We start from the raw sequence: 57,671 nt of genomic DNA, 5'->3' as shown, positions 1-57,671 counted from the left end.
AAGCAGCGAGCCACGAACGGGTCCTGTATTTTCCACCTCGATAATACAAGGACCCGGCGGTAAAACGGCCAGCGCCGGGGAAAAGCGTTGCCCATCATACCTGACCCGCAGCAGCGTCGGCGCTATGGCCGGCTCACCTGATATCGGCGTCATGAAGGCAGCTTGCGTTTGGACATTCACACCGGAGAGAACACCAGGACCCAGCTCCGCCCGTAGCGTGACGGTCGAGCTCGGCGGCAGATAAGTGAGGCCTCGGACCAGTCCGCGCAGGTAGTCGAGAAATCGAGCTTGCTGGCCGGGCAGCTTGCCGTCGTTGGCGAAGCGAAGCTTCCAGTGGAAGTCTTCGACCGAGAGCGAGTCGGGATCATGAAACGGCAGCCGCCGAAGATGCGGCGACACGGAGAACGTAACTTCGATGAAGTCATCGAGGTCAGTTTCGCCCGATACGTCGCACAAGCCACAGACATAGTGGGTCTTGAGCGTGCGCAAGGCGCCGAAGCTGTCGAGCACCATTCCAGATTGGGGACAAAGCACATCCCAGGTCATCTCGAACAGGCCGCATCGGGTGGCATGGAGGAACAGGTCAATGGATTCTGCGTCAGTTATCGCGCGGTCGCGTGCGAACGCCAGCGGATTGACACGATAAAGGGAGACATCGTTGCCGTCCCTGATCAGCGCTTCGAACTTAGAGATCACGCGCGGGCTCCAGGATCGAGCCTGCTCGATCTGGATCATCTTACTTTCGAGAAGCCGATCGTCGACGCCAGTCATGGTCAACTTGTCCGAAGGCGTTACGAGCGGAATTTCGGTGCGTCGCCGGGATCGAGTTCCCAATGACCTACATGTTCGAACCTTCACCCGCCGCTGTAGATTGCCAGCCCCAATTCTACCGAATGAACCCTGCTGACACAAGGTCGTGACCGGAGCGGGGGTTTTGCGAATACGCTTCCAGAGGCGCACCATGCAGGTCGTCACCAAGTTATTGGAGACCAGATGGCGGACGATCCGAAAACTCAGAGGCCGCTGGCAAGCCTGGGTCCGGCGGCGTGGCACGCAGCTACATGTCTACATGGCGTTTAGCTTGCGAAACCAGTCTTGAACCCGGGAATAAGCGGATTGGGAAGATCGCGACACATGATATTCATGGCGGTCGAGAACTGGCAGCAGATAAATAAGCGGGGGAGATAGCCTCTGGCACTCGGCCCGCTTCAGTTGCCCAGCGCCTTCATCACCCAGACTCCAACCTCATCGCCGCTAACTCATGTCGGCTTGGACCCAGCCCGTCGATCATGAAGGTCGGCGAGACATGGATGCCAGACTGTCGCGGCTCATGGGCGGATGATCCTATAGACCAGCAAATTATTCAAATCCACAAGCTTGGTTGCGGTCCTGTCCAGATAGTCGATAACCCCATCATGATGCTCGATGAACAGCCGGCCCTCCTTGTCGGCTGGCCGCGGCCGAAGTCATCGCAGCGATAAAAGAAAACCTGTCCATTCTCGGTGGCGATGCAAGCGACCTGTTCACCTCGAAGCTACCTGCCGGGCACCGGATGCGGAAAGCCATCCGCTCATCCATCCTGCCGAACGCGCCGCATCTGGGAGCCTGTAAGTTCGGGGAGATCGTGACTGGTCGCAGCCAGGATGCCTTCGCAGTAACGCAGTTATTTATCGCGAACTTCGATGGCGACATCGACACCACCGCCGGAGGCGCAAACCTCTACAAGCCCCGGAGCCAGGATTTCGACCAGATGTTTTTCGGCCTTCACCTAATATTGGGCCGCGATGGGAATCTGCTTGGCTTCAATCAAAAGCTTGGTAACAAAGGCGTTTCTTTCAAGACGAAGGACATCACCACTGCGCTCTACAATGTTGCATCAGTAAGCACTGGCCTATCCATGGAAGTCCTCCAGGCGCTGTCAGCGGTAAACCGGACGGTAGCCAGATAGACTAGTTGCTCTCCTTCTCCCTACGGCCGACCTGAGTGGCGACGAATTTTGCCACCAGATGGACGAGGTTCTTCGCGTCAAATCGGTTTTTCAGCTTGTCTATTCGGTGCTCGATCGTCCTTGGCGATAGGTGCAGAACCTCGGCGATTTCTTTCGTGGTCTGCCCTTCGATAAGAAGCTGAATGATATTGTCGTCCGTGATGTCGGTCTTTGCCTCCCGTGTCGGCGAGACGAAGAATCGCCCTTCGACAAGGCTGATGCACCAGCCGGGCTTTCCATTGCCTTTCTGCGGCAGGATAACGCGTTCGTAGCCTATCCGGACACCAAGAAGTCTGGTCCTGACAAGCTCGAGTGTCGGGCGTCCCACTTCTATGGCACGCGAATAGGCGGGAATAATCGCGTCGTCGACAAAGCTTCGATCAAGATCACGTAGGGCGGCATCAGGAAACTGTTGCTTCATCTGGTTCAGCAGGTGGCTCTTGAAGCCGAAGTCTTTCACCCGGAGAAACCGCCAGTCATAGGGATTGTCGGCGACCGTCGTGACGACGGAGAGCGCCATTTTGATGGTCAACCTGTTGATGATCCCGGCATACACGCTCTCCGGGTTTGTCATCTCATCGGACCGTAGCCACACATCGATGAGGTCTTGGGAAATCGTATTGAATGAACTCATATTCTTCGGCAGGAGCAGGAGAAATTTCCATTTGTTTCAACTGCATATACATCGAGTATTTGTTATCAAATGATTGCCAGAACGCGAACATTGGCCAATCCCCTCGTTTTCATGGAGATGATTGCCCTGGCGCACGACATCCACGAATGCTAGCTGCTGAGCAGCATACGAAATTTCCTTTGGAGTTCACGGCTCTGTGGCGTGGAAACTTATTGCTATCCATTATTCACCACGATCAAAAACAAGTTTTGCATTGGGACTCTTGTCGCTGTACCCGACGACATTGCATCCATCACGGACCGGTGCCTTGCCCTGCAATGTCAACCGCAGTGAGCCATTGTCGTATCCGCTGACGAGGTACGGTGCCGGATCGCAGCCCTTCTTGAATGTGTATGCGACGCCAGAAATCCACTCGTTCGGAACACTCCAGCCACGGAAAAGGACGGTCTCAGGCTTGATGGATCCTGCGATTGAAGCCTTGGGTTGCGAATAGACGATGATGTGCTGCTTCTGATGATGGAATATCAGGGATCCGTTGTGGCCCATGAACTCACCGTAGCGATCCTCAGTCGCGAATGTCCGCTGAACGGGGATACCATTGTAAGGCCATCCCACCGGACACAGCTTGAGCCACATAGCTCCGAATTCGCGGCCACGATCTGCATTTGACATTCCGACGCGTTTACCTGTCTCGGTATCTTTCATGCTGATGTAGCCGTAGAAGTCCTTGCTTTCGGTTTCGGGGCCGTCAAAACGGTAGTGCTTGCCCTCCGTCCATAGGTCACCCGTATCGCAGTCTGCGCGGGCTTCATACACCTTTCCGTCAACTTCTCGCGACGCAGCACATGAGGCATCTCCCGGATGCCAGTTGCCACACCAACTCTGAATGGATTCAGGTGTGATCTTCGCCTTCATCGTCGAGTTTTTGCCGCCGTAGTCAGAGAATTCGAATATTATCGGAGCGACCGCTTTGGAATTCCACGGAAATTCGTCACCGATGGGCGGCGACGGCATTGAAGGAATGGTGGAGGCGAGAAGAACAAGAGAAGATAAAAACGACATAAAACACCCAGCGCAATCAGTTACTGCATTCAGCACAATGCCTCACCTTCAAGCTGGCGAAGCGCGTTCCTCCTAGAGGGCTACCACGCAGAAAAATCGTCAAAAAACACCTGGAGCTGCCGATTTGTCTTGGGCCACACGGCGATGACATAGGGCAGGAGAACCAGATACTGAAACGCGAGGACGAAAAGCCCAGACAGAAGGACGCCGCCGATCAGCGCCAGCAAGACACTACCAGATAGGCCGTAAAGTGAAACCGCCAGCAATGCGAGGACAATCAGAAATGCCTTATTGTTGAGGAATACCGACGGCTTGAATACGCCAAGGCGAGCACATATATGCTGCAAACCATTGCGGTCCTGTGTGAACGATTGGCTGATATTATGGTTTTGAGCCGCGGCCGTGTATCCGTCTCCGCCTACCCTGTAGAGACTGATGATGCTCATCATATCGTCTTCACCGACGCTGACGGCAAACGGCAGCTTGAAGAGCCTTTCTTTCCCGTCCTCAAACCTTAACCGGACTTCGCTCGTTTCCCATTGTTCGTTTCGAACCGTAGAATATACGTGATTATCACCGTTAGCCGTGTAGTTGTTGTGATGAGTCGTATAGATTTGATTATGCTGCTTTATCCTTGAGCCGACAACTCTTCCGGAGATGCGCTCTGCATCAAGTTCCACGCCATTGATGAATACACGCTTGCTCTCCTCGCGAGGAAGGACATCATTATCACGATGGTTGGAAGTATACTGTGGATTCTGAATTTCAGGCACGAGAACTGCGGAAAGTGACATAACTACCCCCTCTATTGTTGACAATTTTAAACGCTAGAAAACAAAAACTGTTCAGCTGAGGAAACTCAGCCACAAACGTTAGTTTTTTGAAAAAGGGCGAGGGGGAAAACCCCGCATGTGTACAAAATTGCGCCAAAGAGAGGTGTAGCGTTAAAGAACTATGCCGCCATTCCAAACAAAAATAACAGCTTCTGAATCAAAAGTGGAAGTATCGAGTTCCTGCGCCACGGCCACAAACGCAAGGTGGAAAAAAGAGACAGTCCACGGCAGCGTTCCGGGAGAGGTATGGAATGCGGACGTCGGGGGCAGTCAGTCCCGCGTCCCGCCTGGGCGGCGCTTCGCTGATGCTCCTATGGCTGCCACCGGAAACGATCGCCGCATGCGCGAATGCCCGCGGTCCCGTCGATGGCGGCGCGATGCTGCCCGCTTCGATAGCTCACTGTGATTGGGTCCCGGAACGATCCAGGCGTCCTCAGGGGCGCTCCAGTCGAGAGCGGGAGGAAGGAATGAAACCTCCACGACAGAACGTCCCGGCTGTCAGGACTGCCGTGCTTCGGCTGACGCAGTACCATCGGGAACGGGATTTCGTGACTGTTTCCGGATGGGTTTGGATACGGCAGCACTTGCCAGACGCACTGTACGGCCCTGAATCCGGCCTTCAATTGTGGACAGAGGTTAATTTGGCGAAAATCACGGCCTCAGCTTCGCCAGTTCCCGCCAGGCGGCGTCGAAGGCCCAGGAGCACTGACTGTCGCGGCTCATGGACGGGTGATCCTATAGACCAGCAAATTATCCGAATCTGCAAGTTTGGTTGCGGTCCTGTCCAGATGGTCGATAACCCCATCATGATGCTCGATGAACAGCCGGTCCTCCTTGTCGGTGGCATTCTTGGCCACGCCGAACAGATCCGCGCCCTGCGCGCGCAGTTCCTCGAGCTGTGCGATCGCGGTGGTATCATCCGCGACGAATTTCGACCATTCGGCATCGCCTCCGCCAGGCGGGAACACCCAGCCGCGCGCCCTGCTGTAATAAACTGCGACGGGATCGCCGACCTCAGGGGCAATGGCGACGACGAGGTCGCCCGGTTGCGCCAACCGCGCCAGTTCCTCACCGAGCAGCTTGCCATTCATGGCGATTGGCTTCTTCATCGTCCTGACGAGGGGCAAGGTCGACCAGGCAAGCGCGATGGCCACGATGAAGACCGAGCGAAGCACCACCGCCGGCGTCAGAGCGGTTCTCGATGCAAGCGTTGCCAGAAGAAGCGCGCCGTGGCCGCAGAACATCGCGATAGGCACATGGAAGATATGGAAGTTCCACACATTGCTGGTGATCTCGCCCGCCGCCGCCAGATAGAGGATGATGGCCGCAGTCAGCCACACATAAGGAATGGCCGAAAGGCTGCGTTGCTTCGGGTCTTCGGCGCGGCTGAGCGGTATCCACAAGCCGACGGCCAGCAGCACCAGGAACGGATAGCCGTAGAACCACAAGACCGAGGTGTTCCACAAGGATTTGAAGTAGAATCTGTCCCTGACATAAGTCCAGAAGCCGTCATCCCAGATATAGCCGCCGGTGCCGGCGACATGAAACGGCGGATAGCTGCGGCCGAGATAAATTGCCCAGCTGAAGTAAGCGCCGATGATGGCCAGGCTCAAAAGCCCCGACAGGAAGACCCAGGTCGCTTGCTTTTGCTTCTTCTCCCGAATCCAGCAGACCATCAGATAGAAGATGGCGGCGCCGGCAGCGATGCCTGGTGGCTTTGACAGCACGCCGAGCGAGAAGCTGACCGTGGCGAGCGGCAAGAGCCAGCCGCTGCCGCCGGCCCAGTATTTGGCGAACAGCCAGACGCCAAGAGTGACCAAGGCCAGCATCGCGGGATCGGGAAGAAAGGAGCTGTCGATCATGATCGCCGCCGGCATCAGCGCGTAGGCAAGTGCCGCCGCGTGGGCGTGCATCTCGCCCCAGCATAGCGCCGTCAGCCGATGCAGCGAAAACACCGTCACCAGACCGAAGAAGGCCGCAACCACGCGGCCGAACCAGTCGTGCCAACCGAAGAGTTGGTAGAGCAAGGCTGTGAGATAACTGACGATCTGGAATTCGCGGCCCTGATAGCTTGGCCCGGGCCCGGTCCAGCTGACCTCAGGAAAGAAGATGTTCCAGCTGCGCTGCTGGAAATTGTCGGCCATCATTGCGGTGCTTATCTCGCGCCAGCTGAAGCCGTCGACCAGCGGCAAGGTGATCTTGTGGAACCTGAAGACGATGGCAATAAACAGGATCCCCAGCAAGATCGCGGTGTCGAGGCTCGGGTATTTGCGAGAAACCATGTCCCAGTCGCTCGTCTGCTGCTGACATTGCTGACCTTCGGCACGATTCAATTTCGGGTCGTCGCTCATCTGAACCGTGTCCTTCCCACTGACGCCCGACACGGCGCGACACGCGCCGGCATCTGATCGAGAGGAAGATTTGGTTGAGCGGGATTAGGCCGTCGGCGCTGTCGGCTGCGAAGTGGCTCGTAGGCTTCACCGAGCAGCGGTTTGAAAGGCTTGCGGGGCGGCTTTGTCATGAGGGCAGTTCACCAGCAAAGCCTTAAAAAGCAATTAGCCCAGATTCATTACTGATTCCATCCCCGTACGAACACAATAAGGGCAGCGGCGAGACGGCTCACCTTGATAGTCTCTGGCACATGGCCAGCGTCAGCTCCCCAGTGCCTTCTTTACCCAGGATCCAACCTCATCGCCGCTGCTCATGTCAGGCTGCACCAGCCCATCGATCATGAAGGTTGGCGAGACATGGATGCCGTTCTGGCGGGCATATTTGCAGTGCCATTTGATCTCCCGGTCGAGATCCGGGATTGCGAAGGCTTCTTTCAGCTTGACGCCGCTGTAGGCTTCCAGGCGCTCGATGATCTGGTTCGGCGTCACATCCATATTCGGGCCGCTGGCATGACGCTCGAATTCGAACTCCTCGCGATGGGCGGCGATGGCAGCCATCACCTGCTTTGCAGTTTCCTTGCCACCTTCCAGCGTCGAGGCTGCGATGATGCAGCGGACGAGGACGCCCGAATACATATGCCAAGGTTGCGACTGCAGGCGGATCTTCACGATGATCTTGTCTTCGCCGGCCTGGCCGAGCAGGTCATCGAGCTTTTTGAACGTTTTGACGGAATAGGGGCACGTCGGCTCCAGAAAGACTTCGAAGATGCGGGGTCCATTGCCCCAAGTCAGCGGATCTGCTTGCCAGGAAGTGGTCGTCATGGAATTCCTCTCTGAAGGTTAAGGCATCGAAGCGACTTAGGTCACCCGGCTCCAGAAGCCATGCTTCTTGCCGTGCCGACGCTTAAGTTCCGCGACATAGGCGTCATGCGATCTTGTGTTGCCGAAGTCATCGATATGAGGCGCAAGCAATGCGCAGTCCGCAAGATGCCTCGCCGCGTGCTTATAGCGGCTGGACCGGCCGCTATCGAGCGTGAAATCGATCATGGAGCGCAAGACGATGGTTGCCGCGAGCGGATGTTTCTCCGCCAGAGCTTCGGCCGCCAGCGGCATCAGCTCATAGAGATTGCCATCCAGTTCCGCCTTCCGCCTCATCACGAGTTTTGCTGCCTCGGCAGGTGCCGGCCAATTCAGAAAAAATGTAAGCGCCTGGTGGACGTCCGGGAAAGCCTGGGCATGGGCGAATGCCTTCTCCTCTGCCTCCAGATCGTCGAAGTCCGGCAGTCGCTTGAGGAAGCCGCGGAGATGTTGGTCGTGCAGCGACTGCTCGAAGCACGTCCATCTATAGGTCTGCGCCTCCTCCTGCTGCCCCAAGGCCTCGAGCGTCTCGACGCGTGCGAGCTGCCATTCGAATGGCATGTCGGCCCGGCCCGTCGCATCGACCTCATTCAGCACCTCAAGTGCTTCCTTCGCCCGGCCGGCCGAGACCAGGCGATTGGCGATGTCGGCCGCAGTCATCGGCATCTTGCGCGTTTTCTCAGGGTGTTGGGCGATGTAGGCATCAACATCGCCCTGGGCGTCGGCAATTTCCTGCAAGGCTATGCGCACCGTCAGATCCCGGTGCGTGCCGAAGATCTCATCTTCGTAAAGCGGACCTCCGCTGCTCCAGCCGATGATCTCGCGTCTACCCTTCGCCGGCTTGTCTTTCGGCTCCTTGGACCATTGGACGAAGAGCGTCTTCAAGCAATCGAGACCATCCTTGCCGAGAGCTGGCGCCATCGCCGCAATGAGGTTGTCGTACTGGCCGTAACCATCGTCCTGCACGGCTTTGAACACCTTTTCGGCCAGGACATTGGCGTTGATCTTGGCGGACTCGGCGATTGCGGCAGCATCCTCGCAAGCCTGATGAAAACTTTGGACGAGAGAATCGCTGTTGTCGCTGGATCTTTCAAAGATCGGATTCGCCAATGCGAGGAACTGCCATATCAGTTCGAACGCTTCCTGGGGATCATCGGCGGCAACCGTCTCTGCAATCGTCTTGCGCTGGGTTTCGAGATCGCTCTTTAGCGCTTTCATTTTACGCCAGTTGATGACGGTGCGGGCGCGGGCAATGCTGGCAAGCCGCTTTCGCACCTCGCGCGCCACCTCGGCGCTGCCGTGGTTGCCGGCAAGCTCCATTCGAAGCCGTCGCTTGTGGGCAGCGCTGCCCATGCTGACCTCGATCAGCAGCTCGGCAAGGCGCTGCGCACCAAGGGATTCGAGATTCTTCGCATTGAGTGTTGTCTTGGCTGCCATCGGTCATCGCTGTCGCTTCTGCGGGTGACCCTACCCTGGAGGCGGTACGAGGCCAAGGTCCAGGAATGTGTGCACGGAATAATCTCTCGGCACCTCGGATTAGCTAAAAACTAACGCTGCCTCGTAACGACTCCTAAAGCCGGTTTTGGCACCTTGTTGCCTGTCGAATATTGCTTCCAAATTTCTCGCTGGGGTTGATTATGAGTCATAATAGAGACGCCTGGGTCAGCCAGCGCGCTTATTCGCTATGGGAATCGGAAGGCAGGCCGGATGGGCGTGGGGAAAGCCATTGGGCGCAGGCGCTGAGGGAGTTCGAGCAGATGGAGCTGACGAAGGCCTCGCCTGATGGAAACGACCTCATCGAGAAGCTCAAGGCAGCCGGGCGGCTGATGCGGATCTATGACGAAGCGGCTCCCGCCTTGGAGAACGACCGGCAGATCAAGGCGGCCCGCTAAGCCATATTATCAATCCCTGGGTTGCCGAAATATTCAGCGGCATTCCAGGCGAACGACCGGTCTTGCAGGCAGGCGTCTTGCCACTTCGGTGAAACCGGCATCCAGAAACATCGAGAGCGTTCCCGGATAAAGCTCGGCTCCGTTCGAGGCACGGGCCGCCTGGTCGACAGGGTATGCCTCGAGACATTCGGCTCCGTTTACCGCCGCAAATTCGACGGCATATTTCAGCAATAATCGCGATAATCCCTGCTGCCGGAACGCCTTACGGACGATGAAGCAATTGATCGACCAGGCCGGCCTGTCATCGACTGGAGCAAAGGGTTTTGAACGGCGCAGCCGGTCGAACACGACGCGCGGCGCGACACCGCACCATCCGGCCGGCTCATTTTCACAATAGCCGAGAATGCCGGGCGGGCGCGGTTCGGTGAGGAGGCTTCGGAACCAGTTACGATTCCCCTCGCCCCATCCTGCCTTGTAGTCGGCATTCGGAAGATACCAGTAGGCGCAGCGACAATTCCGGCCGTCGGCGCAATCGTCGAAGACCGCTTCTATGTCGGCCAGGCGGTCGGCGGTTGCGGGGAAGAAAGAGAAGCGATCCTGCATCCGGGCAAGTTATGGCGTGGGCAGACGATCGGCAAGCGGCCACCCCATGCCGGCCGATCAGGCGAGGCTGCCCCCCAGCCTGAAATCCGCGTTCTTTAGCCGCCGACATCGCCCGGATATCGTTGCCGATCCTCATCCGCGGGCGATCGTTCTGGTGCTACTGGCGTGCGGCCCAGCTGAAGCCACGCCGCAGGATGAGGGGCATGTAGGGATGGTCGAATTCGGCCGCGACATGGCCGAGGGCGCAATAGAAGATGCGGCCGGCGCCGAAATGGCGCTTGAAGACGACGGGCATTACCACATTGCGGGCCGCCGGATCGTAGGCGCCGGTGAAGGTGGTGGTTGCGAGGATTTCGACGGTTGGATCGTAATGGAGATAATATTGCTCCGAACGATAGTCAAAATCGGGAATGCCCTCCATGACGGGATCGTCGTGGCGGGTGACGGCAACGCGGAAGTCGATGATGTTGCCGGGATGGGCGACCCAGGTGACGCCGGAGACATAGCGGAAAGGCGCGCTTTCCTTGAAGGACGTGGCGAGCGCGCCGTGATGGCCGGCGAGCCCGAGCCCGCCGCGCACGGCTTCGACCAGGCCAGCGGCATGCTCCTTCTCAAGCTTTTCGCCGGTAATGATCGGCACCAGCAGATCGGCTTTCGCCAGCGTCGGCGATCCGAACACGCCGAGATCACCGGTCACCTCGACGCTAAAATCGTCCTCGCGCAGCAGATCGGCGACAATATGAGCGCATTGCTCCGGCTCATGGCCTTGCCAGCCGCCCCAAACGATCAATGCCTTCCTCATTCGCGCTCTCCCTGCTTTATAGCTGCAGACCGTTGATCATCACATGGTGGTGGGAAGCCCATTAGATCGGGCGACTGTGCAAATCACGCGAATAATTCAAGACTATTTGCTGATCCGGCACAAACCGCACGAATGGGGTGACTTCGGCATTTGACGTATTGTCCATTGACGCCGATTGCAGTTCCTTCTTTTTATTGACGTGTATCTCGTCTAGGTTTCTTCCATCTCTCACTGAATAATAAGGGTGGTGCATGGCAGGTGAAACGGTTCTTGTCGTCGGCGGTGCCGGCTATATCGGCTCGCATACGTGCCTCGACCTGGCGAACAAGGGCTATAGGCCTGTCGTCTTCGACAATTTTTCGAATGGCCATCGCGAGTTCGTCAGATGGGGGCCGGCCGAGGAAGGCGATATTCGCGATCGCGCCCGGCTGGATGAGGTACTGGCCAAGCACAAGCCGGCAGCAATCCTGCATTTCGCGGCGCTGATCGAGGTCGGCGAATCGGTCAAGGATCCGGTTGCCTTCTATGAGAACAATGTGATCGGCACGTTGACGCTGCTTTCAGCGGCACAGGCGGCCGGCATCAACGCCTTCGTCTTCTCCTCCACCTGCGCCACCTATGGCCTGCCGCAGAGCGTGCCGCTCGACGAAACGCACCGGCAGGTGCCGATCAATCCTTACGGGCGGACGAAATATATCGTCGAGCAGGCGCTTGCCGATTACGACCAGTACAGGAGCCTGCGCTCGGTGGTGCTGCGCTATTTCAATGCGGCCGGCGCCGATTTCGAGGGCCGCATCGGCGAATGGCATCAGCCGGAAACACATGCGATACCGCTTGCGATCGACGCGGCACTCGGCCGCCGTCAGGGTTTCAAGGTGTTCGGCAGCGATTACGAGACACGCGACGGCACCTGTGTGCGCGACTATATCCATGTGCTCGATCTTGCCGATGCGCATGTGCGCGCCGTCGAATATCTGCTGAAGGGCGGCGATTCCGTCGCGCTCAATCTCGGTACCGGCACCGGCACGACGGTCAAGGAATTGCTCGGCGCGATCGAGGACGTGTCGAACCGGCCTTTCCCGGTCGAATACATCGGCCGTCGCGAAGGCGATTCGCATACGCTGGTCGCCAATAACGACAAGGCGCGTGACGTGCTCGGCTGGGTGCCGCAGTATGATCTGTCTCAGATCATCCGCTCCGCCTGGGACTGGCATGCAAAATCCAACCAGCATTGAGCCAACCAGCATTGAGAAAGCCCGCCGGCCGAACATCCTGCTGATCACAGCGGACCAATGGCGCGGCGATTGCCTGTCGGCTGTCGGTCATGCCTGTGTAAAGACGCCTGGTGTCGATGCGCTGGCGCGGGAAGGCACGCTCTTCCGCCGGCACTATGCCGGTGCGGCACCCTGCTCACCGGCGCGGGCCACGCTCTATACCGGTCTCTACCAGATGAACCACCGGGTCTGCCGCAACGGTTCACCGCTCGATGCCCGTTTCGACAATCTGGCGCTGGCCGCCCGGCGGGCGGGATACGACCCGACGCTATTCGGCTATACGGATACGGCGCCCGATCCGCGCGGGATGGATGCTGGCGATCCGCATCTGACGACCTACGAAGGCGTGCTGCCGGGCTTTACCGCCCGCCAGCTTCTGCCGGAGCATGAGAAACAATGGCTCTCCTGGCTCAGGTCCCGCGGCCATGCTGATGCCGTCAGCCGCGATATCCATATTCCGGTCGGTGCAAGAGCCGGAGACATCTCCGATGCGGCGCCGGCTTATTCGCGCGACGAGACCCAGACGGCGTTCCTGGCCGGCGAGTTCATCCGCTGGGTTGGCGAGCAGGACAGGCCGTGGTTCGCGCATGTCTCTTTCTTGCGTCCGCATCCGCCATTTTCCGTGCCGGAGCCGTTCAACCGCATGTTCACGCCGGGCGAGGGACCGGCTTTTGCCCGCGCGGCAAGCCGCGAAGCGGAAGAAAACGGTCATCCCTACCTCGCCTATGCCATGCCGCGCTTTGACAAGGGCAGCTTCATCCACGGTGCAACGGGGCCGTTCAGCGGCTGGAACGGTGAGGATTTCGCGGCGATCCGGGCGATCTACTATGGCATGATATCAGAGGTCGATGCGCAGCTCGGCCGCATCTGGCAGGCCCTCAAGGATGCGGGTGCCTGGGACGACACACTTGTTATCTTCACCTCTGATCATGCCGAGATGGCGGGCGATCACTGGATGCTCGGCAAGGGCGGCTTCTTCGACGGCAGCTATCATATTCCGCTTGTCATACGCGATCCCGCAAGTAGTGCTGCGGGTGGGGTCGTCGACAAATTCACCAGCGCTGCGGATATTTTTCCGACACTTTGCCAAAGGCTCGGTATCGACGCGAAGAACGGGCTCGATGGCCGGTCGCTCATGCCGTTTGTCCAGGGTGGGAGCGGAGAGGGCTGGCGGGACGCAGCATTCTGGGAATTCGATTTCCGCGATATTGCCGGGGGCGAGGCGGAGCGGCATTTCGGGCTGCGGTCCAACGAATGCAATCTCGCGGTGATCCGCGACGCCCGGTTCAAATATGTGCATTTTACCGCTTTGCCGCCGCTGCTCTTCAATCTTGCCGACGATCCGATGGAACTCGACAATGTCGCAGCGGATCCAGCCTATGCGGCGATACGGCTCGATTATGCCGAGAAGCTGCTGTCGCTTAGAGCACGCCATCTCGATCAGACGCTCGCCTATACCGAGCTGACGGAAAGAGGGCCGGTGACGCACCGGCCCTGATATTCACTCAATCACTCAACCGAGCCGAACCAAGGTTCAGCCGAGATAATCGCGCTTGCCGATCGGGGCACCCTGGCTACGCAGGATGGCGTGGGCCGTCGCGACGTGGAAATAGAAGTTCGGCAGGGCGAAGGTGGCGATATATTCGTCACCCGGCAGCACGATACCACTCTTTCCCGGCAGGGTGATCTGGCGGGTTTTTGTGCCTTCCAGTGCTTCCGCCGAGAAACCGGCGAGATAGGCTTCGGTCTTTGCCAGGCGCTCACGCAGGTCGTCGAACGTCGTTTCGTTGTCCTCGAATTTCGGGGCATCGGTCGCGGTCAGGCGGGCGAGCGCAAATTTGGCGGTGTCGCTGGCGCGCTGATACTGGCCGGAGAGCGGCAGCATGTCGGGCGCCAGGCGAGCGGCGACCAGTATGGCAGGATCAATATTCTTTTCCTTCGCATAGGCTTCGGCCTTGTCGAGGTAGGTTTTCAGGCTGGCGAGGCCGCGCTGGAACATCGGAACGGTGAGGCGATACATCGAAATGGACATCTGTCCTGTCTCCAAAATCTTCAAATGATTGGGTCGCGGCGAGAGGTCGAAGGCGTCTGCGGCCGTGAGCCTGTCGTCGACCCTCCCATAGATGGATGCTCACGTGGTCTTTCACAACAGAGGGAATGCGGGCGTCGGTCGGGAAGCCTCGCATGGCATTGCGCTCTCATCCCTATCTCGCCGCCGCTAAAGAGACTTGACGTCGCTCCCAGAAAATGGAATGAATATTCCGCAGGACGGATTTGACGGTTTGTTTGTTCCGTTTTGCGGAGCGCCGCGGGAGAGGTGGCGCGGGGAATTGCGGCTTCAGAGCAAATGCCTGGAGCTCCGGCGTGAGGAGGTGCAGCCGGGCACCGCTTTGTGGAGGAAGTGAAAATGAAAAAGTTTATCCTGGGCACTGCGATGGCGCTCGTCATGTCGACGGCGGCTCACGCGGAAACCGTCGGCGTCTCGATGGCGAAATTCGACGATAACTTTCTGACCGTTCTGCGCAACGGCATGACCGATTATGCAAAGACACTGAGCGGCGTGACGCTGCAGGTCGAAGACGCGCAGAACGACGTTTCCAAGCAGCAAAGCCAGATCCAGAATTTCATCGCCTCCAAGGTCGATGCAATCATCGTCAACCCTGTCGATACCGATGCGACCACGGCAATGTCGAAGCTCGCGGCCGATGCCGGCATCCCGCTGGTTTACGTCAACCGTCAGCCGGTCAACGTCGACACGCTGCCGGACAAGCAGGCCTTCGTCGCTTCCAACGAACAGGAATCCGGCACGCTGGAAACCAAGGAAATCTGCCGCATTCTCGGCGGCAAGGGCAAGGCCGTCGTCATCATGGGCGAGCTCTCCAACCAGGCTGCGCGCATGCGCACGCAGGACGTCCATGACGTCATCAAGACGGATGAATGCAAGGGTCTGGAGATCGTCGAAGAGCAGACGGCGAACTGGGACCGCACCCAGGGTGCCGACCTGATGACCAACTGGCTCTCCAGCGGCATCGAATTCGACGCCGTGATCTCCAACAACGACGAAATGGCGATCGGCGCCATCCAGGCGCTGAAGGCAGCCGGCAAGGATATGAGCAAGGTCGTCGTCGGCGGCGTCGACGCCACGCAGGACGCGCTTGCCGCCATGCAGGCGGGTGATCTCGACGTCACGGTGTTCCAGGATGCCGCCGGCCAGGGCAAGGGCTCGCTCGATGCAGCGCTCAAGCTCGCCAAGGGCGAGAAGATCGAAAAGAAGGTCTACATTCCCTTCCAACTCGTCACGCCTGCCAACGTCAAGGACTTCGTCGCCAAGAACTGAGGCGAATGCCAAGCAGGATGCGGGCTTTGCCCGCATCCTTTTCGCCTACCCGTATCTGGAGGAGATGATATGGCCGTCAGCCCGACAACCATGGCCGCCGTTCGTGCAAGCGGCGCCGTCCCGAATGCGGAATATCTCTTGAGCGCAGAGGGTGTCCGCAAGGAATTTCCTGGTGTCGTCGCACTCGACGACGTGCAGTTCCGGCTGAAGCGCGCTTCCGTGCATGCACTGATGGGCGAAAACGGCGCCGGCAAATCGACATTGATGAAGATCCTCGCCGGCATCTACACGCCCGATAAGGGCAATATTCGCCTGAAGGGGATCGAGATCCGGCTGAAATCGCCACTCGACGCGCTGGAGAATGGCATTGCCATGATCCATCAGGAACTGAACCTGATGCCGTTCATGACGGTCGCGGAAAACATCTGGATTCGCCGCGAACCGAAGAACCGCCTCGGCTTCATCGATCACGGTGTGATGCACCGCATGACCGAAGATCTGTTTACTCGGCTCAATATATCAATCGATCCCGATATCGAGGTCCGGCACCTCTCGGTCGCCAACCGGCAGATGGTCGAGATCGCCAAAGCGGTTTCCTACAATTCCGACGTGCTGATCATGGACGAGCCGACTTCGGCGCTGACGGAGCGCGAGGTCGAGCATCTTTTCCGTATTATCCGCGACCTCAGGGCCCAGGGCATCGGCATCGTCTACATCACGCACAAGATGAACGAGCTTTTCGAGATCGCCGACGAGTTCTCCGTCTTCCGCGACGGCCGATATATCGGCACCCATGCCTCGACCGACGTCACCCGCGACGACATCATCCGCATGATGGTCGGGCGCGAGATCACCCAGATGTTTCCCAAGGAAGAGGTGCCGATCGGCGAGGTCGTGCTCTCCGTCAAGGATCTGTGTCTCAAGGGCGTCTTCAACAACGTTTCCTTCGAAGTGAGAGCCGGCGAAATCCTCGGCGTGGCCGGCCTCGTCGGCTCCGGGCGGTCGAATGTCGCCGAAACGCTGTTTGGGGTGACGCCGGCAAGCTCCGGCTCGATCGAGCTCTACGGCAAGCCGGTGACCATTTCTTCGCCGACCGAGGCCATCCGCAACCGGATGGCGTTTCTGACCGAAGACCGGAAAGACACCGGCTGCCTGCTGATCCTCGATATTCTCGAGAATATGCAGATCGCCGTTCTGCAGGACAGATACGTCAAAGGCGGCTTCGTGCAGCAGGGCGCAGTCGAGGCAACCTGCGAAGACATGGCAAAAAAGCTGCGCGTAAAAACGCCCAATCTTTACGAGCGGGTGGAGAATCTTTCGGGCGGCAATCAGCAGAAAGTGCTGATCGGGCGCTGGCTGCTCACCAATCCGCGCATCCTCATCCTCGACGAGCCGACGCGTGGCATCGATGTCGGCGCCAAGGCGGAAATCCACCGGCTGGTCACGGAGATGGCGCGAGACGGTGTGGCGGTGGTGATGATCTCGTCCGAGATGCCCGAGGTTCTCGGGATGAGCGACCGCATCATGGTCATGCACGAGGGACGCGTGACCGGTTTCCTCAATCGCGATGAAGCAACGCAGATCAAGGTGATGGAGCTGGCTGCGCAGTGATGCGTTGACGGCGATCGCCCAAGGGAGGTTTGACATGACTACCAAGGCAGCAGAGGGCGCGGCTCCGCTCGCAACCCGGCAAAGGCGGCGGCGCATACCGACAGAACTCAGCATTTTCCTCGTGCTCGTCGGCATCGCGCTCATCTACGAAGTGCTCGGCTGGATGTTCATCGGCCAAAGCTTTCTGATGAATTCGCAGCGTCTGACGATCATGATCCTGCAGGTCTCCGTCATCGGCATCATCGCCGTCGGCGTCACGCAGGTCATCATTACCGGCGGCATCGATCTTTCGTCGGGTTCGGTCGTCGGCATGACGGCGATGATCGCAACGAGCTTTGCCCAGTCCTCGACCTGGGGACGGGCCGTCTTTCCCTCGCTGACCGACCTGCCGGCTTTCGTGCCTATCGTCGTTGGTCTGCTGATCGGGGCGGCCGCCGGTCTCGCAAACGGCGCGCTCATCGCCTACACGAAGATCCCGCCGTTTATTGCAACACTTGGCATGTTCGTTTCGGCCAGAGGTGTCGCGAAGTGGTATACGAAGGGACAGCCGGTTTCCGGGGTCACCGAGCAGTTTCATTTCATCGGAACGAAAGCCTGGCCGGTTGTCGTCTTCCTGGTCGTTGCACTGATCTTTCACATTGCGCTGCGCTATACGCGCTATGGAAAGTTCACCTATGCCATCGGCGCGAATCCGCAGGCCGCGCGTGTTTCCGGCATCAACATCGAGGCGCATCTCGTCAAGGTTTATGTGATTGCCGGATTGCTTGCAGGTCTTGCCGGTATCGTCACGGCGGCACGTGCGGAAACCGCACAGGCCAGCATGGGCGTCGGATATGAACTCGACGCGATCGCTGCGACCGTCATCGGCGGCACTTCGCTCACCGGCGGTGTCGGGCGCATCACCGGCACCGTCATCGGCACCATCATCCTCGGCGTCATGACCTCAGGCTTCACCTTCCTAAGGATCGACGCCTACTACCAGGAGATCGTCAAGGGCCTCATCATCGTCGCGGCTGTCGTCATCGACGTCTACAGGCAGAAGAAACGCCGCAAACACTGATCTCTGGCCTGCGATGATTTTTTACGGGAGCTTCGGCTCCCGTTTCATTTTCAGCATCGACGGATTTCTAAAAAAAGAGGTGGCGAATTCCGTCAGCTTTTCTATTCTGGCCGCTTCATTCGCCCTCTACAGCGCCGCGCGTCTGAAAAGACGCGCAAAGGACGCTGTAGCACTTTGAATGCTGCATAATTTTGTTCTTAAATCGATTCCGATTTAAGGAATTATGCAGTAGGGCAGCGCAGGAAGACAGATGCAATTCGTATTTGACGGTCACAACGACGTTCTCCTTCGACTCTGGACACATTCAAAAGACGGCAGCGACCCGATCTCGGAATTCGCAGACGGCACGACGGTCGGCCATATCGATGCGCATCGGGCTAGAGAGGGCGGTCTTTCAGGCGGTCTCTGCGCCATCTATATTCCTTCGGGCGATCTCGTCTTCGCCGATCCGGATGCCGACGGCCGCTATGTGACGCCGATGGCGGCCCCTCTCGATCCGCTGCCTTCGCTTGCCATCGCCAATGAAATGGCGGCGATCGCGCTGCGGCTCGACCAGGCCGGCGCCTGGCGGCTCTGCCGGACGGTGAAGGATATCCGGGGCGCCATGGCGGACGACATTTTCGCCGCCGTCATGCATATGGAAGGCTGCGAGGCGATCGGCGCCGATCTCTCGGCGCTCGAGGTGTTCTATGCGGCAGGGCTGCGGTCGCTCGGTCCGGTCTGGAGCCGGCACAATGTCTTCGGTCACGGCGTGCCCTTCGCCTTCCCGATGTCGCCGGACACGGCGCCGGGCCTCACCGATGCCGGTTTCGCGCTGGTCAGGGAATGCAATCGTCTCGGTATCCTGATCGACCTTGCCCATATCACCGAGAAGGGTTTCTGGGACGTGGCGAAAAAGACGGACCAGCCGCTGGTCGCCAGCCATTCCAATGCCCACGCCCTGACGCCGGTCGCGCGCAACCTGACGGACAGGCAGCTCGATGCGATCCGCGAAAGCCGGGGGCTCGTCGGCATCAATTATGCCACCGCCATGCTGCGTGCCGACGGCCGCTCGGACAGCGACACGCCGCTTGCCGACATGATCCGCCACATCGACTATCTTGTGAACCGCATCGGCATCGACTGCGTGGCGCTCGGATCGGACTTCGACGGGGCCACCATTCCCGAGGAAATCGGCGATGCAGCCGGTAATCAGAAGCTGATTGCCGCTCTCAGAGAGGTTGGCTATGCTGACGCCGACCTGGCAAAACTCGCCCGTGAAAACTGGCTTCGCATTCTGGCTCAGACTTGGCGGGAGGACCACGCCTAAGCCTTTCATATCCAATCAAAAAACAGGGGAACAGACCATGATGATAACCAAACTCAGCCGCAATTTTCGCCTGCTTTCGGCGGGAGCCGCTCTTTCGCTCCTAATGATGGCCGCACCCTCCGCCTTTGCCGAGACGCCGAAGGACACGCTGGTCGAAGGCTTCGCCATCGACGACATCATCACGATGGATCCGGGCGAGGCTTTCGAGCTGTCGACCGCCGAAATCACTACCAACAGCTACAGCCTGCTCGTCCGTCTCGACATGGACGACACGTCCAAGGTGAAGGGCGATCTGGCCGAGAGCTGGAGCGTTTCCGATGACGGCCTTACCTATACGTTCAAGCTGAAGTCAGGCCTCAAATTCGCCTCCGGCAACCCAATCACCGCCGAAGACGTTGCCTGGTCGTTCGAGCGTGCCGTCAAGCTCGACAAGAGCCCGGCCTTCATCCTCACCCAATTCGGTCTGACCGGCGACAACGTCGCGGAAAAGGCCAAGGCTGCCGATGCCGGCACCTTCGTCTTCACGGTCGACAAGGCCTATGCGCCGAGCTTTGTGCTCAATTGCCTGACGGCAACGGTCGCTTCCGTCGTCGACAAGAAGCTGGTGCTGGAGCATGTGAAGGCGGTGACGCCCGATGCCGACCACAAATACGACAACGACTTCGGCAATGAATGGCTGAAGACCGGCTATGCCGGCTCCGGTGCCTATAAGATGCGCGAATGGCGCGCCAACGAAGTCGTCGTGCTGGAGCGCAACGACAATTATTATGGCGACAAGGCAAAGCTCAACCGCGTCATCTACCGCTACATGAAGGAAAGTTCGGCCCAGCGCCTGGCGCTCGAAGCCGGCGATATCGATATCGCTCGCAATCTCGAGCCGGGCGACATCGACGCCGTTTCGAAGAATCCCGATCTCGCGACGACGAGTGCGCCGAAGGGCACGATCTATTATGTCAGCCTGAACAACAAGAACGAGAACCTGAAGAAGCCGGAAGTCCAGGAAGCCTTCAAATATCTGGTCGATTACGATGCGATCGGCGCAACGCTGATCAAGGGGATCGGCGAGATCCACCAGACCTTCCTGCCGAAGGGCCAGCTCGGCGCGCTCGATGAGAATCCCTACAAGCTCGATGTCGCCAAGGCCAAGGAACTGCTGGCCAAGGCGGGCGTACCCGACGGTTTCTCGATCACCATGGACGTGCGCAACAGTCAGCCGGTAACCGGTATCGCCGAATCGATGCAGCAGACGCTGGCGCAGGCCGGCGTGAAAATGGAAATCATCCCCGGCGACGGCAAGCAGACGCTGACCAAGTATCGCGCCCGTACCCATGACATGTATATCGGCCAGTGGGGCTCGGACTATTTCGATCCGCATTCCAATGCCGATACCTTTACCGGCAATCCCGACAATTCCGATGCGGGCACGGTGAAGACGCTCGCATGGCGCAACACCTGGGAAGCGCCGGAGCTCGACAAGCAAGCCAAGGCAGCACTTCTGGAGCGCGACGCCGCCAAGCGCGCCGCCATATATCAGGACATCCAGAAGAAGTACCTTGCAAACAGCCCCTTCGTCTTCATCTTCCAGCAGACCGAGGTGGCCGGTTACCGCAAGAACCTGAAGGACTTCAAGCTGGGTCCGAGCTTCGACACCAATTTCGTCGGTCCGATCGCCAAGGAATAGTTCGGCAGGATTGGTCGCTTGAGCACCGTCGAAACAACGCAGGAGGTGCGGCCCCGAAAGGGCCGCGCTAGGGCCTTTGCAAAGGCGTTAGGGCGGTTTCTGTTTGCCGCCGTCACCACCTATCTCGGCCTGCTGGCCGTCACCTTCTTCATCGGCCGCGTCGTGCCGATCGATCCCGTGCTCGCCATTCTCGGCGACCGCGCGCCCAACCACGTCGTCGAACGGGTACGACAGGAGATGGGCTTCAACCTGCCGCTCTATCAGCAATTTTTCCTTTATATCAAAGGTGTACTGTCCGGCGATTTCGGCAATTCGGTGCTGACGACCAATCCTGTCATGGTCGATATCCGCCGTGTCCTGCCGGCGACAATCGAGCTCGCAACGTTCGGAACGCTCATCGGCGCCTTCGTCGGCGTACCGCTCGGCGTTCTCGCAGCAGTGCGCCGCGGCAGCATTGCCGACCAGGTGGTGCGCGTCGTCGGCCTTGTCGGTTATTCGGTGCCGATCTTCTGGCTGGCGCTGATCTCGCTCGTCATCTTCTACGCGCAACTGCGCTGGGTGGCCTTTCCCGGCCGCATCGACATCGTCTTCGAATATACGTTCACGCCGATCACCGGTCTCTACCTGCTCGACAGCGCCTGGCAAGGGCAATGGGACGTCTTCTACGATGTCTTCCGCCACATCATCCTGCCCGCCTCCCTGCTCGGCTATTTCTCGCTCGCCTATATCAGCCGTATGACGCGCAGCTTCATGCTGAACGAGCTTTCACAGGAATACATCGTTGCCGCGCGGGCCAAGGGGCTTTCGGAAACGCGGGTGATCTGGGGCCATGCGCTGCGCAATGCCGCCGTGCCGCTCGTCACCGTGATTGCGCTTTCCTATGCCGGCCTGCTCGAAGGATCGGTGCTGACGGAAACCGTCTTTTCCTGGCCGGGCATCGGGCTCTACATCACCAATTCGCTGCAGAATGCCGATATGAACGCCGTGCTCGGCGGCACGATCGTCATCGGTACGGTCTTCATCGGCATCAACCTACTGTCCGATCTTCTCTACCGGACGCTCGACCCGAGGACGCGAAACCGATGACGGTTCCCGCCAACCCATCCCCGCCGATGAGCCGCCGCGAATGGCTGCTCTCCGACCGGCCGCAATCGCGCCTGCAAGCCCGCCTCGGCCGCACCTATGTCACCTGGCGGCAGTTTACGGCAAACAGGCTCGCTGTCGTCGGCCTGCTGATCATCGTGGCGCTGCTTTTCATCGCCGCCTTTGCCGATGTGCTCGCCACGCATAATCCCGTTGTCGGCGATCTGCGCAATGCTCGGCTGCTGCCGCCCGGCACGGGCGAGTTCTGGCTCGGTTCGGACGATCAGGGTCGTGATATCTATTCGCGGCTGATCTACGGATCGCGATTGACGCTGCTCGTCGTCGTGCTCGTTGCCGTCATCTCGGCGCCGGTCGGGCTGATCGTCGGTACGGTCTCCGGTTATGCCGGAGGCTGGGTGGATGCGACGCTGATGCGCATCACCGATATCTTCCTCGCCTTTCCGAAGCTGGTGCTGGCGCTCGCCTTCGTCGCAGCCCTCGGTCCCGGCATCCAGAACGCGATCATCGCCATCGCCATCACCTCCTGGCCGCCCTATGCCCGCATTGCGCGCGCCGAGACGCTGACGGTCCGGCGTTCCGACTATATTTCGGCGGTGAAGCTGATGGGCGCCTCGCCGCTTCGCATTATCGTGCGCCATGTCATGCCACTCTGCATTTCCTCGCTAATCGTGCGCGTGACGCTCGACATGGCGGGCATCATCCTGACGGCGGCCGGTCTCGGTTTCCTCGGCCTCGGGGCGCAGCCGCCGCTGCCGGAATGGGGTGCGATGATCGCCTCGGGACGGCGCTTCATCCTCGATCAATGGTGGGTCGCGGCGATGCCCGGCATCGCCATCCTCATCGTCAGCCTCGGCTTCAATCTCCTCGGCGACGGCCTGCGCGACGCGCTCGATCCGAAGGAGAGCGGCCAATGACGACACTTCTGACGGTGGACAAGCTCAAGGTCAGCTATCCCACGCGCACCGGCGTGATCGAGGCCGTGCGCGGCGTCTCCTTCACGCTCGGCAAGGAAAGGCTCGGCATCGTCGGCGAATCCGGTTCCGGCAAGTCGCAGACCGGACGGGCAATCATGGGCCTGACGCCGAAACACGGCATCGTCACGGCCGACAGGCTTAATTTCAACGGCATCGATCTTATCAATGCCTCGGCCGGCGAAAGGCGCAGGCTGCGCGGCAAGCGCATCGCCATGATCCTGCAGGATCCGAAATATTCGCTCGATCCCGTCATGTCGATCGGACGGCAGATCTGCGAAACGCTGCGCACGCACGAGAAGGTCGGCAAGGCGGAGGCGCGCGAGCGCGCGCTCGCGATGCTGGAAGCGGTGCAGATCCGCGACCCGAAACGTGTCTTCGACCTGCATCCGCACGAGGTTTCGGGCGGCATGGGGCAGCGTGCGATGATCGCCATGATGCTGATTGCCGGGCCGGAACTGCTGATTGCGGACGAGCCGACCTCGGCGCTCGACGTGACGGTGCAACTCGACGTGCTGAGGATCATGGACAGGCTGGTGTCCGAGCGCGGCATGGGGCTGATCTTCGTCTCCCACGATCTGAGGCTGGTCTCTTCCTTCTGCGATCGCGTCATCGTCATGTATGCCGGAAAGATCGTCGAGGAGCTGGCGGCGGCCGATCTCAAACATGCGCAGCATCCCTATACGCAGGGACTGCTGAACTGCATGCCCGAGATCGGCGCAAACCGCCACCCGCTGCCGGTGCTCGACCGCAAGCCGGAGTGGGCGGCATGAGTGCAGCTCTCGAGATCGACGATCTCAGCGTCGTCTACGACCATTTTCATGCCTTGAAGAATGTCAGCATCGCTGTCGAACGCGGCGAATCCTTTGGTCTCGTCGGCGAATCCGGCTCGGGAAAATCGACCTTGCTGCGGGCCGTTGCCGGACTTGCGCCGGTCAGCGGCGGCGCGATCAACATCGATGGCGAGCCGCTGAAAGGTTCGAAACGCAGCAAAGTCTTCTACCGACGCGTGCAAATGGTCTTCCAGGACCCTTATGGATCGCTGCATCCGCGCCAGACGATCGACAGGCTTCTGCTCGAACCGCTAGCAATCCACGGCATCGCTGACGGCGAGAAGCGCATCGCCCGCGCGCTTGACGAGGTCGGCCTCGGCAATGGTTTCCGTTTCCGCTACCCGCACCAGCTCTCCGGCGGCCAGCGTCAGCGCGTGGCGATCGCCCGGGCGCTGATCGTCGAACCGTCGATCCTGCTGCTCGACGAGCCGACATCGGCGCTCGACGCGTCGGTGCAGGCCGAGGTGCTGAACCTTTTGGAAGAGATCCGGCGCGACCGCAGGCTCACCTTCGTGATGGTCAGCCATGACCTCGGTGTCGTCACCCATATGTGTGAAAGGCTCGCCGTGATGCGCAACGGCGCCGTCGTCGAGCGGCTGAGCTCGCAGGAACTGGCGAAAGGCGCGGTTCACGAGGACTATACGAGAAATTTGATGATCGCGAGCAAAGGGTTCGTCAAAGCCTGAAAGTCAATCTTTTCAAACCGTTGAAAAGAAAAAACCGGCGGCGGCGTTAAGGATAATGCTTCCCTAAAAGACGACCATTCAGCTAGACTATTGACAGCTGCCTCGCTTCTGTCATGATCCCGTTAACGATTGTTAGCTTTCGTGATCGATGGAGGTTGATGCATGTTCTTTCTCGGTGGGATGACCATGGGTTACCTCGATCCTCCTGTTCGAGCCGATCGCCGGGAACAGATTTCGGCATCCATTCCTGCGGAAAAGGACCGTCGGCTGATCGAGACTTCCTCCAACCCGTCGCAGAACGAGAACGCCGTCGAGCGCTCGTTGATCTGGGCATGGCGCACGCTCTGCTAAAAGGGCTGGTTGAATTTTCTCTTCCGCTCGCTCTGGACGGAAATTTATCTCTACCTACTTGATAGAGAAAATAAGAATATAAGCGCGAGCCGCACAACCGGCCGCACGAGAACAACGGAGGCGACATATGGCAGACCTGGGTATTTCGCATGCTCACGTGAACCAGTATGGTTCCGTACCGACCAAGAAGCCGCTCACCACGCGCCACAGGCTTCAGACGATGCTCCATGGCGCGATCTTCACCGCAGCATTCCTGTTCGTCGTAGCCATGGTTTGCGGCGTCGTCGGATAATCAAGCGTCGGCCGATGTCGGCGCTGCGGCGGTTTCCGCCCTTATAGAATTTCGGAACATTTCATTTGTCTCGGCACTCTCCTGACACTCGAATGTCAAAAGGAGAGTGGTCGCGAGAGGCATTTTGTTATGGTTGGTCGGCATTCCAATCTCCATCATCCTTCTTCTGTACTTTTTTCACGCCATCTAAAACGCACCACGGCGGCCTCGATCTCAAGCGCAAGCAGCGTGGGGCGCCAGCCGCCCAAGCCGCCGCCGGCGCATGGTCGGGCAATCATGCGTCTTTCGTTTTTCTGAAATCGAAGAGCTCTTGCATTGCCGGAACCAGGTGCCGGCATTTCGCCATTTCCACCGCTCAGACAAGATCGCCGGGGCGGCGCGCATGCCGCTTGACTTGAATTTTCCCGAGGGTGTCCAAATTTTCGACATGGCTTTCGCAGAGAGGGTATCGATGGTCTTGATCCCGTCGGGTCACGTCCTGAACAGGGCTTAGCCCCTTTGCATTGCTTGGCCCAACTGTCGCTCACCCCGGCTTCATCGATCTTTGAAGAATAGGGCTCCGTTCATGTAGCAGTCATGATAAGCAGTGCAAAAGGCTGAGCAAAACAGCCATAACTTTGTTTGGATCCAGAACCGAACCCATGTCTATTTCTCATCTTTCTCCGAGCCTTCCGCGCGAACCCGAGACGAAGCAGATCGATCACAACGGTTCGATCCGCTCGACCTATCTTTCGAACGAGGACATCAAGGCGATGGGCGATGCGGTCGCCCGCAACGGCGTCGACAAGCTGCCGGCTTTCGCCCCCTTCGATTTCTTCGCTCGGCATAAGGAAAACGAGAAGGAAATCCTGCGCGTCTACCGGACCACGGCGACCGATGTCGAGGCCGGCGATACCATCACGCCGGCGGCAGAATGGCTGCTGGACAATCACTATATCGTCGAAGAGGCGATCCAGGAGGTGCGGCGCGACTTTCCCCGGCGCTTCTATCGCGAATTGCCGACCATGGTCGTCGGCGGCGTCGAGGTGCCGCGCACACTCGTGCTTGCCTGGCTCTATGTCGCCCATACCCACAGCACGATCTCGCAGGAAAGTCTGACGGCGTTGGTCGACGGCTTCCAGGCCAGCGAGACGCTCAGGATCGGCGAACTCTGGGCGTTGCCCTCCCTCGTGCGCTACGTGCTCGTGGAAAATCTTCGCCGCATTTCGAGCCGTGTCGAAGCCAGCCGCCGGCTGCGCCGCCGCGCCAACGAGGCGGCCGACGAATTGGTGCGCCTGACCGACCCGGCCGCGGCAGCCGCCTATCTGAAGACGCTGGAACCGCTTGCCGAGGACAATACCTTCTCGACGCAGTTCCTCTATCGCCTGCGCGACGGCTCGCAGACGTCGAGCCTGGCGATCACCTGGCTCGACGAGCGGCTGGAAGAACTCGGCCGCAACACCGAAGAGGCGACGACGGCCGAACACAGCCGGCTCTCTTCCGGCAACGTGACGATGGGCAACATCATCCGCAGCCTTCGCGAGATCGACGATGCCGAATGGTCCGTCTGGGTCGAGCAAGTCAGCCATGTCGACAAGCTGCTCTGGGAGCATTCGGATTACGGCATCCTCGATTCCGGCTCGCGCAACAAATATCGCAAGCAGATCGAGAAGCTGGCCAAGCGCTCGCCGCTGTCGGAAATGGAAATCGCCCAGCTGGCGCTCGACATGACCGATGCCGCCAAGGCCTCCGGCGAGCCGCAGCCGCATGAACCGAATGTCGGCGGCTTCCTGTCGGGCGCGCAGCGGCCGAAACTCGAAGCGCGGGCGAATTATCGCCCGACGGTCATCCAGCATTTCGTGCGCGCCGTGCGCCGGTTCAACTGGCTGGCGATTGCCGTGCCCGTCATGCTGCTGACGGTCATCGCGATGGCGATCGTCGGTAAGTTCATGGCGAATGCCGGCATGGGTGCTTTCGAAATCGCCCTGTTGCTGATCATGTTCTCAGTGCCGGCATCGGAGGGGGCGACAGGTCTCTTCAACACCTTGCTGTCCTTCTTCGTGACGCCGGCGCGCCTCGTCGGCTACGAGTTCAAGGAAGGCATTCCGGAAGATGCGCGCACGCTGCTCGTCGTGCCCTGCCTGATCTCGAACCGCGACAGTGTCGACGATCACGTGCGCAATCTCGAAGTCCATTATCTCGCCAATCCGCGTGGCGAGATCTATTTCGCGATGCTCAGCGACTGGCCGGACAGCGAGGCCGAGGAAACGCCTGCCGATCTCGAAGTTCTCGATTATGCCAGGCGCGAGATCGCCAATCTCTCCGCCCGTTATGCCTATGACGGCAAGACGCGTTTCTATCTGCTGCATCGCCGCCGCCTCTACAATCCCTCGGAAGGCGTCTGGATGGGTTGGGAGCGCAAGCGCGGCAAGCTGCACGAGCTGAACATGCTTCTGCGCGGCGACCGCGACACGACCTACCTGCCGGGCGCCAATACCGTGCCGGCCAATGTGCAATATGTCATGACGCTCGATGCCGATACGCGCCTGATGCGCGATGCCGTCACCAAGCTCGTCGGCAAGCTCTATCATCCAATCAACCGCCCGGTCATCAATCCGAAAACCGGCCGCGTCGAAAGCGGCTATGGCGTGCTGCAGCCGCGTGTCACCCCGTCGCTGACGACGGGCAAGGACGCGTCGGTCTTCCAGCGCGTCTTTTCGATCAACCGCGGCCTCGATCCGTATGTCTTCACAGTTTCCGACGTCTATCAGGATCTCGCCGGCGAAGGCACCTTCACCGGCAAGGGCCTTTACCATGTCGACGCCTTCGAAGCGTCGCTGAAGGGCCGGATCGACGAGAACTCCGTGCTCAGCCACGATCTTCTCGAAGGTTCGATGGCGCGTTGCGCGCTCGTCACAGATCTCGAACTGGTGGAGGATTTCCCGATCCGCTACGAGGTGGAAACCTCGCGCCAGCATCGCTGGGCGCGTGGCGACTGGCAGCTTCTCCCCTACATGTTCAATCCGAAATACGGCGTCACGGCACTCGGCCGCTGGAAGATGTTCGACAATCTGCGCCGCTCGCTGACGCCGATCGCCTGGTTCTTCGCCTCGGTGCTCGGCTGGTATTTCATGGGGCCGCTCGGCGCGCTCATCTGGCAGATTCTGCTGATCTTCTGCCTCTTCGTCGCGCCGACGCTGTCGCTCATCAACGGCATCATCCCGCGCACCAGCGATATCATCGCCCGCGCTCATCTCTATACGGTCTGGTCCGATATCACCGCCGCCAATGCGCAGGTTGCGCTGCGCATCGTCTTCATCGCCGATTCGGCTTGCATGATGGCGGATGCGATCGGCCGTTCGCTCTACCGCCTGTTCGTCAGCCGCAAGCTGATGCTGCAGTGGCGGACCGCCGCCAGCGTTCAGGCCGGCGGCCAGGGCACGTTGATCTCCTATTACAAGGCGATGTGGCATGCACCGGTGCTGGCACTGCTGGCGCTCGGTTTTGCTGCCCTTCCCGGCGACAACGCCTTCCTCGTCGGCATTCCCTTCGCGCTGCTGTGGATCCTGTCGCCTGTCGTCGCCTGGTATGTCAGCCAGTCGGCGGAGACCGAGGACCGGCTTGAGGTCGCCGATTCCGTGTCGAGCGAACTGCGCAAGATCGCCCGGCGCACCTGGCGTTATTTCGAGACTTTCACGACGGCCGAACAGAATTATCTGCCGCCGGACAATATCCAGGAAACGCCGCATGTGATCGTCGCGGCGCGCACTTCGCCGACCAATATCGGCGTCTATCTGCTTTCCGTCGTTTCCGGCCGGCATTTCGGCTGGTTCTCCTTCGAGGAGACGCTCGAGCGGCTGGAGCAGACGATCGCGACGATCGACAAAATGGAGAAATTCCGCGGTCACCTGTTCAACTGGTACCACACCGATACGCTGCAGACGCTTGGCCCCCGTTACGTCTCGGCTGTCGACAGCGGCAATCTCGCCGGCCATCTGATCGCCATTTCGTCGGCCTGCCGCAACTGGGCCGAGGCGCCGTCCGCTCATATGCAGGGCAATCTCGACGGCGTCGGCGACACGGCCGGCATTCTCGGCGAAGTGCTGGCGGACCTGCCCGACGATCGCAAGACCGTGCGCCCGCTGCGCCGACGCCTGGAGGAGCGCATCGTCGGCTTCCAGAACGCACTCGCCGCCGTCAAGCGCGAGCACGAATTTGCCTCCATCCGCATCATCAACCTCGCCGTTCTCGCGCGCGACATCGAGAAGCTCGCCGCCAATCTCGACCATGAGGTCAAGTCGAAGCAGAGCGAAGAGGTCACCTTGTGGGCGGCATCGCTGGTGAAAGTCTGCGAGGCGCATATTTCCGACAGCACCTTCGATCTTTCCAAGGTCGATGCGCTGAGACCGCGGCTGGTGGCGTTGCGCGACAAGGCGCGCGATCTCGCCTTCTCGATGGATTTCGGCTTCCTGTTCCGGCCGGAGCGGCGTCTGCTGTCGATCGGCTATCGCGTCGAAAGCGGTGAACTCGACCAGGCCTGCTACGACCTTCTCGCCTCGGAATGCCGCCTGACCAGCCTCTTCGGCATCGCCAAGGGCGACCTGCCGACGGAACACTGGTACCGTCTCGGCCGCCAGGTCGTGCCTGTGGGGTCGCGCGGCGCGCTGGTCTCCTGGTCCGGCTCGATGTTCGAATATCTGATGCCGCCGCTCGTCATGCAGGAGCGCGGTGGGGGTATTCTCAACCAGACGAACAATCTGGTCGTCGTCGAGCAGATGAATTATGCCCGCAAGCTCGGTATCCCCTGGGGCATTTCGGAAGCGGCCTTCAATGCCCGCGACCATAATCTCAATTATCAGTACACGAATTTCGGCGTGCCGACGCTCGGCCTGAAGCGCGGTCTCGGCCACAATGCCGTCATCGCGCCTTACGCTTCGCTGCTCGCCGCCCAGTACGACCCGCCGGGGGCGCTCGAAAACCTGCAGAGGCTGCGCAAGGTCGGTGCGCTCGGCAAGTTCGGCTTCCACGACGCCGTCGACTTCACGCCGACGCGCGTGCCGGAAGGCAAGAAATGCGCGGTAGTCTACAATTATTATGCCCACCATCACGGCATGTCGATCGCGGCGGTCGCCAACGTCGCCTTCAACGGCCATCTGCGCGAGCTCTTCCACTCCGATCCCGTCATCGAGGCAGCGGAACTGCTGCTGCAGGAAAAGGCGCCGCGCGACATTCCGGTCATGAGCGGCAAGCATGAATCCGACACGCCGGCCAGCATCCAGGACGATCTCCTGCGGCCGGAGATCAGGAAGATCAGCGATCCGGCTTCGCGCGACCGCGAACTCGTCTTTCTGTCGAACGGCCATTATTCGTTGATGCTGACGGCGACGGGCGCCGGTTATTCCCGCTGGAACGGTCTTGCCGTTTCCCGCTGGAAAGCCGATCCGACCGAAGACCGCTGGGGCAGCTTCATCTTCCTGCGCGATACCGCCACCAACGAATGGTGGTCGGCGACATCAGAGCCGAAGGGTGTCGAAGGCGAAAAGATCAAGGTCGAATTCGCCGACGAGAAGGCGCAGTTCACCAAGATGGTCGGTGACCTCACAAGCGAGGTGGAGTGCATCGTCGCGACCGAGCATGATGCCGAGGCCCGCCGCGTCACGCTGCTCAACATGGGTACGGAAGACCGTTTCATCGAGGTCACCTCCTATCTCGAACCGGTGATCACCTCCGACGATACCGACAATGCGCATCCGGCATTCGCCCGCATGTTCGTCAAGACAGAGATCGGCAAGCGCGGCGACGTCATTCGCGCCGAACGCAACAAGCGCGATCCAAACGAGCCCAATATCAGCATTGCGCACCTGATCGTCGACAATGCCGGGGATACCCGCCATACCGAATTCGAGACCGACCGGCGCAAGTTCATCGGCCGTGGCCGCAGCCTTGCCGATGCGGCGGCCTTCGATCCGGGTGCAACACTTTCCGGTAGCGACGGCTTCATGCTTGATGCCATCATGTCGCTGCGCCGCACCGTCCGCGTACCGGCCGGCAAGAAAGTCAGCGTGATCTTCTGGACTATCGCGGCGCCGAGCCGCGACGAAGTCGACAAGGCGGTCAATCGCTACCGTCATCCCGACGCCTTCACCCACGAGCTCGTCCAGGCCTGGACGCGTACGCAGGTGCAGATGCGCCATGTCGGCGTCACCTCGCAGCAGGCGGCGGCCTTCCAGCACCTCGGACGCTATCTCGTCTATCCCGACATGCAACTGCGCAAGGACGAGGCGACCGTCGAGGCCGGCCTGCAGTCGCAATCGGCGCTCTGGCCGTTGGCGATTTCCGGCGACTTCCCGATCTTCACGCTGCGCATAAACGATGACATGGATCTCGACATCGCCCGCGAGGCGCTGCTGGCGCAGGAATATCTGCGCTCGCGCGGCGTCACCGCCGATCTGGTGATCATGAACGAACGCGCTTCGTCCTATGCGCAAGACATGCAGCATGCGCTCGACGCCATGTGCGAAAACGTGCGCCGCATGGGCCAGGCCGACGGGTTGCGCCAGCATATCTTTGCGGTTCGCAAGGACCTGATGGAGGAAGCCACCTATCATGCGCTGATCGCGGCTTCCCGCGTAACGCTGCATACCAAGAACGGCAAGGTGGTCGATCAGATCAACCGCGCCGTCGCGCTGTTTGCACCCTCCAAGGAGGAGTTGCAGGAGATGGAGCGGGCCGAGCGCAACAAGGCCCCCGTCAAGCGTGTTGCGCCGGTGCCGCCACCTGTCGTGCCCGCCGTCGTCATCGAGGAGGAAGGCGATCTCGACTTCTGGAACGGCATCGGCGGCTTTGCCCGCGACGGACGGGAATATGTCGTTCGGCTGCCAGGAGGTCATGCGACGCCGCAGCCCTGGATCAATGTCATTTCCAACGACAGCTTCGGCTTCCACGTGTCGGCCGAGGGCTCGGGCTTCACCTGGAGCGTCAATTCGCGCGACTATCAGCTGACCTCCTGGTCGAACGATGCCGTGGTCAACCGTTCGGGAGAGGCGTTCTATCTCACCGATCTTGACAGCGGTGCCGTCATGACGCCGTTCGCAGCGCTTTCCTGCAGGCCGGACATTCGTTTCGAAGCCCGCCACGGGCTCGGTTATTCCGTCTTCTCCAGTGTTCAGCACGAGATCGCGCTGGAGCTGACGCAGACGATCGATCGCGAAAAGCCGGTGAAACTGCAGCGCCTGCGCCTGCGCAACACCGGTTCGACCAGCCGCAAACTGCGCCTCTATGGTTATGTTGAATGGATCCTCGGCAGCAATCCGGGACGCACGGTGCCTTTCATCCTGTCGAGCCATGATGAGGAGACGGGCGCGCTGTTTGCCACCAATCCCTACAGCATCGATTTTTCCAACCGCACCGCCTTCTTCGCGGCGAGCGAGACACTTTCGAGTTTTTCGGCAAGCCGACGCGAATTCATCGGCAAGGCGGGGACGATCCAGGCACCGCAGGCCGTCACTTCCGCCGCCGCCCTTTCCGGTGTGACGGAACTCGACGGTGATCCGGCCGCGGCGCTTGCAATCGACATCGAGCTTAACGCCGGCGAGGAGCGCGACTTCACCTTCTTCCTCGGCGATACGCCGACGGAAGAAGAAGCGCGCACTGTTATCGCCGATATCCGCAAGGCTTCGTTCGACGAGACCGTCGAGGCAAACCGCGCCTTCTGGCGGGATTTCACCGGCAGGCTGCAGATATCGACGCCGGATCGCGGGATGAACAATCTCGTCAACACCTGGCTACCGTATCAGAGCCTCGGCTGCCGCATCATGGCCCGTACCGCCTTCTACCAGGCAAGCGGCGCCTTCGGCTTCCGCGACCAGCTGCAGGACACGCTGGCCTTCGTGCTGCACGAACCCTCGCTTGCCCGCCGGCAGATCCTGAATGCCGCTTCGCGGCAATTCCGCGAAGGCGATGTACAGCATTGGTGGCTGCCCGGAACGGGTGCCGGCGTGCGCACGCTGATCTCGGACGACGTCGTCTGGCTCGCTTACGCGATCCATCACTATTGCAGCGTCACCGGCGACAAAGACGTGCTCGACGAGGAGATCGCCTTCCTGGAAGGACCGGCACTGCTCGAAGGCCAGCACGACTCATTCTACAAGCCGGAAATTTCCGAGGATAAGGCGAGCGTCTACGAACACGCGGCGCTGGCGCTCGATCTCGCCATCGCCCGCAAGGGGGCAAACGGCCTGCCGCTGTTCCTCGGCGGAGACTGGAACGACGGCATGAACCGCGTCGGCATCGGCGGGCGCGGTACCAGCGTCTGGCTCGGCTGGTTCCTGGCGGGCGCATTGCGCTCCTTCATTCCCTATGCAGAAGAGCGTGGCGACACGCCCCGCACGGAGCGCTGGTCGGCGCATCTCAGCGAGCTGAAGAAGGCGCTCGAAACCGCGGCCTGGGATGGGGGCTATTATCGCCGCGGCACGTTCGACGACGGTGCACTGCTCGGCTCCAGGGAAAGTCCGGAATGCCGGATCGATTCGATCGCGCAGTCCTGGAGCGTTCTGTCCGGCGAGGGCGATCCGGCCCGCGCCGTCACGGCGATGGATGCGGTGCTCGATCAGTTGGTCGATGAGGATGCCCGCATCATCCGGCTGTTCACGCCGCCTTTCGTCAATTCCGCCAGGGATCCCGGCTATATCAAGGCTTATCCGCCGGGTGTGCGTGAAAATGGCGGGCAATATACCCATGCCGCGACCTGGGTGGTGATGGCGCTGGCGGAGCTGAAGCGGGGCGACGATGCCTTCCGCTGCTTCCAGATCCTCAATCCGATCACCCACGCGCTCGACAAGGCTTCAGCGGAGCAATACCGCGTCGAACCTTATGTCGTGGCGGCGGACGTCTACGGCCATGATCCCTATGCGTCGCGCGGCGGCTGGACCTGGTATACCGGGTCTGCCGGCTGGCTCTACCGCGCCGCCGTCGAGGGCATCCTCGGCATCCGGCTGAGGGACGGCCGGCTCTATGTGCGCCCGTCGCTCCCGTCGGAATGGGACGGTTTTGCGGCAGAGGTGGAGCAAGGCGGCGGCAAATACCGCATTTCGGTCTCAAAAGCGTCCAATGACAGCGGCTACACTCTGTCGATCAACGGCTGCGAAGTCACCGATCCCGAAGAGGGATATCCGCTCGGATAACAGCGTTCTCCACGCTGAAAAACACGGCGATTCGCGATGGCCAAAAGGGAACCCTTTTGGCCATCGTCGCGTTTGCAAATCGGATAATAAGGAGAAACCCATGGCAAGCACGCCGACCGAAGCCATCGTCGCCGGGCGCAATTCCCTATCCGCAGCTGCGCCGGTGCGTGACACCAGGCTCGACGTCTTGCGCGGCGTGGCGCTGATCATGATCTTTATCAATCATGTTCCCGGACAGATCTTCGAATATGTCACGACGAAGAATTTTGGTTTCTCCGATGCCGCCGAAGCCTTCGTGCTGATCTCGGGCATTGCCGTCGGCCTTGCCTACGGGTCCCGCTTTCAGCCGGGCAACCGGCTGACGGTAGCGATCAAGGCGGTAAAACGCGCCTTCACGCTCTATCTCGCCCATATGATCACCACCTTCATGACGCTGGCGCTCTTCATCTGCGGTGCCTGGCTGTTCCATCGGCCGGGGTTGCTGGTCGAAATCAATATCCTGGCGGTTCTGATGAACCTGAAGGAAGGCATTCCGGCGCTGCTCCTGCTCGGCCACCAGATCGGCTACAACAATATCCTGCCGATGTACGGCGCACTGATGCTGATGGTGCCGATCATCCTGCTGTTGAATGCGCGCAGCCCTTGGCTGGCGCTCGGCGTGTCGGCTGCGGTCTGGCTGCTTGCGGGCATCTACCAGGTGGCGCCGCACAACATGCTGATTGAAGACTACTGGTTCCTCAATCCGCTCTCCTGGCAGTTCCTGTTTTCGATCGGCATTGTCTCGATGCTGCATATCAAGCGCGGCGGCACGATCCCGCGCCATCCGCTGCTGCTTGCGGCCGCTGCCGGTTACGTCATGTTGTCCTTCATCTGGGTGACCGGCCATCTCTGGATCTGGGGCAATTCGCTGGCGGCCCTCGGCCTGCCGACTGTTATCACCGGTTTCGACAAGACCTTCCTGTCGCTGCCGCGGCTGCTGCATGTGCTGGCGCTGACCTATCTCGTCATCAGCATCCCGGCGCTGTCACGCATCCTGCGCCGTCCTGCGGACCATCCGTTGACGATCCTCGGCCGTCATTCGCTGAACATCTTCGTCGCCGGCACGATCCTCGCCATGATCGGCCAGGTGGTGCTCTACATCACCAACAAGGATCAGCTGGCCGGTCCGCTCGTCGTGATTGCAGGGATCGCGATACAATTTGCCTATGCCTATTATCTCGAGCGCAAACGCCAGCAGGGCAAGGTCAAGGGGAAACTTGTGGCCGATACCGCCTCTATCCCCGTTCCCGTCCGCATTGGCGGGACGGCGAATGCCTATCGCCAGAACGATCGAAAATAGCGCTCGGACTTTCCCGACATGAAGGAGCCGGTGGCCGATGGCCGCCGGCTCAATTTTTATGGACGAGGATGTTTACCAACTTGCCACTGCATAATTCCTTAAATCGGAATCGATTTAAGGATAAAATTATGCAGCAATTCAAAGTGCTACAGCGTCCTTTGCGCGTCTGAAAAGACGCGCGGCGCTGTAGGGATCGCGCACATAAAAGCGCCTGACGCCCCAAGGCTCGTCGGCCGGGCCGTACTCAATCGGGAAGCCTGAGGCCGACATCGCCGCGAAAGCAGCATCGAGGTCATCGACTTCGATCGAGAGGTCGGGCACCGGCGTTCCGGAGCCGCCTTCGCTGGCAATGCTCAGCTGAACGTTCATCGAGCGCGGGGCGCCGAATGTCGTGATCCAGCCGTGATCCATGATGACGTCAAGACCGAGGATATCCTGATAGAAGCGCCGGGCCAGGGTGATATCCGATGCCTGGATATTGGCGACGATGCGCAGGACCTTCATGGGTTTTCTCCCTATGCTCCGTTGACTGGCGAAGGTTAGGGAAGATCGGCGGGGTGATCAATCCGCCTTGGGAAGCGGAGACGTTGCTGCATGTGATACCCCCCTCTGCCCTGCCGGGCATCTCCCCCACAAGGAGGGAGATTGGCAAGGAGCTTGCTCCCCGTAAGGCAGCAACCGTTCTGGTTGCCGTGCCAAATCGCCTTCAGTTTGGATTCATGTGACGGGTACTTGTTGGTGAAGCCGTCGCGCCCAGCCAATCTCCCCACCTGTGGGGGAGATGCCCGGCAGGGCAGAGGGGGGCGACCACGGCACGCCGCCGCTATACTCCTGGCAAACAAAAAGGCCGGAAGGAGTTAACCTTCCGGCCTTTATCTTGAAACCCGAACCGATCAGGCGGCTTCGGTGGTGTGGGACTTGCGGACCTCTTCGTCCGTCAGGATGCCGCTGGCGCGCAGCAGGGCGGCGAAGCGGCCGTTGCTGTGGCTGAGTTCGTCGAAGCTACCCTGTTCGACGACGCGGCCGTCATCCAGGAAGAGCACCATATCGGCTTCGCGGACCGTCGACAGGCGGTGGGCGATGATGAAGGTGGTGCGATTCTCACGCAGATTGTCGATCGCGGCCTTGACGCGGGCTTCGGTTTCGACGTCGAGCGCCGAGGTCGCCTCGTCGAGCACCAGGATCGGCGCGTCCTTGAGGATGGCGCGGGCGATCGCGATGCGCTGGCGCTCGCCGCCGGAGAGCTTGTTGCCGCGTTCACCGACATGCGTTTCGTAGCGATCCTCACGCGTCTCGATGAAATCGGCAGCGGCGGCGGCTTCGGCCGCACGGCGCATTTCCTCTTCGCTGGCGCCCTCGCGGCCAAGGCGGATATTGTCGCTGATCGAACGGTTCAGTAGGCCCGCATCCTGGAAGACGGTGGCGATGTGGCGACGCAGCGACTTGCGGGTCACCTTGGTGATATCGGTGCCATCGACGAGGATCTTGCCGCCCTGGGCATCGTAGACACGCTGCAGCAGGTTGACGAGCGTCGTCTTGCCAGCGCCGGTCGGGCCGACGATCGCGACCGTCTGGCCTGCCTTCACCGAGAAGGAGACATTGTGCAGGCCCTGTGAGCTGTTGCCGAAGCCGAAGGAGACGTCGCGGAATTCGATCGCACCCTTGACGTCCTTGATCTCGCCGTTGCCGGCAGGCTCTTCACGTTCACGCACCGAGTCTTCAAGCGTATAGAATTCCTCGAGCTTGGAACGGGCCTCGAAAATCTGCGTAGCGAACTGGCGCATCAGGTCGAGACGGCCGATCAACAGGTTGGCAAAGCCGATGAAGGCGATGACGTCACCGACGCGCAGCTGGCCGGCCTGGACGAGCATGGTGCCGATGATCAGGACCACCATCATCGCGATGGTCGACGCCATGCGGTTCAGTGCGCTGGCGATCGCCCACCAGTCGAGCACCGGATACTGGGCTTCGAGCAGACGGTCGGCAAAGGATTTCAGCGCCCTGGTTTCTGCCTCGATGCGGTTATAGCTGTGCAGGACCGAAACGTTGCTGATCGAGTCGCTGACATGCGAGAAGACGGTATGATAATGGTTCTCGACCGAAGCCTGGCCGTCCTTGGTGCGGCTCATGACGACGCGGCCGATCAGCCAGTAGGCGATGGCGAGCACCATGAGCACGGCCGAAAGGCGCAGGTCCATCGACATTGCGGTCGGTATCAGAAGGGCAAGCGCGATGACCGTCGACAGGTGGTTGCGCATGAATTCCAGCCAGAGGCCGAACAGCGTCTCGCAGGCGCGCAGTAATGTGTGCAGCGCGTTGGAGGTGCCACGCTGATGGTGCCAGCCAAGCGGCATGGAAATGATGCGGCCGAAGGCTTCCGTCAACAGCGTCGCCCGCCGGCCATGGGCCAGCCGGTCGGCCTCGCGGGCCACCAGGACGAAGGCAATGGTGTTGAAGACGGCGAAAGTCGCCCACATGAAGAGGATGGGCTTGACCTCACCCTTGCCCGAAATCGCATCGATGATACGACCGAACAGGATCGGCTCCGCGATAGTGATCGTCGCAAGAACAATGTTTGCGACAACGACCAGGGATACGCGCAGCTTGTAGGCGCCAAGATAGCGCAGAGCTCTTGCATAGACCTTGAATAGCGTCACGTCGAACCTCTTGTGCATCTGCGAAAACGGGATGATGCGATGCTACAAAAGGCTACCTGAACGGGCGATTAACGGAGTATCCAGGGTTCGACCGATGTGATGATTGATACGATCGTATTATTGCAGGATGCGACGAGATGGCCGTGGCGCTGAAATTGCCGTTCGGCTATATCTCGCGACAATTTGCGCTTGCATTTTATGAAATGTTTAGCACAGCATTAAATTACAGACTGCATTTATTGAAGACCGTTTCGCGACCAGCTTGACCAGCCGCCGACGGCCTCATGCGGGCATCAGGTCCGGGCAAGGGGCATTTTTGTGAAAATTAATTCGTTAATTCAATTGCTTGTAATTCTGGAAGAATGCTCAAATCCTGAAGCCGTCATCACCGAAATGCAGCAGATCCTCCGGGGTTGCGGCTTCGAATATTACGGGCTGCTGCGCCATGTGCCGCAGAGCCCGGTGCAGCAGAATCCGGAGCCCTGGCCTGCGGCGCTTGCCGGCCGCTGGCCGGAGCAATGGCCGCAGTTATATGCCGCAAAAAAATATGCGCTGATCGATCCGATGGTGCGCTATCTCGCTCATGCGCAGCGGCCCTTCCGCTGGCGGGAGGCGATGGCGGCCTTCCACAAGGACGCACATCAGCGCCGCATGGAGCAGATGATGGTCGATGCTTTCGGGCATGGACTGGAGGATGGCTACACCTTTCCGATCCACGGTCGCAACGGCATTCTCGCCAGCCTTAGTCTCGCCGGCAAGCCGATCGAACTGTCGCCGGTGGAAATCGCATTGCTGGAGGCGGTGGCGCGCAAGGCCTTCTGGCGGTTGCTCGATCTAAAAGGCGAGGCGCAGGCACTGGAAACCGTGCTGCCGGCCGACACGCCGCTGACGCGGCGCGAGATGGAAATCCTGCATTATCTCGCCGAAGGCATGACTTCGATGGAGATCAGCAAGATGCTGAAGATCTCAAACCACACCGTCGACTGGTATATGAACGGCTTGCAAGACAAGCTGAAGGCGAAAAACAGGCAGCAGGCGGTAGCACTTGCCTTCCGTCATGGCCTGATAAGTTAGAGCAATTCCGCTTCTCATCGAAGCGAAACCGCTCTGTTTTTATTTTTTACGCAAGTCCGGACGGAAACCGCTTTCGCACTTTTCCTGGAATTGCTTCAGCATGTCGAAAAATTGCATTTCGCAGTCGCAAGATAAATTGAACTTTCTGTGACAAGAAGTTAAGAATTTTCTTCGCGGGTGCAGCATTCCCGCGTCTGAACGTCTGAGGAGACCGTTTTGCCCATTTCCAAGATTCTCGTTGCCAATCGCTCCGAAATTGCCATTCGCGTGTTCCGCGCGGCCAACGAGCTTGGAATAAAAACCGTGGCGATCTGGGCGGAGGAGGACAAGCTGGCGCTGCACCGCTTCAAGGCGGACGAGAGCTACCAGGTCGGCCGCGGTCCGCATCTATCCAAGGACATGGGCCCGATCGAGAGCTATCTGTCGATCGAGGAGGTGATCCGCGTTGCTAAACTCTCCGGCGCCGATGCCATCCATCCCGGCTATGGCCTGCTGTCGGAAAGCCCCGAATTCGTCGATGCCTGCAACAAGGCCGGTATCATCTTCATCGGCCCGGAGGCCGATACGATGCGCCAGCTCGGCAACAAGGTCGCGGCGCGCAATCTGGCGATCTCGGTCGGCGTTCCCGTGGTGCCGGCCACCGGGCCGTTGCCGGAGGACATGGCCGAAGTGGCGAAGATGGCGGAGGGGATCGGCTATCCCGTCATGCTGAAGGCCTCCTGGGGCGGCGGCGGGCGCGGCATGCGCGCGATCCGCGATCCAAAGGATCTCGCCCGCGAGGTGACGGAAGCCAAGCGCGAGGCGATGGCGGCCTTCGGCAAGGACGAGGTCTATCTGGAAAAGCTCGTCGAGCGCGCCCGTCATGTCGAAAGCCAGGTTCTCGGCGATACGCACGGCAATGTCGTGCATCTCTTCGAGCGTGACTGCTCGATCCAGCGCCGCAACCAGAAGGTCGTCGAGCGCGCGCCGGCGCCCTATCTCTCGGAGGCGCAGCGCCAGGAACTCGCCGCCTATTCGCTGAAGATCGCTGCCGCGACCAATTATATCGGCGCCGGCACCGTCGAATATCTGATGGATGCCGATACCGGTAAATTCTACTTCATCGAAGTCAATCCGCGCATCCAGGTCGAGCATACGGTGACCGAAGTCGTCACCGGCATCGATATCGTCAAGGCGCAGATCCACATTCTCGACGGCTTTGCGATCGGCACGCCGGAATCGGGCGTGCCGCGCCAGGAAGATATCCGTCTCAACGGCCATGCGCTGCAGTGCCGCATCACCACGGAAGATCCGGAGCATAATTTCATTCCGGATTACGGCCGCATCACCGCCTATCGCTCGGCGTCCGGTTTCGGTATCCGCCTGGATGGCGGCACCTCCTATTCGGGTGCGATCATCACCCGCTTTTATGATCCGCTTCTCGTCAAGGTCACGGCATGGGCTCCCAATCCGTCCGAAGCGATCGCCCGTATGGACCGGGCGCTGCGCGAATTCCGCATTCGCGGCGTGGCAACCAACCTGACCTTCCTCGAAGCGATCATCGGCCATCCCAAGTTCCGGGACAACAGTTACACGACGCGCTTCATCGACACGACGCCGGAGCTGTTCCAGCAGGTGAAGCGCCAGGATCGCGCCACGAAGCTGCTGACCTATCTCGCCGACGTCACCGTCAATGGCCATCCCGAGGCCAAGGACAGGCCGAGGCCGCTTGATAACGCTGCCGAGCCGGTGGTTCCCTACGCCAACGGCAATGCGGTCAAGGATGGTACGAAGCAACTCCTCGACACGCTCGGCCCGAAGAAATTCGGCGAATGGATGCGCAACGAAAAGCGTGTGCTTTTGACCGACACGACGATGCGCGACGGCCACCAGTCGCTGCTTGCCACCCGCATGCGCACCTATGACATCGCCCGCATTGCCGACACCTATGCGCATGCGCTGCCGAACCTTTTGTCGCTCGAATGCTGGGGCGGCGCGACTTTTGACGTCTCCATGCGCTTTCTGACCGAGGATCCGTGGGAGCGCCTGGCGCTGATCCGCGAGGGCGCGCCGAACCTTCTGCTGCAGATGCTGTTGCGCGGCGCCAACGGCGTCGGCTACACCAATTATCCCGATAATGTCGTCAAATATTTCGTCCGCCAGGCGGCCAGGGGCGGCATCGATCTCTTCCGCGTCTTCGACTGCCTGAACTGGGTCGAGAACATGCGCGTCTCGATGGATGCCATTGCCGAGGAGAACAAGCTCTGCGAGGCGGCGATCTGCTATACCGGCGACATCCTGAACTCGGCCCGTCCGAAATACGATCTGAAATACTACGCCGACCTTGCGGTCGAGCTCGAGAAGGCGGGCGCGCATATCATCGCGCTCAAGGATATGGCGGGCCTTCTCAAACCTGCGGCTGCGAAGGTTCTGTTCAAGGCGCTGCGCGAGGCGACCAGCCTGCCGATCCATTTCCACACGCATGATACATCGGGTATTGCGGCCGCGACCGTTCTTGCCGCCGTCGATGCCGGCGTCGATGCCGTCGATGCCGCCATGGATGCGCTGTCCGGCAATACCTCGCAACCCTGTCTCGGCTCGATCGTCGAGGCGCTGCGCGGCACGGAACGGGATCCGGGCCTCGATCCGGAATGGATCCGCCGCATCTCCTTCTATTGGGAAGCGGCGCGGAACCAATATGCCGCCTTCGAAAGCGATCTGAGGGGCCCGGCATCCGAAGTCTATCTGCACGAAATGCCTGGTGGTCAGTTCACCAACCTCAAGGAACAGGCCCGCTCGCTCGGGCTCGAGACCCGCTGGCATCAGGTGGCGCAGGCCTATGCCGACGCCAACCAGATGTTCGGCGATATCGTCAAGGTGACGCCGTCTTCCAAGGTCGTCGGTGACATGGCGCTGATGATGGTGTCCCAGGACCTGACGGTTGCCGACGTCGTCAGCCCCGACAAGGAAGTCTCCTTCCCGGAATCGGTGGTCTCGATGCTGAAGGGCGATCTCGGCCAGCCGCCGTCAGGATGGCCTGAAGCGCTGCAGAAGAAGGCGCTGAAGGGCGACAAGCCCTATATCGTGCGCCCCGGCTCGCTGCTCAAGGAGGCTGATCTCGATGCGGAGCGCAAAGTCATCGAGACGAAACTCGAGCGCGAGATCAGCGACTTCGAATTCGCTTCCTACCTGATGTATCCGAAAGTCTTCACCGACTTCGCGCTCGCCTCCGATACCTACGGCCCGGTCTCGGTGCTGCCGACGCCCGCCTATTTCTACGGTCTCAAGGACGGCGAGGAACTGTTTGCCGATATCGAGCGCGGCAAGACGCTCGTCATCGTCAACCAGGCGATGAGCGCCACCGACAGCCAGGGCATGGTGACCATCTTCTTCGAGCTCAACGGCCAGCCGCGCCGCATCAAGGTGCCGGACCGGGCCCATGGAGCGACGGGTGCCGCCGTCCGCCGCAAGGCCGAACCGGGCAATGCCGTTCATGTCGGCGCGCCGATGCCGGGTGTCATCAGCCGTGTCTTCGTCTCGCCCGGCCAGGCCGTCAATGCCGGTGACGTGCTCGTCTCGATCGAGGCGATGAAGATGGAAACGGCGCTGCATGCGGAAAAGGATGGGACGATTTCCGAAGTACTGGTGCGGGCCGGCGACCAGATCGACGCCAAGGACCTGCTCGTCGTCTACGCAGGCTGAAGGGTTGCCATCCTCCGCAAAGGCGTGCATCAGCCGACTTTGCGAGCGGGCTTCATTCACTCGATTGTGTACGATCGGCCTGTCAAAAAGCTGATTTTTCGAAGCCTCCGCGCCTTGCCCGGCGCGGAGGCTTTCTCATAAAGTTGCGCTCCCACTATCCGCCCCCAAGACCCATCAGGAAATGATATCCATGAGCAAGTTGAAGATTGCCGTCATCGTCGGCAGCACGCGTATTGGCCGCTTTGCCGAGCATCCGGCCAAGTGGATTGCCGCTATCGCCGGCGAACGGCAGGACATCGAGGTCGAGGTTCTCGACCTGCTCGACTACCCCATGCAATTTTTCGGTGAGCAGCGTGCCACGACTGGTGAAAGCGAGACGGCAGAGCGCTGGAAAAAGAAGCTGCGTGAATTCGACGGCTTCATTTTCACCGTCGCCGAGTACAATCACGGTCCGACGGCGGTTCTGAAGAACGCCATCGACCTCGGCGAGTTCATCCACAAGCCGGTCGGCTTCGTCGGTTACGGCGGCGTCGGCGGCGCACGTGCGGTCGAGCATCTCCGGCTGATCTTCGTGGAGATGGGGGCGGCTTCGGTGAAAACCGGCGTGCATATTGCGCTTGGCGAATATCTCGGCGTCCTCAAGGAAGGCAAGAGCCTCAGCGATTACGCGCATCTCAACGAAGCGGCGAAGAACCAGCTGGACCAGCTCACCTGGTGGGGCAATGCGCTGAAGGCGGCGCGCGCCGTCGTCACGGCCTCCTGATTGGAGTTCCAGCAATGCCGGGATGTTCGCATCCCGGCACTCAAATATCGTAAGTATGGGCGGCGTTGATCGTCGAGATGAAACGTTTGGTGCGTTCGCGCTCCGGCGCGCTGAAGATCGCTCTGGCGCTGCCCGTTTCCACCACGCTGCCGGCTTCCAGGAAAACCACGTCATTGGCGATCTTCGAGGCGAGCCGGAGATCGTGGGTCGCCATCACCATCGTCGTGCCTTCGCTGGCAAGTTTGCCCAGCACATCGACCACTTCGGCCGAAAGCTCGGGATCGAGGGCGGATGTCGGCTCGTCACACAAAAGCACGCGCGGCGAGGGCGCCAGCGCGCGGGCGATCGCGACGCGCTGCTGCTGGCCGCCCGATAATGTCGAAGGCCAGGCATCGGCCTTGTGGGTCATGCCGACCTTGGTCAGCAATTCCATCGCACGCTCGCGAGCTTTTGGCCTCGGCCATCTCAGCACCGTCACCAGGCCTTCCATGACATTCTCGATCGCGGTCTGATGCGGAAAGAGCTGAAAGTTCTGGAAGACCATGCCGGTCTGGCGGCGGATCTTCTGGATCGCCGGCCAGCTCGTTCGTTTGCCCGGTGCAAAGGCCAGCGTTTCCTCTCCGAGGCGGATGGAGCCGGCGGTCGGAATTTCGAGAAGGTTGATGCAGCGCAGCAGCGTGCTCTTGCCGCCGCCGGAAGGACCGACGAGCGCGGTAACGCTGCCTTCGGGGATGCGGATGCTGATATCCCTGAGGATGACGGCGTCGCCGAAACGCTTTTCGATGTTGGAAAGCTCGATCATGCATTTGCCTCCAGCATGCCGCCGTACCGCGCGAAGCGGCGTTCCAGCCGCACCTGCAGCTGCGAGAGGACGGAGCTCAGGACGAGATAGACCAGCGCTGCCTCGATATAGAGGATCAACGGCTCATAGGTGGTGGCGACGATGCGCTGTGCGGCCTGGAACAGCTCGGGCACGGTGATGGCGGCGGCAAGCGAGGTGTCTTTGACCAGCGAGATGAAGGTGTTCGACAAAGGTGGCACGGCGACGCGGGCGGCCTGCGGCAGGATGGTGCGGCTCATCGCCTGGCGCCAGCTCATGCCGATCGAATAGGCGGCTTCCCACTGGCCCTTCGGAACCGAGGAAATGACGGCGCGGATGATCTCGGAGCTATAGGCGCCGATATTCAGCGTGAAGCCGATGAGGGCGGCTGGAAAGGCATCGAGCAGGATGCCGAGGCTCGGCAGGCCGTAGAAAATGACAAAGAGCTGCACGAGCAGCGGCGTGCCGCGAATGACCCAGACATAGAAGCGGGCGACGGCCGAAAGCGGCATCGGCCCGAAGAGCCGGGCGATTGCGGTGGCGAGCCCGAGCGTCAGGCCGAAGACGAAGGATAGCAGGGTCAGCGGAATGGTGAAGATCAGCCCCGCCCAGAGGAGCGAGGGTAGCGATTCCGCCATCAGTTGGAGCCAGTGCGCCAAGGGCGTTCTTTCTGGTCGGTTGGGTCGTTGAAGTGAATACCCCTCCCCAACCCCTCCCCACAAGGGGGAGGGACTTATCCAGGTGCCGCCTCGCAAGAAATAGCGACCGAGCGGCAGGCCGAAACGGTTGTTTGGAGATGAGGCGGTCCGCCGCCAAAGCCCCTCCCCCTTGTGGGGAGGGGACTTTTTCCTGAGTGGAGTTTACTTGGAAACGTCCTGGCCGAAATACTTGTCGGCAATCTTCTTGTAGGTGCCGTCGGCCTTGATGTCGGCAAGCGCCTTGTTGATTTCGGCGAGAAGCTCCGGCTCGTTCTTGCGGATGATGATGCCGGAGTAATCGGCATTTTCCTGTTCGGCGACGATCTTCACCGGCGCGTCCGGCTTGTGCTTCTTGAAATCGAGGAAGGAGAGGCTGTCGTTGATCGTGGCGTCGGCGCGCTTGGTCAATACCAGCTGGATCGATTGATCGAAACCGTCGGTGCCGACGAGTTCGGCACCGGCTTCGGTTGCGAGCTTGCCGAAGTTGCTGGTCAGCGACTGGGCGGCCTTCTTGCCCTTCAGGTCGGCGAAGGACTTGATGCTGTCGTCGCCGTCGCGGGCGATCAACACGGCCTTGGAGGCGATATAGGGCTCGGAGAAATCGTATTTCTGCTTGCGGGTTTCGGTGATGCCGACCTGGTTGATGACGGCATCGTAGCGTTTGGCATCGAGGCCGGCGATCAGGCCATCCCACTTGCCTTCGACGAACTCGGCCTTGACGCCGAGCTTGGCGGCGATCGCTTCGCCGATCTCGACATCGAAGCCGACAAGCTTGCCGCTTTCGTCATGATAGGTGAAGGGCGCATAGGTGCCTTCGGTGCCGATCTTGAAGACGCCGGCCGATTTGATGGCGGCGAGATTTTCGCCGGCATGGGCAGGCAGGAGGGCCGCAGCCTGAATGAGGGCAGCGGCGGCGACGGTTTTCAACCAGTTCATTGTTTTATCCATCCTTGGGAGGTTGTCATCGGGTGAGGATAATTTGCAGAAAATTAGGGCGCCGGAAGCGTAGAAAACTGCGAATAAAAGCAGCAACTGCAAATATTTTTCTCAAGCGGCCGTCTGAATCACGAATCCTGCAGAAACAGGCATCAGGCCGCGATGCGGCGGCGCAGCTTTTCGCTGACGATGATGATCAATCCGGCGCCGAGGATCATCGCCGCGCCGACGACCACATTGGGCGTGGGGATATCGGCCCAGATCAGATAACCCAAGAGGAAGGCCCAGATGAGAGAGCTGTATTCGAATGGTGCAAGGACGGAGACGGGCGCCTGGCGCATGCCTTCGAAAAGGGCGAACTGCGCGCAGCCGGCAACGACGCCGGTGGCGATGAGAAGCGCGAGCTGCGTCATATCGGGTGTCTGCCAAGTGTAGAGAACGGCAACGCCGGTCATGGCAAGAAAAAAGACGTTGGAAACGGCGAGCTGGATAATCGTCTTCTCATGCAGCGAGGTCTTGCGCAGCAGCACCATGGCGCAGGCCCAGAGCACGGCCGCCTGCAGCGCCAGGTAGACCGGCCAGGAGATGGTGAGACCGATCGGATTGCAGGCAATGAAGACGCCGACGAAGCCGACGCCGACGGCCAGCCAACGCGCTGGCGTGACTTTCTCCTTCAGGATGAACCAGGCAAGCAAGGTGCCGACGACAGGTGCGGCGTAGTAAAGCGTGGTCACTTCGGCAAGCTGCAGGCGGCTCGCGGCAGAATAATAGGAAAGCCATGCGCAGAGCAGAAGCACACTGCGGGCAATCATCGGCTTGATGATCGGCGACGTTAGCGTCTGACGGACGAGCTTGCCGCGCCCATAGGCGAGACAACCGACGAGGATCGTCAGACTGCGGAAAAACAGGATCTGCCAGACTGGAATGGTTGAAGCCAGGACTTTGATGATCGCGTCATGGAAGGTGAACGCCATATAGGCGAGGGTCGTGAGCAGGATGCCCAGGCTGACGGGGTTTTTCACGGGGAGAACGCACCAAGTGGCGGATATGCCGGCGGAATCGGGAATGTCCAATCGATATTCCCGCCTCTCGGACCGGTCAATAGGGCATATTTGCTCTGGCGGTGGAGCTTTGTTTCGAAACGTCAGAAAACGTGTGACCGTGCATATTGCCTGCATGGTCATAAGCGGTTATGCACGTTTCTTGTTTATGAGATCTCGATCCGGTAGGAACATGCAGGATTTTCTGTTGCGAGAGCGCCAAGGCGTGATTTCCGAGAGGCTGCGGCTGAATGGCCGCGTGCTGGCGACGGAGCTGGCGCTCGAATTCGGTGTCTCCGAGGATACTGTGCGGCGGGATCTGCGCGAGATGGCGGCGGCAGGGCTCTGCGAGCGGGTTTATGGCGGCGCATTGCCGGTCTCGCCGGCGCATGGAAGCCTGACGCAGCGCATCGGCATTGCCGCTGACCGGAAACAGGCGCTGGCGCGCGCTGCAGCAAAGCAGATTGCCGCCGGGTCGACCGTGTTTTTCGATGCCGGCAGCACCAATCTGGCGATTGCCAACGCGTTGCCGGCCGAACTTGCGCTGACGGCTGCAACGAATGCGCCGGCGATTGCCGCAGCGCTGATCGACAAGCCTGGCGTCAACGTCATCCTGATCGGCGGGATGGTCGACCGGCAGACGGGCGGTTCGCTCGGCGCCAAGGCCTTGCGGGATATGGAACAGATTTCGCCCGATCTCTGCATTCTCGGCGCCTGCGGTGTCGATCTCGAGGCCGGCATCACGGTGTTCGGCTTCGAGGATGCAGAGTTCAAGCGCTTTGCGGCGTCCAGGAGCAGAAAAGTGTTGGTGGCTGCAACCTCGGAGAAATTCGGCACCGCGGCCCCCCATAGCATCCTGCCGGTTGCCCATTGCGAATGCCTGGTCGTCGAGCACGACGCCGATCCGGCCATTCTCGCCCGTTACCGCGAGCGCGGATGCAGAACTGTTCTCGCCGAGAAAACGAACTGAGGCGACGTCGTAGAGTTTAGGGAAATCGGGCGCGTGAAAGCCCGGCAATGAGAAAGACCAAAAAATGGATAGTCATGTGAGTACGCCGGGAGTCCGGAGCGGCTTCATTACCAGAAGCAGGGCGGCGGTTTCCCTGCTCTTTCTTATGAATGGTTTTGTCGTCGGCTGCTGGGCGCCGAAGATTCCGGATTTTGCCGAGCGTCTGGCGCTGACCAAGTTCGAGCTTGGACTGATGATCCTGGTCTTCGGCGTCGGCTCGCTGGTCATGATGCCGATCACCGGCGCGCAGATCGCCAAACACGGCTCGCGTATCGTCGTTCAAGTCCTGGCCGTCTGTCTGCTGCCGTTGCTGCTGGCATTGACGCTCGCGCCAAATGTGATCACCGGGGCAATTTCGCTCTTCCTGTTCGGCGGCTTCATCGGCGCAATGGATGTGGCGATGAATGCCAATGCGGTCTCGGTCGAGAAATCCATGCGCCGCGCCATCATGTCGTCCTGCCACGCTTTCTGGAGCCTTGGCGGACTGATCGGCTCCGGTCTCGGCGGCATCGTGATCTCCAAGCTCGGCATTCTCGGCCATGCGCAACTGTCGACGGTGCTGGCGGCGATCTTCCTTGCTCTGGCATGGCCGATGATCCTTGCGGATCCGCCGCATCCAGACACCAAGAAGGAAAAGACGAAGCTGCCGATGGTGCCGCTGCCATGGTTGCTCGGATTGATGGCGCTGTTCAGCATGGTGCCGGAAGGTGCTGTTCTCGACTGGGGCGCCCTCTATCTTCGGCAGGAAATGGATGCGTCCGTCGCGCTTTCCGGTCTTGGTTTCGCAGCCTTTTCGGCCACCATGGCAATCATGCGCTTTGGCGGCGACCTGGTGCGTGACCGTCTGGGGGGCGTCAAGACGCTGCGGATCTGCACTTTGTTTGCCATTGTCGGCATGCTGCTTGCAGGCCTGGCGCCCAATGCCGAGATTGCCATCCTGGGCTTTGCCTTTTGCGGTATCGGCATTTCCAACATGGTGCCGATCGCCTTCTCGGCGGCGGGCAACATACCCGGCCTCAAGCCCGGCATCGCCATCTCGGTGGTCACGACCATGGGCTATTCCGGCATGCTGGTTGCGCCATCGTTGATCGGCTTCGTCGCCGAGCATATCGGCTTTGCCGTCGTTTTCATGGCGCTGCCGGTGCTGCTGCTCGTCGTTCTGCTGCTGTCCAACCTGGCTCATTATGCCGATGAGACCTCCGGAGGCGGTCACTGAGCCGCCTCCCAACAAAAGTGATATCAGGGGCGGTTGACAAGCAGCCGGCCTTGATCCACCTGAAAAGCACTGTGTCTAAAGCGCGTCGCAATCTTTCAGATTTGCTCCTCGCGCTTTAGGTTTTTATTTTTCGCATGTCGTTATCGCAAAACCGCTGCACACTTTTGCGCGACATGCTTTAGGGGTGCAAGAACTCTCCATGTTGTCAGCCGCCGATTTTGATCCGAAACCGCGCCGCGCTTCCGTTGCCGTCGATGTCGGCGGCGTCATCGTCGGCGGCGGGGCGCCGGTCGTCGTGCAATCCATGACGAACACCGATACCGCCGATATCGATTCCACCGTCGCGCAGGTCGCCGCTCTCCACCGGGCGGGTTCGGAGCTGGTGCGCATCACCGTCGATCGCGACGAGAGTGCGGCCGCCGTGCCGAAGATCCGCGAGCGGCTGCTGCGCCTCGGCATGGACGTGCCCTTGATCGGCGACTTCCATTATATCGGCCATAAGCTGCTTGCCGATCATCCGGATTGTGCCGAAGCGCTGGCGAAATACCGCATCAACCCCGGCAATGTCGGCTTCAAGGACAAGAAGGACAAGCAGTTCGCCGAGATCATCGAGATGGCGATCCGCTATGAAAAGCCGGTGCGCATCGGCGTCAACTGGGGCTCGCTCGATCAAGATCTGCTGACGGCGCTGATGGACCGGAACGCCGAGGCTGGGTCGCCGCTTTCGGCCCGGCAGGTAACGCGCGAGGCGATCGTGCAGTCGGCGCTGCTGTCGGCAGCCCTTGCCGAAGAGATCGGCCTGCCGCGCAACCGCATCATCCTGTCGGCCAAAGTCAGCCAGGTGCAGGACCTGATCGCCGTCAATTCCATGCTCGCCGAACGCTCCAATCATGCGCTGCATCTCGGCCTGACCGAGGCCGGCATGGGCACCAAGGGCATCGTCGCCTCGTCGGCGGCGATGGGCTTCGTGCTGCAGCACGGCATCGGCGATACGATCCGCGTGTCGCTGACGCCCGAACCGAACGGCGACCGCACACGCGAAGTCCAGGTGGCGCAGGAAATCCTGCAGGTCATGGGCTTCCGCCAGTTCATTCCCGTCGTTGCGGCCTGTCCGGGCTGTGGACGCACAACGTCGACCGTGTTCCAGGAACTTGCCCAGAACATCCAGAACGACATCCGCAAAAACATGCCGGTCTGGCGCGAGAAATATCCCGGCGTCGAGGCGCTGAACGTCGCCGTCATGGGCTGCATCGTCAACGGACCGGGCGAAAGCAAACATGCCGATATCGGCATTTCGCTTCCGGGCACCGGCGAGACGCCGGCCGCCCCCGTCTTCATCGACGGCCGGAAGGCGCTGACGCTGCGCGGTCCCAATATCGCCGCCGATTTCGAGGCGCTTGTCGTCGACTATATCGAGAAGCGTTTCGGTCAGCGGACGGCGGCGGAATGACCGCCCGCAAACTCGGATGAGCCAGTACTGGTCGCCAATCGTCAGCAGGCTTCGGCCCTATGTCGCGGGCGAGCAGCCCCGTATCGCGAACATGGTCAAGCTCAATACCAACGAAAATCCTTATGGGCCGTCTCCAAAGGCGATCGAGGCGATCCGGGAGGCGGCGGACGATCGTCTGCGGCTCTATCCCGACCCCACTGCTACGGAATTGCGTGAGACTATCGCGGCCCGTTTCGGCCTGACGGCGGAAGAAGTATTCGTCGGCAACGGCTCCGACGAGGTTCTTGCGCATGCGTACCAGGCGCTGCTGAAACATGAGCGACCGCTTCTCTATCCCGATGTGACCTATGCCTTCTATTCGACCTATAGCCTGCTATACGGCGTCGAAACCATCGAGATACCTGTTGATGATGGGTTCCGGATCCGGCTGGAAGATTACGACAGACCATGCGGCGCGATCATCATCCCCAATCCGAATGCACCGACCGGTATCGGCCTGCCGCTTGCCGGTATCGAAGCACTTCTTGCCGCCCATCCGGATGCAGTCGTCGTCATAGACGAGGCTTATGTCGATTTCGGCGGTGAAAGCGCTATCCCGCTGATATCCAGGCATCCCAACCTGCTGGTAATCCAGACCCTGTCGAAATCCCGTTCGCTTGCAGGTCTGCGCATCGGCTTCGCGCTGGGGCAGCGGCCGCTGATCGAGGCGCTGGAGCGGGTCAAGGACAGTTTCAATTCCTATCCGCTCGATCGTCTGGCGCAGCTTGCTGCGACGGCGGCGATCAAGGACGAGGCGTGGTTCGAGACATGCCGAGGGAACATCATCGCCAGCCGAGAAAGCCTTGTTGGGCAACTCGAAGCGCTGGATTTCGAGGTTCTGCCGTCCCAGGCGAATTTCGTTTTTGCAAGGCACGAAAGCCGTTCGGGGGCAGCGCTTCAAGCCGCCCTGCGGGGGCGCGGCATTCTCGTCCGGCATTTTGCCAAGCCGCGTATTTCGGACTTCCTGCGGATCAGCATCGGCACGGACGAGGAGTGTGCTCGTCTGGTTTCGGCTCTCAAGGAGATACTGGCAGCCTGACCTGCGGTTCAGTTCTTCCGGTCGGCTATGAAATGCGCCGCAGCGATGAGGGTCGAGGCACGGGCACCGTAGGGGGCCAGCAACGCCTCGGCATCGCGGACATGCTCACGGAGTTGGGCCTCGGCCCATTGCATACCGCGCAGGGCCACAAGCGTTCCCTTGCCGCGAGCTGCATCCTTGCCGGTTGCCTTGCCCATGGTCGCCGCATCCGAGGTCAGGTCGAGAATGTCGTCGGCAAGCTGGAAAGCAAGGCCGATCTTTTCGCCGAAGGCGCGCAGGCGGCGGCGATCGTCCGGCGGGCTTGCCGAGATGACGGCGCCGGCTTCGCAGGCGAAGCGGATCAGCGCGCCTGTTTTCATCGCCTGCAGGCGGATGATGCCGGCCTCGTCGGGCGCCTGCTTTTCCGCCGCGAGATCAAGCGCCTGGCCGCCGGCCATGCCGCCGAGACCGGCTGCGCGGGCAAGGGCCAGCACCAGCGATGCCTTGCTCGTATCGGCAAGGGGCGTTTCCGACGCGGCGATGATGTCGAAGGCATAGGTCAGCAGGCTGTCGCCGGCGAGGATCGCCGTCGCTTCGTCGAACTTGATGTGTACCGTCGGTTTTCCGCGACGCAGGTCGTCATCGTCCATGGCCGGCAGGTCGTCATGCACGAGGGAATAGCAATGGACGCATTCGAGCGCGGCGCCGACGCGAAGTGCCGCCTCGGCGTCGCCGCCGAGAAGGGCGGCACTTTCGACGACCAGAAACGGGCGCAGCCGCTTGCCGCCGTTCAGCACGGCATAATGCATGGCATCGCGCAGCGTCTCGGGCCTGGCGATTTCATCGGAAAGGGCACTCGGTGAAAGCAACGCGTCGAGCAGCGCCTCGATGTCGCGGGCGTTGTTCTTCAGCCTCGTCTCGAAAGTGTCCGGGTTCGCGTCCATGGGCGCTGTTTGGCATGAGCGCCCCCGGGCTTGCAACGGAATTGTCGATGGCGGCAGCAAGATTCGCTGCGCACTCTGGCATAAGCTCCGCACAGGCGTTATGAGAACCACAGGAGCGAAATCGGACTGGGGACATTGGATATAGCGCCGGAGAGAGAGGACAGCGTCGACATGCCGGCTCGTCGGCGATGGTTCGAAGACAGGCGTGTGTTGAAACGCATTGTTCTTACCATGCTGATCGTGCTGATCCTTCCCTATGCGCTGATCTTTTTCTATCTGCTGCCGTTCATTCATCCCGTCTCGACACTGATGCTGCGCGATCTCGTGCTGCTGCGTGGTTACGACAGGCAATGGGTGTCGCTTGATAACATCGCCCCTGTTGTGGTGCAGTCGGTGATGATGTCGGAGGACGGGCAATATTGCTTTCACGGCGGCGTCGACTGGGCGGAAATGCGCATGCTGGTCGAGGATACGCTGAAAGGTCAGGCGACGCGCGGCGGCAGCACGATCCCGATGCAGACGGCGAAAAACCTCTTCCTCTGGAACAGCCGCTCCTTCGTGCGCAAGGCGCTGGAGCTTCCGCTCGCGGTGACCACGGATTTCGTCTTGTCGAAACGGCGGCTGATGGAAATCTATCTCAATATCGCCGAATGGGGTCCCGGCATTTACGGCATCGAGGCGGCGGCCCGGCACCATTTCAAGGTGCCGGCCTCGAAGCTGACGCGACGCCAGGCATCGCTGCTTGCCGTCTCGCTGCCGAACCCGATCGACCGCAATGCCGGCAAGCCCGGACGAGGTCTTCGCCGGCTCGCCGGCGTGATCGAGAGACGTGCGCAAGGTGCGGGCGATTACATCAAGTGCATCTATGATTGAGATCAGAACTTGTCGTTAGAACAGGATGATGCCCGAAAACCGCTCGAGCTTGCCCCGCCGGCATTCTGCGTGTTCGAGGACATGAACCATTTCCACGAATTGCTGATTTTCGATTTTCAAGCCTGAACGGGAGAGGCCTATGGATAGACCGACGCTCTACATCGCCAACAAGAACTACTCCTCCTGGTCGTTCCGGCCGTGGATGGCGCTGACGGCTGCCGGCGTCGATTTCGAGGAGGTGCTGATCCCCTTCGACTATCCTGGTGGCAATCCCGAGATCAAGGCGATTTCGCCGACCGGGCGGGTGCCGCTTCTGCAGCACGGCGTTTTGAAGATCTGGGAATCGCTGGCGATCATCGAATATGTCGCCGAGCTTTATCCGGACGCCGGCCTTCTGCCGAGGGATCGCACTGAGCGGGCGCTCGCCCGTTCGGTTTCGATGGAAATGCTGTCGAGCTTCCGGGCACTGCGCAGTGCCTGCCCGATGAATATCCGCCGGCCGAACGGCAGGATCGCGTTGCCGGATGGTGTCGACGCCGATATCAGCCGCATCGAGACGATCTGGCGCGACCTCCTGCAGCAATCCGGCGGACCGTTTCTGTTTGGCGCGTTCAGCGGGGCGGATGCGATGTTTGCGCCTGTCGTCAACCGGTTCGACATTTATGACCTCGTCGGCCGAAACGATACGCTGGCCTATATGGAGACCATGAAGGCGCATCCGGCCTGGCGGAAATGGGAAGAGGCGGCCCGCGCCGAGCCTTGGATCGTGCCGGAAGACGAAGTCTGAGCCTGGAATCATCGGCTTTGCAAAAAATACGCATGGGGACTGGTCAAGGTCACCCCTTGCATGTATAAGCGCGCCAAATTCCGAAATCGCGACATGTCCGTTTCGGCCGCCGGTGTGGCCGTGGGAATGTTTTGCCCGCAAGTGGAGTAAGAGAAATGGCTGTACCGAAGAGAAAAACAAGCCCGTCCAAGCGCGGTATGCGCCGTTCGGCAGACGCCCTTAAGGCTCCGACCTATGTCGAAGACAAGAACTCCGGCGAACTGCGCCGCCCGCATCATATCGACCTGAAGACCGGCATGTATCGCGGCCGCCAGGTTCTGACGCCGAAGGAAAGCGCATAATTTCCCCATTCGGCTTGTCCGATCGAAGTTTCAAGGCCGGCGCCATGCCGGCCTTTTGCATTTCGACAATATAATATTTGCAATGACTTGCGGTGGGGCAAGGGTTTGCGGCAGTATTCTTCCATGATGCGCTGGGAGATTGCCGATGATAGCCGCCATGCCCCTGATGATTATCCCGTTTATTCTTTACAATCTTGCGATGCTGGGCCTGATGGGCGATGGCGGCATTCCGGCACTGCAACATGATATCATCGTACTGTCGATGATCTCGGGCGCGATCTGGAGCATGGCGCTCGGCGATCTTTTCATCGTCATCGCCCTTGTCGTGCTGTTCTTCGAAATCCTCAAAGCGACCAGAACCGGTCCCGGCAATCTCGTCAACCACATGCTGTCGATGCTGGTGTTCATCGCCTTCCTGGTCGAGTTTCTGCTCGTCCGGGATGCTGCGACGCAGGTCTTCTTCATTTTGATGACGATCGCTCTGATCGATGTCATCGGCGGTTTTGCCGTGTCGATCCGGAGCGCCGGGCGGGATGTCTCGATCGGACTATAGGTTGTCGAGCTTGTTCTGAAGGGCGCGGAGCTGTTCCTTCAGCTCGTCGATATCCTTGGCCTCGGCCTTGCGGCTTTCCTTGGCGGGCGGCGTCATGAAGGGCGAGAACATCTGCATCGCTTGCTGAAACAGCTCGGTGTTGCGGCGAACATGGTCCTCGACCATCTGCATCGGCAACTGCAGGTTCTTGCCGAGCGGCGTTTCGCCGAAGGCGCGGTTCACCTGCTCGCGCATCTGAGCCTGCTGTTCGGTGAAGGAGCGCATCGAATGTTCGAGAAAGCTCGGCACGACCATCTGCATCTGGTCGCCGTAATAGGTGATGAGCTGGCGCAGGAAGGAGATCGGGAGCAACGTGTTGCCGGTCTTCGATTCCTGTTCGAAGATGATCTGGGTCAGCACCGAATGGGTGATGTCATCTCCGCTTTTTGCATCCTGGACGGTAAATTCTTCGCCCTTCTTCACCATCTCCGCCAGGTCTTCCAGCGTCACGTAGGTGCTGGTGCCCGTGTTGTATAGGCGTCGATTGGCGTATTTCTTGATAACGATCTGACCCTCATGCTTCGCCATATCAGTCTCCTGAACCCCCGTCTGATTTATGGATATTCCTCCATTTGCGACTGTAAACGCAAAAGAAGCCTGGTGACAATCTCTTTGTGCGATGCGGCAAACCTTTAACAGAGCAGATGAATCAGGCCTTGACGGGCTTTGCCTAAAAATGACGGCGGCCGGTCTTCGCGTTTGACTTGTGCTCCAAGCTTTGCCAGTTTCCACTTATGTAAGTGAGACGAAAACGAGGAGCGTCCCCATGAGCAATCCATCCATCGTCATCGCCAGCGCAGGGCGAACAGCAGTCGGCGCCTTCAACGGTGCTTTCGCGACGGTACTCGCGCATGAGCTCGGGGCGGCCGTCATCAAGGGCGCGCTCGTGCGCGCCGGCGTCGATGCCGGCGAGGTGGATGAGGTCATCCTCGGCCAGGTGCTTTCCGCCGGCGAAGGTCAGAACCCGGCCCGTCAGGCGGCGATGAAGGCCGGCATTCCGCAGGAAGCGACGGCCTGGGGCGTCAACCAGCTCTGCGGCTCGGGCCTGCGCGCGGTCGCGCTCGGCATGCAGCAGATCGCCACCGGCGATGCCAAGATCATCGTTGCCGGCGGCCAGGAATCCATGTCGATGGCGCCGCATGCCGCGCATCTACGCGGCGGCGTCAAGATGGGCGACATGAAGATGATCGACACGATGATCAAGGACGGCTTGACCGACGCCTTCCATGGCTACCACATGGGCATTACGGCCGAGAATATCGCGCGTCAGTGGCAGCTTTCGCGCGACGACCAGGATCAGTTCGCGGTCAGCTCGCAGAACAAGGCGGAGGCGGCGCAGAAGGCCGGCCGCTTTACCGACGAGATCATCCCCTACGTCATCAAGACACGTAAGGGCGACGTTACGGTCGATGCCGACGAATATATCCGTCACGGCGCGACGATAGAGGCGATGGGGAAGCTGCGCCCGGCCTTCGATAAGGACGGCACGGTCACGGCCGCGAACGCGTCCGGCCTCAACGACGGTGCCGCTGCGGCGGTGCTGATGAGCGAAGCCGAGGCCGTCCGGCGCGGCATCCAGCCGCTCGCCCGCATCGTTTCCTGGGCAACGGCGGGTGTCGATCCGCAGATCATGGGCACCGGACCGATCCCGGCTTCGCGCAAG

The 57,671-nt window shown here is 60.2% G+C and carries 47 protein-coding genes and 1 pseudogene (2 of these 48 cut by a window edge); 30 read left to right on the top strand and 18 right to left on the bottom strand.

Going from position 1 to position 57,671, the window contains the following annotated elements; translation table 11 throughout:
* Positions 1–771, bottom strand: the 5' portion of a protein-coding gene (locus GFM02_RS07750; protein WP_168321310.1) for an adenylate/guanylate cyclase domain-containing protein. Its footprint begins 678 nt before the window's first position; 771 of the gene's 1,449 nt are visible here — the first part of the coding sequence; it begins with the start codon at positions 769–771; its stop codon lies off the left edge, out of view.
* Between the two features lie 781 nt (positions 772–1,552).
* Between GFM02_RS07750 and GFM02_RS07745 the strand changes: the two genes are divergently transcribed.
* Entirely contained in the window at positions 1,553–1,948 is a 396-nt protein-coding gene (locus GFM02_RS07745) for a hypothetical protein (protein ID WP_168321309.1), read from the top strand.
* Position 1,949: 1 nt separating this feature from the next.
* On the opposite strand, the gene GFM02_RS07740 is transcribed toward GFM02_RS07745, so the two are convergent.
* The 6 genes from GFM02_RS07740 to GFM02_RS07715 form a co-directional block, all read right to left on the bottom strand.
* A complete protein-coding gene (locus GFM02_RS07740; RefSeq protein WP_168321308.1) occupies positions 1,950–2,519 on the bottom strand; it encodes a helix-turn-helix domain-containing protein in 570 nt (189 codons plus the stop codon).
* A gap of 324 nt (positions 2,520–2,843) precedes the next feature.
* The gene (locus GFM02_RS07735; RefSeq protein ID WP_168321307.1) at positions 2,844–3,719 is read right to left on the bottom strand and encodes a hypothetical protein; all 876 of its coding nucleotides are present in this window, start codon (positions 3,717–3,719) and stop codon (positions 2,844–2,846) included.
* Between the two features lie 44 nt (positions 3,720–3,763).
* Positions 3,764–4,477 (bottom strand): hypothetical protein, encoded by a 714-nt coding sequence (locus tag GFM02_RS07730; RefSeq protein WP_168321306.1) that lies wholly within the window; start codon positions 4,475–4,477, stop codon positions 3,764–3,766.
* 758 nt (positions 4,478–5,235) lie between these two features.
* On the bottom strand, positions 5,236–6,867 hold the full coding sequence (locus GFM02_RS07725; protein WP_168321305.1) for an ArnT family glycosyltransferase: 1,632 nt from the start codon (positions 6,865–6,867) through the stop codon (positions 5,236–5,238).
* A gap of 300 nt (positions 6,868–7,167) precedes the next feature.
* The gene (locus tag GFM02_RS07720; protein ID WP_168321304.1) at positions 7,168–7,728 is read right to left on the bottom strand and encodes a DsbA family protein; all 561 of its coding nucleotides are present in this window, start codon (positions 7,726–7,728) and stop codon (positions 7,168–7,170) included.
* 36 nt (positions 7,729–7,764) lie between these two features.
* Positions 7,765–9,201, bottom strand: a complete 1,437-nt coding sequence (locus tag GFM02_RS07715; RefSeq protein ID WP_168321303.1) for a DUF6880 family protein — start codon at positions 9,199–9,201, stop codon at positions 7,765–7,767.
* Positions 9,202–9,401: 200 nt separating this feature from the next.
* Here GFM02_RS07715 and GFM02_RS07710 point away from each other — a divergent pair, with 200 nt between their 5' ends.
* Positions 9,402–9,656, top strand: a complete 255-nt coding sequence (locus GFM02_RS07710) for a DUF2934 domain-containing protein (protein ID WP_168321302.1) — start codon at positions 9,402–9,404, stop codon at positions 9,654–9,656.
* A gap of 33 nt (positions 9,657–9,689) precedes the next feature.
* Here GFM02_RS07710 and GFM02_RS07705 read toward each other — a convergent pair whose 3' ends face one another.
* Both GFM02_RS07705 and GFM02_RS07700 read right to left on the bottom strand, forming a co-directional pair.
* The gene (locus tag GFM02_RS07705; RefSeq protein ID WP_168321301.1) at positions 9,690–10,259 is read right to left on the bottom strand and encodes a GNAT family N-acetyltransferase; all 570 of its coding nucleotides are present in this window, start codon (positions 10,257–10,259) and stop codon (positions 9,690–9,692) included.
* A gap of 157 nt (positions 10,260–10,416) precedes the next feature.
* Positions 10,417–11,061: a ThuA domain-containing protein gene (locus GFM02_RS07700; RefSeq protein ID WP_168321300.1), complete on the bottom strand. Its 645-nt coding sequence runs from the start codon at positions 11,059–11,061 to the stop codon at positions 10,417–10,419.
* 251 nt (positions 11,062–11,312) lie between these two features.
* On the opposite strand from GFM02_RS07700, the gene galE reads away from it, so the two are divergent.
* Both galE and GFM02_RS07690 read left to right on the top strand, forming a co-directional pair.
* Positions 11,313–12,296 carry a UDP-glucose 4-epimerase GalE gene (galE, locus tag GFM02_RS07695; protein ID WP_168268722.1) on the top strand — a complete coding sequence of 328 codons (984 nt, stop codon included), beginning with the start codon at positions 11,313–11,315 and terminating at the stop codon, positions 12,294–12,296.
* Positions 12,274–13,833, top strand: a complete 1,560-nt coding sequence (locus GFM02_RS07690) for an alkaline phosphatase family protein (protein ID WP_168321299.1) — start codon at positions 12,274–12,276, stop codon at positions 13,831–13,833. Before galE ends, GFM02_RS07690 begins: the two co-directional genes overlap by 23 nt.
* Before the next feature lie 36 nt (positions 13,834–13,869).
* On the opposite strand, the gene GFM02_RS07685 is transcribed toward GFM02_RS07690, so the two are convergent.
* Positions 13,870–14,367 carry a DUF1993 domain-containing protein gene (locus GFM02_RS07685; protein WP_168268720.1) on the bottom strand — a complete coding sequence of 166 codons (498 nt, stop codon included), beginning with the start codon at positions 14,365–14,367 and terminating at the stop codon, positions 13,870–13,872.
* A 375-nt stretch (positions 14,368–14,742) separates the two neighbouring features.
* On the opposite strand from GFM02_RS07685, the gene GFM02_RS07680 reads away from it, so the two are divergent.
* From GFM02_RS07680 to GFM02_RS07620, 13 genes are all read left to right on the top strand, one after another.
* The gene (locus tag GFM02_RS07680) at positions 14,743–15,672 is read left to right on the top strand and encodes a sugar ABC transporter substrate-binding protein (RefSeq protein WP_020052151.1); all 930 of its coding nucleotides are present in this window, start codon (positions 14,743–14,745) and stop codon (positions 15,670–15,672) included.
* 69 nt (positions 15,673–15,741) lie between these two features.
* Positions 15,742–17,283, top strand: a complete 1,542-nt coding sequence (locus GFM02_RS07675; RefSeq protein ID WP_168306736.1) for a sugar ABC transporter ATP-binding protein — start codon at positions 15,742–15,744, stop codon at positions 17,281–17,283.
* 34 nt (positions 17,284–17,317) lie between these two features.
* Complete coding sequence (locus tag GFM02_RS07670) at positions 17,318–18,343, top strand: ABC transporter permease (protein ID WP_017962559.1); 1,026 nt, start codon at positions 17,318–17,320, stop codon at positions 18,341–18,343.
* Between the two features lie 250 nt (positions 18,344–18,593).
* A complete protein-coding gene (locus tag GFM02_RS07665; RefSeq protein WP_168268717.1) occupies positions 18,594–19,652 on the top strand; it encodes a dipeptidase in 1,059 nt (352 codons plus the stop codon).
* A gap of 37 nt (positions 19,653–19,689) precedes the next feature.
* Positions 19,690–21,333: an ABC transporter substrate-binding protein gene (locus GFM02_RS07660; protein WP_168321298.1), complete on the top strand. Its 1,644-nt coding sequence runs from the start codon at positions 19,690–19,692 to the stop codon at positions 21,331–21,333.
* Between the two features lie 18 nt (positions 21,334–21,351).
* Complete coding sequence (locus GFM02_RS07655) at positions 21,352–22,419, top strand: ABC transporter permease (RefSeq protein WP_168321297.1); 1,068 nt, start codon at positions 21,352–21,354, stop codon at positions 22,417–22,419.
* Positions 22,416–23,351: an ABC transporter permease gene (locus GFM02_RS07650; RefSeq protein WP_168268714.1), complete on the top strand. Its 936-nt coding sequence runs from the start codon at positions 22,416–22,418 to the stop codon at positions 23,349–23,351. Before GFM02_RS07655 ends, GFM02_RS07650 begins: the two co-directional genes overlap by 4 nt.
* Positions 23,348–24,181 (top strand): ABC transporter ATP-binding protein, encoded by an 834-nt coding sequence (locus GFM02_RS07645; protein ID WP_020052145.1) that lies wholly within the window; start codon positions 23,348–23,350, stop codon positions 24,179–24,181. Before GFM02_RS07650 ends, GFM02_RS07645 begins: the two co-directional genes overlap by 4 nt.
* Positions 24,178–24,927, top strand: coding sequence for an ABC transporter ATP-binding protein (locus GFM02_RS07640; protein WP_168321296.1), 750 nt, complete (start codon positions 24,178–24,180; stop codon positions 24,925–24,927). The genes GFM02_RS07645 and GFM02_RS07640 overlap by 4 nt, the downstream gene beginning before the upstream one ends.
* A 162-nt stretch (positions 24,928–25,089) precedes the next feature.
* Positions 25,090–25,278 carry a hypothetical protein gene (locus GFM02_RS07635; protein ID WP_020052143.1) on the top strand — a complete coding sequence of 63 codons (189 nt, stop codon included), beginning with the start codon at positions 25,090–25,092 and terminating at the stop codon, positions 25,276–25,278.
* Positions 25,279–25,405: 127 nt separating this feature from the next.
* The gene (locus GFM02_RS07630; protein WP_003543858.1) at positions 25,406–25,570 is read left to right on the top strand and encodes a hypothetical protein; all 165 of its coding nucleotides are present in this window, start codon (positions 25,406–25,408) and stop codon (positions 25,568–25,570) included.
* 641 nt (positions 25,571–26,211) lie between these two features.
* Complete coding sequence (locus GFM02_RS07625) at positions 26,212–34,731, top strand: GH36-type glycosyl hydrolase domain-containing protein (protein ID WP_168321295.1); 8,520 nt, start codon at positions 26,212–26,214, stop codon at positions 34,729–34,731.
* Positions 34,732–34,831: 100 nt separating this feature from the next.
* Entirely contained in the window at positions 34,832–36,070 is a 1,239-nt protein-coding gene (locus GFM02_RS07620) for an OpgC family protein (protein WP_168321294.1), read from the top strand.
* Positions 36,071–36,208: 138 nt separating this feature from the next.
* Here GFM02_RS07620 and GFM02_RS07615 read toward each other — a convergent pair whose 3' ends face one another.
* Together GFM02_RS07615 and GFM02_RS07610 are read right to left on the bottom strand one after the other, a co-directional pair.
* Complete coding sequence (locus GFM02_RS07615) at positions 36,209–36,574, bottom strand: VOC family protein (RefSeq protein ID WP_168321293.1); 366 nt, start codon at positions 36,572–36,574, stop codon at positions 36,209–36,211.
* A gap of 389 nt (positions 36,575–36,963) precedes the next feature.
* Positions 36,964–38,727 carry a glucan ABC transporter ATP-binding protein/ permease gene (locus GFM02_RS07610; RefSeq protein ID WP_168321292.1) on the bottom strand — a complete coding sequence of 588 codons (1,764 nt, stop codon included), beginning with the start codon at positions 38,725–38,727 and terminating at the stop codon, positions 36,964–36,966.
* Positions 38,728–39,045: 318 nt separating this feature from the next.
* On the opposite strand from GFM02_RS07610, the gene GFM02_RS07605 reads away from it, so the two are divergent.
* From GFM02_RS07605 to GFM02_RS07595, 3 genes are all read left to right on the top strand, one after another.
* Entirely contained in the window at positions 39,046–39,801 is a 756-nt protein-coding gene (locus tag GFM02_RS07605; protein ID WP_168321291.1) for an autoinducer binding domain-containing protein, read from the top strand.
* Positions 39,802–40,017: 216 nt separating this feature from the next.
* A complete protein-coding gene (gene pyc / locus GFM02_RS07600) occupies positions 40,018–43,482 on the top strand; it encodes a pyruvate carboxylase (protein ID WP_168268699.1) in 3,465 nt (1,154 codons plus the stop codon).
* A gap of 190 nt (positions 43,483–43,672) precedes the next feature.
* Entirely contained in the window at positions 43,673–44,245 is a 573-nt protein-coding gene (locus GFM02_RS07595) for an NADPH-dependent FMN reductase (RefSeq protein WP_026265510.1), read from the top strand.
* 40 nt (positions 44,246–44,285) lie between these two features.
* Here the strand turns inward: GFM02_RS07595 and GFM02_RS07590 are convergent, their stop codons facing one another.
* The 4 genes from GFM02_RS07590 to GFM02_RS07575 all read right to left on the bottom strand — a co-directional run bounded on the left by GFM02_RS07590 (position 44,286) and on the right by GFM02_RS07575 (position 47,721).
* Positions 44,286–45,047, bottom strand: coding sequence for an amino acid ABC transporter ATP-binding protein (locus GFM02_RS07590; protein ID WP_168268697.1), 762 nt, complete (start codon positions 45,045–45,047; stop codon positions 44,286–44,288).
* Complete coding sequence (locus GFM02_RS07585; RefSeq protein ID WP_168321290.1) at positions 45,044–45,724, bottom strand: amino acid ABC transporter permease; 681 nt, start codon at positions 45,722–45,724, stop codon at positions 45,044–45,046. The genes GFM02_RS07590 and GFM02_RS07585 overlap by 4 nt, the downstream gene beginning before the upstream one ends.
* A gap of 201 nt (positions 45,725–45,925) precedes the next feature.
* Positions 45,926–46,699 carry an amino acid ABC transporter substrate-binding protein gene (locus GFM02_RS07580; RefSeq protein ID WP_168321289.1) on the bottom strand — a complete coding sequence of 258 codons (774 nt, stop codon included), beginning with the start codon at positions 46,697–46,699 and terminating at the stop codon, positions 45,926–45,928.
* Positions 46,700–46,851: 152 nt separating this feature from the next.
* Entirely contained in the window at positions 46,852–47,721 is an 870-nt protein-coding gene (locus GFM02_RS07575; protein ID WP_168321386.1) for an EamA family transporter, read from the bottom strand.
* Positions 47,722–47,932: 211 nt separating this feature from the next.
* Between GFM02_RS07575 and GFM02_RS07570 the strand changes: the two genes are divergently transcribed.
* From GFM02_RS07570 to hisC, 4 genes are all read left to right on the top strand, one after another.
* Positions 47,933–48,709 carry a DeoR/GlpR family DNA-binding transcription regulator gene (locus GFM02_RS07570; RefSeq protein ID WP_168321288.1) on the top strand — a complete coding sequence of 259 codons (777 nt, stop codon included), beginning with the start codon at positions 47,933–47,935 and terminating at the stop codon, positions 48,707–48,709.
* A 64-nt stretch (positions 48,710–48,773) separates the two neighbouring features.
* Positions 48,774–49,964, top strand: coding sequence for an MFS transporter (locus GFM02_RS07565; RefSeq protein ID WP_168321287.1), 1,191 nt, complete (start codon positions 48,774–48,776; stop codon positions 49,962–49,964).
* A gap of 199 nt (positions 49,965–50,163) precedes the next feature.
* The gene (gene ispG, locus GFM02_RS07560) at positions 50,164–51,414 is read left to right on the top strand and encodes a flavodoxin-dependent (E)-4-hydroxy-3-methylbut-2-enyl-diphosphate synthase (protein WP_168321286.1); all 1,251 of its coding nucleotides are present in this window, start codon (positions 50,164–50,166) and stop codon (positions 51,412–51,414) included.
* A gap of 16 nt (positions 51,415–51,430) precedes the next feature.
* Positions 51,431–52,492: a histidinol-phosphate transaminase gene (hisC, locus tag GFM02_RS07555; RefSeq protein ID WP_168321285.1), complete on the top strand. Its 1,062-nt coding sequence runs from the start codon at positions 51,431–51,433 to the stop codon at positions 52,490–52,492.
* Positions 52,493–52,500: 8 nt separating this feature from the next.
* Here the strand turns inward: hisC and GFM02_RS07550 are convergent, their stop codons facing one another.
* Positions 52,501–53,415 (bottom strand): polyprenyl synthetase family protein, encoded by a 915-nt coding sequence (locus tag GFM02_RS07550; protein ID WP_168321284.1) that lies wholly within the window; start codon positions 53,413–53,415, stop codon positions 52,501–52,503.
* A 135-nt stretch (positions 53,416–53,550) separates the two neighbouring features.
* Between GFM02_RS07550 and mtgA the strand changes: the two genes are divergently transcribed.
* The 5 genes and pseudogenes from mtgA to GFM02_RS07525 all read left to right on the top strand — a co-directional run bounded on the left by mtgA (position 53,551) and on the right by GFM02_RS07525 (position 55,969).
* A complete protein-coding gene (gene mtgA / locus GFM02_RS07545) occupies positions 53,551–54,288 on the top strand; it encodes a monofunctional biosynthetic peptidoglycan transglycosylase (RefSeq protein WP_020052126.1) in 738 nt (245 codons plus the stop codon).
* A 45-nt stretch (positions 54,289–54,333) separates the two neighbouring features.
* A pseudogene (locus GFM02_RS07540) lies at positions 54,334–54,414 on the top strand (DUF1868 domain-containing protein); the annotation flags it as partial.
* A 13-nt stretch (positions 54,415–54,427) separates the two neighbouring features.
* Positions 54,428–55,075, top strand: a complete 648-nt coding sequence (locus GFM02_RS07535; RefSeq protein WP_020052124.1) for a glutathione S-transferase family protein — start codon at positions 54,428–54,430, stop codon at positions 55,073–55,075.
* A 155-nt stretch (positions 55,076–55,230) separates the two neighbouring features.
* A complete protein-coding gene (gene rpmF, locus GFM02_RS07530; RefSeq protein ID WP_003543812.1) occupies positions 55,231–55,416 on the top strand; it encodes a 50S ribosomal protein L32 in 186 nt (61 codons plus the stop codon).
* 145 nt (positions 55,417–55,561) lie between these two features.
* Positions 55,562–55,969, top strand: a complete 408-nt coding sequence (locus tag GFM02_RS07525; protein ID WP_003543801.1) for a hypothetical protein — start codon at positions 55,562–55,564, stop codon at positions 55,967–55,969.
* Here the strand turns inward: GFM02_RS07525 and phaR are convergent.
* On the bottom strand, positions 55,964–56,536 hold the full coding sequence (gene phaR / locus GFM02_RS07520) for a polyhydroxyalkanoate synthesis repressor PhaR (RefSeq protein ID WP_017962532.1): 573 nt from the start codon (positions 56,534–56,536) through the stop codon (positions 55,964–55,966). The genes GFM02_RS07525 and phaR overlap by 6 nt on opposite strands.
* A gap of 238 nt (positions 56,537–56,774) precedes the next feature.
* On the opposite strand from phaR, the gene GFM02_RS07515 reads away from it, so the two are divergent.
* Positions 56,775–57,671: the 5' portion of an acetyl-CoA C-acetyltransferase gene (locus GFM02_RS07515; RefSeq protein WP_168321283.1), read on the top strand. The gene runs 285 nt beyond the window's last position; the window shows 897 of its 1,182 coding nt (coding positions 1–897); the start codon lies at positions 56,775–56,777; its stop codon lies off the right edge, out of view.

Origin of the sequence: Rhizobium leguminosarum bv. viciae (genome assembly GCF_012276115.1) — a bacterium.
Taxonomy (GTDB): Bacteria; Pseudomonadota; Alphaproteobacteria; order Rhizobiales; family Rhizobiaceae; genus Rhizobium; species Rhizobium leguminosarum_T.
Note: the sequence above shows the minus strand (reverse complement) of the source record. Positions and strands in the feature narration are given on the sequence as shown.

Coding starts and splice junctions, on each gene's coding strand:
- GFM02_RS07745 (WP_168321309.1), top strand. CDS start 1,553: ATGCGGAAAGCCATCCGCTCATCCATCCTGCCGAACGCGCCGCATCTG.
- GFM02_RS07730 (WP_168321306.1), bottom strand. CDS start 4,477: ATGTCACTTTCCGCAGTTCTCGTGCCTGAAATTCAGAATCCACAGTAT.
- GFM02_RS07725 (WP_168321305.1), bottom strand. CDS start 6,867: ATGAGCGACGACCCGAAATTGAATCGTGCCGAAGGTCAGCAATGTCAG.
- GFM02_RS07720 (WP_168321304.1), bottom strand. CDS start 7,728: ATGACGACCACTTCCTGGCAAGCAGATCCGCTGACTTGGGGCAATGGA.
- GFM02_RS07715 (WP_168321303.1), bottom strand. CDS start 9,201: ATGGCAGCCAAGACAACACTCAATGCGAAGAATCTCGAATCCCTTGGT.
- GFM02_RS07710 (WP_168321302.1), top strand. CDS start 9,402: ATGAGTCATAATAGAGACGCCTGGGTCAGCCAGCGCGCTTATTCGCTA.
- GFM02_RS07705 (WP_168321301.1), bottom strand. CDS start 10,259: ATGCAGGATCGCTTCTCTTTCTTCCCCGCAACCGCCGACCGCCTGGCC.
- GFM02_RS07700 (WP_168321300.1), bottom strand. CDS start 11,061: ATGAGGAAGGCATTGATCGTTTGGGGCGGCTGGCAAGGCCATGAGCCG.
- galE (WP_168268722.1), top strand. CDS start 11,313: ATGGCAGGTGAAACGGTTCTTGTCGTCGGCGGTGCCGGCTATATCGGC.
- GFM02_RS07690 (WP_168321299.1), top strand. CDS start 12,274: ATGCAAAATCCAACCAGCATTGAGCCAACCAGCATTGAGAAAGCCCGC.
- GFM02_RS07685 (WP_168268720.1), bottom strand. CDS start 14,367: ATGTCCATTTCGATGTATCGCCTCACCGTTCCGATGTTCCAGCGCGGC.
- GFM02_RS07680 (WP_020052151.1), top strand. CDS start 14,743: ATGAAAAAGTTTATCCTGGGCACTGCGATGGCGCTCGTCATGTCGACG.
- GFM02_RS07675 (WP_168306736.1), top strand. CDS start 15,742: ATGGCCGTCAGCCCGACAACCATGGCCGCCGTTCGTGCAAGCGGCGCC.
- GFM02_RS07670 (WP_017962559.1), top strand. CDS start 17,318: ATGACTACCAAGGCAGCAGAGGGCGCGGCTCCGCTCGCAACCCGGCAA.
- GFM02_RS07665 (WP_168268717.1), top strand. CDS start 18,594: ATGCAATTCGTATTTGACGGTCACAACGACGTTCTCCTTCGACTCTGG.
- GFM02_RS07660 (WP_168321298.1), top strand. CDS start 19,690: ATGATGATAACCAAACTCAGCCGCAATTTTCGCCTGCTTTCGGCGGGA.
- GFM02_RS07650 (WP_168268714.1), top strand. CDS start 22,416: ATGACGGTTCCCGCCAACCCATCCCCGCCGATGAGCCGCCGCGAATGG.
- GFM02_RS07645 (WP_020052145.1), top strand. CDS start 23,348: ATGACGACACTTCTGACGGTGGACAAGCTCAAGGTCAGCTATCCCACG.
- GFM02_RS07640 (WP_168321296.1), top strand. CDS start 24,178: ATGAGTGCAGCTCTCGAGATCGACGATCTCAGCGTCGTCTACGACCAT.
- GFM02_RS07635 (WP_020052143.1), top strand. CDS start 25,090: ATGTTCTTTCTCGGTGGGATGACCATGGGTTACCTCGATCCTCCTGTT.
- GFM02_RS07630 (WP_003543858.1), top strand. CDS start 25,406: ATGGCAGACCTGGGTATTTCGCATGCTCACGTGAACCAGTATGGTTCC.
- GFM02_RS07625 (WP_168321295.1), top strand. CDS start 26,212: ATGTCTATTTCTCATCTTTCTCCGAGCCTTCCGCGCGAACCCGAGACG.
- GFM02_RS07620 (WP_168321294.1), top strand. CDS start 34,832: ATGGCAAGCACGCCGACCGAAGCCATCGTCGCCGGGCGCAATTCCCTA.
- GFM02_RS07615 (WP_168321293.1), bottom strand. CDS start 36,574: ATGAAGGTCCTGCGCATCGTCGCCAATATCCAGGCATCGGATATCACC.
- GFM02_RS07595 (WP_026265510.1), top strand. CDS start 43,673: ATGAGCAAGTTGAAGATTGCCGTCATCGTCGGCAGCACGCGTATTGGC.
- GFM02_RS07590 (WP_168268697.1), bottom strand. CDS start 45,047: ATGATCGAGCTTTCCAACATCGAAAAGCGTTTCGGCGACGCCGTCATC.
- GFM02_RS07580 (WP_168321289.1), bottom strand. CDS start 46,699: ATGAACTGGTTGAAAACCGTCGCCGCCGCTGCCCTCATTCAGGCTGCG.
- GFM02_RS07570 (WP_168321288.1), top strand. CDS start 47,933: ATGCAGGATTTTCTGTTGCGAGAGCGCCAAGGCGTGATTTCCGAGAGG.
- GFM02_RS07565 (WP_168321287.1), top strand. CDS start 48,774: ATGGATAGTCATGTGAGTACGCCGGGAGTCCGGAGCGGCTTCATTACC.
- ispG (WP_168321286.1), top strand. CDS start 50,164: ATGTTGTCAGCCGCCGATTTTGATCCGAAACCGCGCCGCGCTTCCGTT.
- hisC (WP_168321285.1), top strand. CDS start 51,431: ATGAGCCAGTACTGGTCGCCAATCGTCAGCAGGCTTCGGCCCTATGTC.
- GFM02_RS07550 (WP_168321284.1), bottom strand. CDS start 53,415: ATGGACGCGAACCCGGACACTTTCGAGACGAGGCTGAAGAACAACGCC.
- GFM02_RS07535 (WP_020052124.1), top strand. CDS start 54,428: ATGGATAGACCGACGCTCTACATCGCCAACAAGAACTACTCCTCCTGG.
- rpmF (WP_003543812.1), top strand. CDS start 55,231: ATGGCTGTACCGAAGAGAAAAACAAGCCCGTCCAAGCGCGGTATGCGC.
- GFM02_RS07525 (WP_003543801.1), top strand. CDS start 55,562: ATGATAGCCGCCATGCCCCTGATGATTATCCCGTTTATTCTTTACAAT.
- phaR (WP_017962532.1), bottom strand. CDS start 56,536: ATGGCGAAGCATGAGGGTCAGATCGTTATCAAGAAATACGCCAATCGA.